General features: G+C 75.1%; 50 protein-coding genes and 2 rRNA genes (1 of these 52 running past the window's edge). 16 read left to right on the top strand and 36 right to left on the bottom strand.

Annotated features, from left to right (window positions below; genetic code table 11):
- The 4 genes from ACZ3J7_RS34290 to ACZ3J7_RS34275 all read right to left on the bottom strand — a co-directional run.
- A protein-coding gene (locus ACZ3J7_RS34290) for a GH1 family beta-glucosidase (protein ID WP_465627301.1) crosses the window boundary here: on the bottom strand, positions 1 to 392 show its start. It extends 1078 nt beyond the left edge of the window; 392 of the gene's 1470 nt are visible here — the first part of the coding sequence; it begins with the start codon at positions 390 to 392; its stop codon lies off the left edge, out of view.
- A gap of 100 nt (positions 393 to 492) precedes the next feature.
- Entirely contained in the window at positions 493 to 1410 is a 918-nt protein-coding gene (locus tag ACZ3J7_RS34285) for a carbohydrate ABC transporter permease (protein WP_465627300.1), read from the bottom strand.
- A gap of 4 nt (positions 1411 to 1414) precedes the next feature.
- Complete coding sequence (locus tag ACZ3J7_RS34280; RefSeq protein ID WP_465627299.1) at positions 1415 to 2359, bottom strand: carbohydrate ABC transporter permease; 945 nt, start codon at positions 2357 to 2359, stop codon at positions 1415 to 1417.
- Between the two features lie 102 nt (positions 2360 to 2461).
- Positions 2462 to 3766 carry an ABC transporter substrate-binding protein gene (locus ACZ3J7_RS34275; RefSeq protein ID WP_465627298.1) on the bottom strand — a complete coding sequence of 435 codons (1305 nt, stop codon included), beginning with the start codon at positions 3764 to 3766 and terminating at the stop codon, positions 2462 to 2464.
- A gap of 308 nt (positions 3767 to 4074) precedes the next feature.
- Here ACZ3J7_RS34275 and ACZ3J7_RS34270 point away from each other — a divergent pair, with 308 nt between their 5' ends.
- From ACZ3J7_RS34270 to ACZ3J7_RS34255, 4 genes are all read left to right on the top strand, one after another.
- The gene (locus tag ACZ3J7_RS34270; protein ID WP_465627297.1) at positions 4075 to 6999 is read left to right on the top strand and encodes a glycosyl hydrolase; all 2925 of its coding nucleotides are present in this window, start codon (positions 4075 to 4077) and stop codon (positions 6997 to 6999) included.
- Positions 7000 to 7231: 232 nt separating this feature from the next.
- On the top strand, positions 7232 to 7603 hold the full coding sequence (locus ACZ3J7_RS34265) for a hypothetical protein (RefSeq protein ID WP_465627296.1): 372 nt from the start codon (positions 7232 to 7234) through the stop codon (positions 7601 to 7603).
- A gap of 83 nt (positions 7604 to 7686) precedes the next feature.
- On the top strand, positions 7687 to 8715 hold the full coding sequence (locus tag ACZ3J7_RS34260) for an aminoglycoside phosphotransferase family protein (protein ID WP_465627295.1): 1029 nt from the start codon (positions 7687 to 7689) through the stop codon (positions 8713 to 8715).
- A gap of 42 nt (positions 8716 to 8757) precedes the next feature.
- Positions 8758 to 8952, top strand: a complete 195-nt coding sequence (locus tag ACZ3J7_RS34255; protein WP_465627294.1) for a hypothetical protein — start codon at positions 8758 to 8760, stop codon at positions 8950 to 8952.
- Positions 8953 to 8997: 45 nt separating this feature from the next.
- Here the strand turns inward: ACZ3J7_RS34255 and ACZ3J7_RS34250 are convergent, their stop codons facing one another.
- From ACZ3J7_RS34250 to ACZ3J7_RS34235, 4 genes are all read right to left on the bottom strand, one after another.
- Positions 8998 to 10038 (bottom strand): LacI family DNA-binding transcriptional regulator, encoded by a 1041-nt coding sequence (locus ACZ3J7_RS34250; protein WP_465627293.1) that lies wholly within the window; start codon positions 10036 to 10038, stop codon positions 8998 to 9000.
- A gap of 125 nt (positions 10039 to 10163) precedes the next feature.
- The gene (locus ACZ3J7_RS34245; RefSeq protein ID WP_465627292.1) at positions 10164 to 10961 is read right to left on the bottom strand and encodes a DUF1684 domain-containing protein; all 798 of its coding nucleotides are present in this window, start codon (positions 10959 to 10961) and stop codon (positions 10164 to 10166) included.
- Positions 10962 to 11054: 93 nt separating this feature from the next.
- Positions 11055 to 11915: an acyl-CoA thioesterase gene (locus ACZ3J7_RS34240; protein ID WP_465627291.1), complete on the bottom strand. Its 861-nt coding sequence runs from the start codon at positions 11913 to 11915 to the stop codon at positions 11055 to 11057.
- Positions 11916 to 12046: 131 nt separating this feature from the next.
- Positions 12047 to 12745, bottom strand: coding sequence for an alpha-ketoglutarate-dependent dioxygenase AlkB family protein (locus tag ACZ3J7_RS34235; RefSeq protein ID WP_465627290.1), 699 nt, complete (start codon positions 12743 to 12745; stop codon positions 12047 to 12049).
- 284 nt (positions 12746 to 13029) lie between these two features.
- On the opposite strand from ACZ3J7_RS34235, the gene ACZ3J7_RS34230 reads away from it, so the two are divergent.
- The 3 genes from ACZ3J7_RS34230 (at position 13030) to ACZ3J7_RS34220 (ending at position 15137) form a co-directional block, all read left to right on the top strand.
- Entirely contained in the window at positions 13030 to 13836 is an 807-nt protein-coding gene (locus tag ACZ3J7_RS34230; RefSeq protein ID WP_465627319.1) for an MBL fold metallo-hydrolase, read from the top strand.
- A gap of 63 nt (positions 13837 to 13899) precedes the next feature.
- Positions 13900 to 14481, top strand: coding sequence for a TetR/AcrR family transcriptional regulator (locus tag ACZ3J7_RS34225; protein WP_465627289.1), 582 nt, complete (start codon positions 13900 to 13902; stop codon positions 14479 to 14481).
- 20 nt (positions 14482 to 14501) lie between these two features.
- On the top strand, positions 14502 to 15137 hold the full coding sequence (locus tag ACZ3J7_RS34220) for a DUF4865 family protein (protein ID WP_465627288.1): 636 nt from the start codon (positions 14502 to 14504) through the stop codon (positions 15135 to 15137).
- Positions 15138 to 15158: 21 nt separating this feature from the next.
- On the opposite strand, the gene ACZ3J7_RS34215 is transcribed toward ACZ3J7_RS34220, so the two are convergent.
- Positions 15159 to 15479: a transglycosylase family protein gene (locus ACZ3J7_RS34215; protein WP_465627287.1), complete on the bottom strand. Its 321-nt coding sequence runs from the start codon at positions 15477 to 15479 to the stop codon at positions 15159 to 15161.
- A 294-nt stretch (positions 15480 to 15773) separates the two neighbouring features.
- On the bottom strand, positions 15774 to 16574 hold the full coding sequence (locus ACZ3J7_RS34210) for a LysM peptidoglycan-binding domain-containing protein (protein WP_465627286.1): 801 nt from the start codon (positions 16572 to 16574) through the stop codon (positions 15774 to 15776).
- Between the two features lie 664 nt (positions 16575 to 17238).
- On the opposite strand from ACZ3J7_RS34210, the gene ACZ3J7_RS34205 reads away from it, so the two are divergent.
- On the top strand, positions 17239 to 18081 hold the full coding sequence (locus tag ACZ3J7_RS34205) for a hypothetical protein (protein WP_465627285.1): 843 nt from the start codon (positions 17239 to 17241) through the stop codon (positions 18079 to 18081).
- Positions 18082 to 18094: 13 nt separating this feature from the next.
- On the top strand, positions 18095 to 18757 hold the full coding sequence (locus tag ACZ3J7_RS34200) for a hypothetical protein (protein ID WP_465627284.1): 663 nt from the start codon (positions 18095 to 18097) through the stop codon (positions 18755 to 18757).
- Positions 18758 to 18823: 66 nt separating this feature from the next.
- Here ACZ3J7_RS34200 and der read toward each other — a convergent pair whose 3' ends face one another.
- From der to ACZ3J7_RS34185, 3 genes are all read right to left on the bottom strand, one after another.
- A complete protein-coding gene (gene der / locus ACZ3J7_RS34195; protein WP_465627283.1) occupies positions 18824 to 20278 on the bottom strand; it encodes a ribosome biogenesis GTPase Der in 1455 nt (484 codons plus the stop codon).
- Between the two features lie 145 nt (positions 20279 to 20423).
- Positions 20424 to 21140, bottom strand: a complete 717-nt coding sequence (cmk, locus tag ACZ3J7_RS34190; protein ID WP_465627282.1) for a (d)CMP kinase — start codon at positions 21138 to 21140, stop codon at positions 20424 to 20426.
- 355 nt (positions 21141 to 21495) lie between these two features.
- Positions 21496 to 22581, bottom strand: coding sequence for a prephenate dehydrogenase (locus ACZ3J7_RS34185; protein ID WP_465627281.1), 1086 nt, complete (start codon positions 22579 to 22581; stop codon positions 21496 to 21498).
- Between the two features lie 180 nt (positions 22582 to 22761).
- On the opposite strand from ACZ3J7_RS34185, the gene ACZ3J7_RS34180 reads away from it, so the two are divergent.
- The 3 genes from ACZ3J7_RS34180 to ACZ3J7_RS34170 are packed head-to-tail and all read left to right on the top strand — an operon-like array spanning position 22762 to position 26814.
- Positions 22762 to 24822: a DUF4139 domain-containing protein gene (locus ACZ3J7_RS34180; protein WP_465627280.1), complete on the top strand. Its 2061-nt coding sequence runs from the start codon at positions 22762 to 22764 to the stop codon at positions 24820 to 24822.
- A 5-nt stretch (positions 24823 to 24827) separates the two neighbouring features.
- Positions 24828 to 26402, top strand: coding sequence for a DUF4139 domain-containing protein (locus ACZ3J7_RS34175; RefSeq protein WP_465627318.1), 1575 nt, complete (start codon positions 24828 to 24830; stop codon positions 26400 to 26402).
- A 49-nt stretch (positions 26403 to 26451) separates the two neighbouring features.
- Positions 26452 to 26814: a DUF952 domain-containing protein gene (locus ACZ3J7_RS34170; protein WP_465627279.1), complete on the top strand. Its 363-nt coding sequence runs from the start codon at positions 26452 to 26454 to the stop codon at positions 26812 to 26814.
- Between the two features lie 31 nt (positions 26815 to 26845).
- On the opposite strand, the gene ACZ3J7_RS34165 is transcribed toward ACZ3J7_RS34170, so the two are convergent.
- The 10 genes from ACZ3J7_RS34165 to ACZ3J7_RS34120 all read right to left on the bottom strand — a co-directional run bounded on the left by ACZ3J7_RS34165 (position 26846) and on the right by ACZ3J7_RS34120 (position 38897).
- A complete protein-coding gene (locus ACZ3J7_RS34165; RefSeq protein ID WP_465627278.1) occupies positions 26846 to 27823 on the bottom strand; it encodes a helix-turn-helix domain-containing protein in 978 nt (325 codons plus the stop codon).
- A 220-nt stretch (positions 27824 to 28043) separates the two neighbouring features.
- The gene (locus ACZ3J7_RS34160; protein ID WP_465627277.1) at positions 28044 to 29312 is read right to left on the bottom strand and encodes a pseudouridine synthase; all 1269 of its coding nucleotides are present in this window, start codon (positions 29310 to 29312) and stop codon (positions 28044 to 28046) included.
- Positions 29312 to 29908, bottom strand: a complete 597-nt coding sequence (gene scpB, locus ACZ3J7_RS34155; protein WP_465627317.1) for an SMC-Scp complex subunit ScpB — start codon at positions 29906 to 29908, stop codon at positions 29312 to 29314. The genes ACZ3J7_RS34160 and scpB overlap by 1 nt, the downstream gene beginning before the upstream one ends.
- Before the next feature lie 173 nt (positions 29909 to 30081).
- Complete coding sequence (locus ACZ3J7_RS34150; RefSeq protein WP_465627276.1) at positions 30082 to 30882, bottom strand: segregation and condensation protein A; 801 nt, start codon at positions 30880 to 30882, stop codon at positions 30082 to 30084.
- Between the two features lie 123 nt (positions 30883 to 31005).
- On the bottom strand, positions 31006 to 31488 hold the full coding sequence (locus tag ACZ3J7_RS34145; RefSeq protein ID WP_465627316.1) for a hypothetical protein: 483 nt from the start codon (positions 31486 to 31488) through the stop codon (positions 31006 to 31008).
- A gap of 41 nt (positions 31489 to 31529) precedes the next feature.
- The gene (locus tag ACZ3J7_RS34140; protein ID WP_465627315.1) at positions 31530 to 32591 is read right to left on the bottom strand and encodes a ParA family protein; all 1062 of its coding nucleotides are present in this window, start codon (positions 32589 to 32591) and stop codon (positions 31530 to 31532) included.
- A gap of 482 nt (positions 32592 to 33073) precedes the next feature.
- Positions 33074 to 34189 carry an alanine dehydrogenase gene (ald, locus tag ACZ3J7_RS34135; protein ID WP_465627275.1) on the bottom strand — a complete coding sequence of 372 codons (1116 nt, stop codon included), beginning with the start codon at positions 34187 to 34189 and terminating at the stop codon, positions 33074 to 33076.
- 240 nt (positions 34190 to 34429) lie between these two features.
- Positions 34430 to 36325 carry a hypothetical protein gene (locus ACZ3J7_RS34130; protein WP_465627274.1) on the bottom strand — a complete coding sequence of 632 codons (1896 nt, stop codon included), beginning with the start codon at positions 36323 to 36325 and terminating at the stop codon, positions 34430 to 34432.
- A gap of 202 nt (positions 36326 to 36527) precedes the next feature.
- A complete protein-coding gene (locus ACZ3J7_RS34125; RefSeq protein WP_465627273.1) occupies positions 36528 to 37151 on the bottom strand; it encodes an NUDIX domain-containing protein in 624 nt (207 codons plus the stop codon).
- Between the two features lie 117 nt (positions 37152 to 37268).
- A complete protein-coding gene (locus tag ACZ3J7_RS34120) occupies positions 37269 to 38897 on the bottom strand; it encodes a CTP synthase (RefSeq protein ID WP_465627272.1) in 1629 nt (542 codons plus the stop codon).
- 378 nt (positions 38898 to 39275) lie between these two features.
- On the opposite strand from ACZ3J7_RS34120, the gene ACZ3J7_RS34115 reads away from it, so the two are divergent.
- Positions 39276 to 41207, top strand: coding sequence for a glycoside hydrolase family 15 protein (locus tag ACZ3J7_RS34115; protein WP_465627271.1), 1932 nt, complete (start codon positions 39276 to 39278; stop codon positions 41205 to 41207).
- Here ACZ3J7_RS34115 and ACZ3J7_RS34110 read toward each other — a convergent pair.
- The 3 genes from ACZ3J7_RS34110 to yczE form a co-directional block, all read right to left on the bottom strand.
- On the bottom strand, positions 41188 to 42375 hold the full coding sequence (locus tag ACZ3J7_RS34110) for a glycosyltransferase family 4 protein (protein WP_465627270.1): 1188 nt from the start codon (positions 42373 to 42375) through the stop codon (positions 41188 to 41190). The genes ACZ3J7_RS34115 and ACZ3J7_RS34110 overlap by 20 nt on opposite strands.
- Before the next feature lie 137 nt (positions 42376 to 42512).
- Positions 42513 to 44246: a DNA repair protein RecN gene (gene recN / locus ACZ3J7_RS34105; RefSeq protein WP_465627314.1), complete on the bottom strand. Its 1734-nt coding sequence runs from the start codon at positions 44244 to 44246 to the stop codon at positions 42513 to 42515.
- Between the two features lie 101 nt (positions 44247 to 44347).
- Complete coding sequence (gene yczE, locus ACZ3J7_RS34100) at positions 44348 to 44995, bottom strand: membrane protein YczE (protein ID WP_465627269.1); 648 nt, start codon at positions 44993 to 44995, stop codon at positions 44348 to 44350.
- 114 nt (positions 44996 to 45109) lie between these two features.
- Between yczE and yczR the strand changes: the two genes are divergently transcribed.
- On the top strand, positions 45110 to 46582 hold the full coding sequence (gene yczR / locus ACZ3J7_RS34095; RefSeq protein ID WP_465627268.1) for a MocR-like transcription factor YczR: 1473 nt from the start codon (positions 45110 to 45112) through the stop codon (positions 46580 to 46582).
- Between the two features lie 56 nt (positions 46583 to 46638).
- On the opposite strand, the gene ACZ3J7_RS34090 is transcribed toward yczR, so the two are convergent.
- From ACZ3J7_RS34090 to ACZ3J7_RS34075, 4 genes are all read right to left on the bottom strand, one after another.
- Positions 46639 to 47541, bottom strand: a complete 903-nt coding sequence (locus tag ACZ3J7_RS34090; protein ID WP_465627267.1) for an NAD kinase — start codon at positions 47539 to 47541, stop codon at positions 46639 to 46641.
- Between the two features lie 92 nt (positions 47542 to 47633).
- Entirely contained in the window at positions 47634 to 48440 is an 807-nt protein-coding gene (locus ACZ3J7_RS34085) for a TlyA family RNA methyltransferase (protein ID WP_465627266.1), read from the bottom strand.
- A 36-nt stretch (positions 48441 to 48476) separates the two neighbouring features.
- On the bottom strand, positions 48477 to 48734 hold the full coding sequence (locus tag ACZ3J7_RS34080) for a hypothetical protein (RefSeq protein ID WP_465627265.1): 258 nt from the start codon (positions 48732 to 48734) through the stop codon (positions 48477 to 48479).
- Complete coding sequence (locus tag ACZ3J7_RS34075; RefSeq protein WP_465627264.1) at positions 48727 to 49848, bottom strand: hypothetical protein; 1122 nt, start codon at positions 49846 to 49848, stop codon at positions 48727 to 48729. The genes ACZ3J7_RS34080 and ACZ3J7_RS34075 overlap by 8 nt, the downstream gene beginning before the upstream one ends.
- A 127-nt stretch (positions 49849 to 49975) precedes the next feature.
- Between ACZ3J7_RS34075 and ACZ3J7_RS34070 the strand changes: the two genes are divergently transcribed.
- Positions 49976 to 50323, top strand: a complete 348-nt coding sequence (locus ACZ3J7_RS34070) for an SCP2 sterol-binding domain-containing protein (RefSeq protein ID WP_465627263.1) — start codon at positions 49976 to 49978, stop codon at positions 50321 to 50323.
- A gap of 39 nt (positions 50324 to 50362) precedes the next feature.
- Here ACZ3J7_RS34070 and ACZ3J7_RS34065 read toward each other — a convergent pair whose 3' ends face one another.
- Positions 50363 to 51421 carry an HAD-IIA family hydrolase gene (locus ACZ3J7_RS34065; protein WP_465627262.1) on the bottom strand — a complete coding sequence of 353 codons (1059 nt, stop codon included), beginning with the start codon at positions 51419 to 51421 and terminating at the stop codon, positions 50363 to 50365.
- Positions 51422 to 51478: 57 nt separating this feature from the next.
- Positions 51479 to 52003 (bottom strand): tetratricopeptide repeat protein, encoded by a 525-nt coding sequence (locus ACZ3J7_RS34060; protein WP_465627261.1) that lies wholly within the window; start codon positions 52001 to 52003, stop codon positions 51479 to 51481.
- Between the two features lie 109 nt (positions 52004 to 52112).
- Here ACZ3J7_RS34060 and ACZ3J7_RS34055 point away from each other — a divergent pair, with 109 nt between their 5' ends.
- Positions 52113 to 53486, top strand: a complete 1374-nt coding sequence (locus tag ACZ3J7_RS34055; protein WP_465627260.1) for a DUF1015 family protein — start codon at positions 52113 to 52115, stop codon at positions 53484 to 53486.
- Positions 53487 to 53593: 107 nt separating this feature from the next.
- Here the strand turns inward: ACZ3J7_RS34055 and ACZ3J7_RS34050 are convergent, their stop codons facing one another.
- The 4 genes from ACZ3J7_RS34050 to ACZ3J7_RS34035 all read right to left on the bottom strand — a co-directional run.
- Positions 53594 to 54478, bottom strand: a complete 885-nt coding sequence (locus ACZ3J7_RS34050) for a tetratricopeptide repeat protein (protein WP_465627259.1) — start codon at positions 54476 to 54478, stop codon at positions 53594 to 53596.
- Positions 54475 to 55683: a hypothetical protein gene (locus tag ACZ3J7_RS34045; RefSeq protein WP_465627258.1), complete on the bottom strand. Its 1209-nt coding sequence runs from the start codon at positions 55681 to 55683 to the stop codon at positions 54475 to 54477. Before ACZ3J7_RS34045 ends, ACZ3J7_RS34050 begins: the two co-directional genes overlap by 4 nt.
- A 365-nt stretch (positions 55684 to 56048) precedes the next feature.
- A 5S ribosomal RNA gene (gene rrf, locus ACZ3J7_RS34040) occupies positions 56049 to 56165 on the bottom strand.
- Between the two features lie 108 nt (positions 56166 to 56273).
- Positions 56274 to 56366 (bottom strand): 23S ribosomal RNA (locus ACZ3J7_RS34035); the annotation flags it as partial.

Raw genomic sequence — 56366 nt, 5'->3', positions numbered from 1 at the left:
CCGAGGAGTTCGTCGACCAACCGGTCGTAGAAGTCGAGTCCGGCTTCGTTGGCGGGGCCCCGGCCGCCGGGCCGCACCCGGGGCCAGGCGAGCGAGAACCGGTAGGCGCGCAGGCCGAGTTCGGACATCAGGGCGACGTCGTCGCGGTAGCGGTGGTAGTGGTCGGCGGCGATGTCGCCGGTGTCGCCGTTGCGGACGGCGCCGGGGCGGCGGGCGAAGGTGTCCCAGATCGACGGGGTGCGGCCGTCCTGGTCGGCGGCACCCTCGATCTGGTAGGCGGCGGTGGCGGCGCCCCAGACGAACCCGGCCGGGAAGCGGGCGGCTTCGGCGGCGGGCTCGGCGGCGGGCTCGGCGGATCCGGCGGACTCGGCGGCGTTGGAGGCAGTGGTCATGGGGAGAGTGTCGACGGTCATGTCACGTTCCATTCGGACGAGTTGGGGGTGTGTCGGCGCGGCGGGCCGGCAGCGGGCAGCAGCGGGGCGGTGGCGGGCGTCAGCCCTTGACCGCGCCCTGCATGATGCCGCCGACGATCTGCCGGCCGAGCAGCCCGAACACCACCAGGACGGGCAGGGTGCCGATCAGGGTGCCGGCCATCACCACCGACTGGTCGGGGACGTAGCCCTGGCCCAGCGACTTCAACGCGACCTGCACGGTGGGGTTCTGCGAGCTGAGCGCGACGATCGGCCAGAAGAAGTCGTTCCAGGTGGCCATGAAGGTGAGCATGCCGAGCACGGCCATGCCGGGGCGGGCCACGGGCAGCACGATGGAGCGGAAGATCCGCAGCAGCGAGGCGCCGTCCATCCGGCCGGCCTCGACGAGTTCGTCCGGCAGCGCCTGCACCAGGTACTGCCGCATGAAGAACACGCCGAACGCGGAGACCAGCGAGGGCAGGATCACCGAGGGCAGCTTGTTCTGCAGGTCGAGCTTGACGATGACCATGAACAGCGGGATCACGCCGAGCTGCGGCGGGATCATCATGGTGCCGACGGTGAGCGCGAGCAGCGCGCCGCGACCGCGGAAGCGCAGTTTGGCGAAGGCGAACCCGGCGAGCGTGGAGGAGAGCACCACGCCGGCGGTGACCACGCCGGAGACGATCAGCGAGTTGAGCAGCGCCTTGCCGATCTCGGCCTGCTGGAGCGCCTCGCCGATGTTGTGGAACAGGTTCGGGCCGGGCGTCAACGCGGGTGTGGCTCCGCTGAGTTCGGAGTTGGAGCGGCTGGCGGCGACCAGCGTCCAGTAGAACGGGAAGACCGCGAGCAGGGTGGCGCCGATCAGCACGGCGTAGGCGAGCGGCCCGCCGTGCAGCGGCGAGCGCGCCCTGCGCGCCTTGGCGGGGGTCCGGTCGCCGTCCGCGGCGGCGGGCTTGTCGATCACCTGGGTCGCCTGGGTCGCCTGGGTCACGTGGGTCATCGGGTCACCGGTCCGTACGGTTGCGGCGGGCGGCGATCGCCGCGTTGAGCAGGGCGAGCAGCACGATCAGCAGGAACATCACCCAGGCGACGGCGGCGGCCCGGCCGAGGTGGAAGAACGTCCAGCCCTGCTCGTACAGGTAGAGGCCGAGGGTCTGGTACTGGTGCGAGATGCCGCCGCCGGAGTTGCCCTCGTAGAGCAGGGGTTCGCCGAACAGCTGGGTGGCGCCGATGGTGGAGACGACCACGGTGAACACGATGGTGGGGCGCAGGCCGGGGACGGTGACGTGCCGGAACTGCTGCCAGCGCGAGGCGCCGTCGACGGCCGCGGACTCGTACAGCTCGCCGGGGATGGACTGCATGCCGGCCAGGTAGATCAGCGCGTTGTAGCCGGTCCAGCGCCAGGTGACGATCGCGGAGACGCCGAACTGCGAGGCCCAGGTGTCCGCCTGCCAGTCGACCGGGTGGAGGCCGATGCTGTCGAGCACCCAGTTGATCAACCCGTAGTCACGGCCGAAGAGTTGGGCGAACACCAGGGTGGCGGCGGCGACCGAGGTGGCGTACGGCATCAGCATCGCGACCCGGAAGAAGGTGCGGCCGCGGAGCCGGTAGTTGAGCAGGTGGGCCAGGCCCAGGGCCATCAGCAGCTGTGGGACGGTGGAGAGCACGCCGATGGTGAAGGTGTTGCGCAGCGCGTTCCAGAAGAACGGGTCCGCCAGCAGCCGGGTGTAGTTCTGGAAGCCGAGCCAGTCCATCCGGTCGGAGGTCTGGAGTTCGACCCGGTGCAGCGACACCCAGGCGGTGTACAGCAGCGGGAACAGCCCGAACGCGGCGAACAGCGCGAAGAACGGGGCGAGGAAGCCGTACGGGGCGAGTCGGCGGCGCAACCGGCCGGGCCGCTTGGCGGCGGGTCGGCCGACGGGCAGCCGGGCGGTGGAGCTGAGGGCCATGGGCGGGGTCCTTCGAGGGTCCTTCGACGGGGGCCGCCCGCCCCGGCGTCACGGGAACGACGGGGCGGGCCGACCGGGTTGACTGCCTGGTCCGACGGAGCGTCAGTTGCCGTTGGCCTTCTTGACGTTGTCCAGCGCGTGCTTCCAGGCGGTGTCCGGGGCGGTGCCGGTGCGCTCGACCTCGCCGAGGGCGTCGGTGAACGCCTTGCCGATCACGCCGTCGTCGGTGCCGAGCACCTGGGCGGGCATCGCCTTGGCCGACTCGCTGAAGATCTGGCCGATCGGCGCGTTGTTGAAGTACGCGTCGGTGACGTCCTTGATGGCGTCCTGGGCGCCGGTGGAGGACGGGAAGGAGCCCTGCTTGGTGAACAGGGTGGCCTGCTGCTCCTTGGCGGTCAGCCACTTGATCAGCTCGGCGGCCTCCTTGGGGTGCTTGGCGGTGCGCGGGACGGTCAGGTACGAGCCGCCCCAGTTACCGGTCTTGCCGGGGCCGGGGGCGATGTCCCACTTGCCCGCGCCGGCCTCGCCGGCCTGGCCCTTGATGTAGCCGATCATCCAGGCGGGGCAGGAGAGGGTGGCGAACTTGCCGGTGGTGAAGGCCTTGTTCCACTCGGGCGTCCACTGGGCGAGCTTGGCGGAGAGGCCGTCGGCGACCAGTGCGGTGGCGTCGGTCCAGGCGGTCTTCACGGCCGGGCTGCTGTCGTACACGGCCTTGCCGGACTCGTCGGCGTAGCGGACCTTCTGCTGGCCGACCTCGGCGGTGAACATGCCGGCGGCGCTGTCGGTCCAGGCGTTGCCGGCCTCGGCCTTGGCGGCGTACTGCTTGCCGAGGTCGAGGTAGCCCTGCCAGCTGGACCACTTGGCGGCGAGCTCGGCGCGGTCGGTGGGCAGGCCGGCGGCCTTGAACAGGTCGGTGCGGTAGCAGATCGCCTCGGGGCCGATGTCGGTGCCCGCGCCGAGCACCTTGCCGTCCGCGGTCTTGATCGCCGCGCCCTTCCACGGGACCAGGCCGTCGTTGACGTCGCCGAGGCCGAGGGTCTTGAGGTCGGTGAACTTGTCGGCCTGCTTCTGCACCACGCTGGCCACCCGGCCGACCTCCAGGCCCTGGACGTCGGCGAGGCCGCCGCCGCCCGCGAGCTTGGTCTGCAGCGCCTGCCAGTACTGGCCCTCGTCCTGGGTGTCGGTCTGCTTGATGGTGACGTTCGGGTGGAGCTTCGTGTACTCGTCGTACAGGCCGGCTTCCTTGAACCCGAAGGTGCCGAACAGGTCCACCGTGATGGTCACCTTGCCGTCGGCGGAGTCCTTGGACCCGGTGCCGCCGGAGCTGCAGGCGGTGAGCAGGAGCGCGGTGGCGAGGACGGTGCTGCCCAGGGCAGCGGTGGAGCGGCGGACTCTCGGGGTAGCCATGCGAAGGCCTCCAGGGCGGGGCGGGAGCGTGGGTGGAGTGCGGAGCGGGAAAGCCGGGCGGTCGGTGGACGCCCAATTTTCTGAGAGCGCTCTCAACCGATGCCGAGAGAGTGCCGGGGCGGAACTTCCCTCGTCAAGACCCCGAAACCTGAACGTAATCTCCGGAAGAGCACGACCTGGGCTTTCGACTCCTGAACGCAACAGTCTGCGTCACGGTGGTTGACACCCTTTCAGGCCCGCCCGTACGGTCCACCCGCTGAGAGCGCTCTCATACTTCCCGCCCGCCCCCACACAAGGTGGACACGCCCATGAAGCTCCGCTCCCTGCGCGGCCCCACGGCCGCCCTGACCACGCTGGCACTGGCCGCCGCCGCCACCCTCACCGCCGCCCTCGGCGCCGGCAGCGCCTCCGCCGCCACCACCGTCCGGGTCGGCCTCGGCGGCTACGGCGACGCCCGCCCGGCCGGCACCGTCGGCCCGAGCAACTCCGACGGCGCGCCCGTCACCCCCAAGGTCACCGCGCGGATGGCCGGGCAGGCCGCCCCCACCAACGACTGGTGGTCCTCGCTGATCTACCAGCGCTACGCGGGCAACCCGTACTCGGAGAACCTGTACGCCCACCCGATGACCTTCAAGGCGCAGGCCGCCGGCCTGGAGGTCGGCTACCCGACCGCGCCGACCATCACCTCCGACGGCCGCCAGTACGACTACACCCACGCCCGGGACCTCACCCTGGGCGTGGCCGGCCTGAACTCCCCCGACACCAAGGTCGACGGCTGGTCGGACTGGACGGTCACCCCGTACTGGGCGGACGGCGCGCACACCTTCAGCGCGACGGTCGGCCACGGCCTGCCGTACGTGTTCGCGCACGCCACCGGCGGCGCCGCGCAGGTCACCACCGCCTCGGCGCCCACCGTCTTCAGCAACCAGGGCAGCGTGCTCGGCATCACCGTGGGCGGGCACGCCTACGGCCTGTTCGCGCCCAGCGGCAGCAGCTGGAGCGTCAACGGCAGCACCCTGACGGCGAACCTCGGCGGCAAGGACTACTACTCGGTCGCGCTGCTGCCCTCCACCGCCGACCTGGCCCTGTTCCGGACGTACGCCTACAACTTCGTCACCGACACCAGGGTCGGCTGGGCCTACGACCAGGCCGCGGGCAGGCTCACCACCACCTTCACCGCCACCACCGCCGCCCAGGAGGGCTCCGGCGGCGGCACCCTGCTCGCGCTCTACCCGCAGCAGTGGCAGGCCACTCCGGACGCCCTCACCGCGCTGACGTACACCTCCCCGCGCGGCACCATGAAGGTCCGCCAGGGCACGTCCTTCTCCACCGTGCAGACCGTCACCGGCGTGCTGCCCTCGCTGCCCGACGCGGGCGCGTACGACCGCGCCGCGCTCGGCGCCTACCTGCACCAGGTCGCCGACGCGAGCGACCCGTTCAACGGGGCCACCGACACCTACTGGGTCGGCAAGGCGCTCGGGCAGCTCGCCCAACTGGTGCCGATCGCCGACCAGTTGGGTGACACGGCGGCCCGCGACAAGCTGCTCGGGCTGATCAAGGGCAGACTGCAGACCTGGTTCGCGGGCACCGGCTCGCCCGGTTTCGCGTACGACTCCACCTGGAAGACCCTGATCGGCTACCCGGCCTCCTACGGCACCGACGCCGAACTCAACGACCACCACTTCCACTACGGCTACTTCGTGCAGGCCGCCGCCACCGTCGCCCGCTACGACACCGCCTGGGCGGCGGACGCGCAGTGGGGCGGCATGGTCAAGCTGCTGGCCAAGGACGCCGCCAACACCGACCGCGCCGACGCCCGGTTCCCCTGGCTGCGCAACTTCGACCCGTACGCGGGCCACGGCTGGGCCTCCGGCCACGCCGGGTTCGCGGCCGGCAACAACGAGGAGTCCTCCTCCGAGTCGCTGAACTTCAGCGCCGGCCTGCTGCTGTTCGGCGCCGCCACCGGCGACACCGCGCTGCGCGACCTCGGCGTCTACCTGTACACCACCGAGGCCAACGCCGTTCAGCAGTACTGGTTCGACGCCGACCACCGGGTCTTCCCGGCCGGTTTCCAGCACTCCACCGTCGGCATGGTCTGGGGCTCCGGCGCCGCCTACTCCACCTGGTGGACGGCCGCGCCCGGCATGATCCACGGCATCAACTTCCTCCCGGTCACCTCGGGTTCGCTCTACCTGGCCCGCCGCAAGGACGACCTCGCCGCCAACCTCGCCGAGCTGAAGGCCGGCAACGGCGGCGCGTTCACCGACTGGCGCGACCTGCTCTGGGAGGCCGAGGCGCTGACCGACCCGGCCGCCGCGAAGGCCGACTGGGACGCCGGCAGGGCCGGATACACCCCGGAGGAGGGCGAGTCCAGGGCCCACACCTACCACTGGATCTACAACCTGGCGACCCTCGGCACCCTCGACCCGGCCACCACCGCCGACACCCCCACCGCCGCGGTCTTCGCCAACGGCGCCACCCGCACCCACGTGGCGCACAACTACACCACCACCGCCCGCACCGTCCGCTTCTCCGACGGCTACACCCTCACCGTCCCGGCCCGCTCCACCGCCTCCGAACGCGGCACCAAGCCGGACGGCGGCACCGGCGGCACCACCACCTCCCCGTCGCCGTCCGCCTCCGCCTCCGGCTCGCCGTCCACCTCCCCCTCGCCGTCCACCTCCCCCTCGGCGTCGGCCTCCCCCTCGCCGTCCGCGACCGTCCCGCAGACCCGGGCCGGCACCCTGTACCTGCAGCCCGACGGCACCCTCACCCCCGCCTACGGCACCGGCGCGACCGGCAGCACCATCCCGTCCGGCGGCGGCGCCAACCACGACGGCACCCCCTACCAGCCGCTGACCTACACCCTCAGCCACCTCACCGGCACCGCCCGGGCCGGCGGCAGCACCGACTTCGACCTGTACGTCGACGCCGGCTCCACCGTCGCCCTCGCCCAACAGGCCCGCGTCTCCTACGACTTCGACGGCAACGGCACCGTCGACCGGACCGAGACCTACCGCTACTTCGCCACCGACCCCGTCCCCGGCTGGGAGCGCTACGGCGCCACCGCCGCCGGCCTCAGTTCCACCACCGGCGCCCCGCTCGCCAACCTGAGCAACGGCACCGTCAGGATCGAGGTCTGGCCCGCCCTCGGCGCCGCCCCGGCCCAACTCCGCACCGGCGCCACCCAGTCCCAGGGCAGCGCCTCCGTCCTGCGGATCCCCTTCGACTGACCCGACCCACCCCGGACGGGGCCCCCGGGGCCGGCGCGGATTCCGACAGGTCCGCCCGGCCCCGGGGGCCCTTCGCGTCCGCACCACCCGGGGCCGGGGTCTTGCGTAGATCGCCACGGGTTGTTGAAGATGTAACTGACATGGCCGCACGCACCCCCGCCTGCCGGCCCGTCACGCCTGCCCCCGCGCACGCGGAGAACCCGCGACGAACCCCGCGACGAAGGAGTCCCCCATGACCGCCCTCCTCCGCACCAGGACCCTCACCGCGACCGCCGCCACCGGAGCGGCCCTGCTGCTCGGCGCGGCCCTCGCCCAGCCCGCGGCCGCCGTCGAACTCCCGCACTCCGCCGTCGCCTACTTCGCCACCGGCGGCAACCTGACCGGCACCCACTACGCCGTCGACACCGCCGACACCGGCTGCCACGACCTCCCGACGGCCGCACTCTCCGCCGTCGACTTCACCGCCGCGAACATCCAGGTCTTCTTCAACGCCGACTGCGCCACCGGCCTGCCCGGCAAGACCGGCAGCACCTCCTACGCCCTCGGCAGCCTGCACTGGGCCAACTTCCCGTACCCGGCGGTCAGTTACCGCGTCGTCGGCTGAGCCCGTCCCCACCGCCGCCGCCACCGCCGTCACCCGGCTGCGCCCCGACGTCCTCGCGCGGCCGGGTAGTAGGGTCGGGCCCGATGGACGCCTCACCACCCGCCCGCACCGCGGACCCCGACGGCCGACTCGACCCCGACGGCCGACTCGACGTCGACGCCGACACCGTGCGCGCGCTGCTCCGCGCGCAGCACCCGGACCTCGCGGAACTCGCGCTGCGCCGGGTCGAGGGCGGCTGGGGCAACCGGATGTGGCGGCTCGGCGAGGAGCACGCCGTCCGCCTTCCCCGAGACCGGCACACGCCCGCCTGCCTGGCCAACGAGACCCGCTGGCTGCCGGAGCTCGCGCCGGGGCTGCCGCTGCCCGTGCCGGTGCCGCACCGCGACGGCGTGCCGGGCGCGGGCTACCCGTACCCGTGGGCGGTGTTCTCCTGGGTGCCCGGCGAGCCCGCCGACCTCACCCCGGTCGCCGCCGCCCACGGCCGGCGCTCGGCCGAACTCCTCGCCGACTTCCTGCTCGCGCTGCACCGCCCGGCCCCGGCCGACGCCCCCGCGACCACCCCCCGCTGCGGCCCGCTCGCCCCGCTCGCCGCCGACGTCGAGCGCCGGATCGCCGAGTTCGAGCGGACCCTGCACACCCTCGCACCCGGCGTCCGCGCCGACGACCTGCGCGCGGTCTGGGCGGACGCGCTGGCCGCCCCCGCCTGGTCGGGCCCGCCGGTCTGGCTGCACTCCGACCTGCACCCGGCGAACGTCGTGGTGGTCGACGGCGCGCTCGGCGGCGTCGTCGACTTCGACTCCCTCGGCACCGGCGACCCGGCCTGCGACCTCTCCGCCGCCTGGCTGCTCCTCCCGGACGGCGCCGACCGCCCCTGCCTCGCCCGCTGGCGCACCGCCCAGCCCGCCGACCGGCAGGACGCCGCCACCGCCACCGTCCGCCGCGCCCGCGGCTGGGCGGTGCTGCGCGGCCTCGTACTGCTGGGCATCGGCCGGGCCGGCCTGCACGGCCTCCCCGGCGGCAAGCCCTCCTGGGGTCCGGCCGGGCGCGCCGCGCTGGAACGCGTCCTGGCCCACCACCGGCACCCGGACGGCCCGTCCCCCCGGCAGCGGTAAGGCCCCCTCGTGGTGAGCCCAGCCCCACCCCGAGAAACCCGGATGCCCCCGCACCCCACCCGCCGCCACCCGCTCGCCGCCACAACCGCCCTCCACGGCGCGAGGCTGGGCGTGTTCGCCCACGACACCGGCAGCGGCACGACGGTCCACCACCGCGCGGACGAGCCGTTCCCGCTCTATTTCCCCTTCAAGCCGCTCGCCGTCGCCGCCCGCCTCCTGGCCGCCACCTTCCCCTGAAGCAGCCCCCTGCGCCCAGCCACACCCCAGGCCCCCACCCGCCCGCTACGCCGTCTCCCGCACCACCAGCCCGGTCGGAATGATCACCGACGACGGGGCCGAGGCCGTCGGGTCGTTGAGCCGCCGCAGCAGCAGGCGGGTCATCAGCCGCCCCATCTCCTCGATCTCCTGCCGGACGGTGGTGAGCGTGGGCTCGGTCCAGGCCGCGATGGACTCGACGTCGTCGAAGCCGACCACCGCGACATCCTCGGGCACCCGGCGCCCGGCCGCCCGCAGGACCCGGAGCGCGCCGGAGGCCATCGCGTCGGAGGCGGCGAAGACCGCGTCCAGGTCCGGTCTGCGGTCGAGGAGTTCGGTCATCGCACGGATGCCGCCGTCGGCGGTGAAGTCGCCGACGGCGATCAGGTCGGCGTCGCCGTCGGGGAGCAGGTCGCGGTAGCCGTCGAGGCGGTCGACGGAGGAGGTCTGGTCGAGCGGGCCGGTGATGGTGGCGATCCGGGTGCGGCCGAGGGAGCGCAGGTGCTGGACGGCGAGCCGGGCGCCGCCCCGGTTGTCGTTGTCGACGTAGACCAGGTCGCGGTCGGACTCGGCGCCGGGCCAGCCGGGGCGGCCGCCGATGACGAAGGGCAGGCCGAGGCGCTGGGCGGTCTCGGGGGTGGGGTCGGAGCGGTGCAGCGAGAACAGCAGGACGCCGTCGACGTGGCCGCCGGCCAGGTAGCGGCCGATCCGTTCGTGGTCGCGCTCGTCCTCGGCCAGCAGCAGCACCATCTGGTTGTCGGCGGCGGCGAGTTCGCGGCTGATGCCGCGCAGGTGCTGGGCGAAGAACGGGTCGGAGAAGAACCGGGCCTCGGGTTCGGCGACGACCACGCCGATCGCCCGGTTGCGCCGGGTGACCAGGGTCCGGGCGGCCAGGTTGGGGACGTAGCCGAGTTCGGCGACCGCCCGTTCGACCTTCTCGCGCAGCGCGGTGCGCACGCCCGCGCCGCCGTTGACCACCCGGGAGGCGGTGGCCCGGGACACGCCGGCCAGTTCGGCCACCGACTCCAGGGTGGGGCGCCCGCCCGTTCCCGCTTCGGCCTCGGTCACCGTGGGCTCCTCTCCGCCGCCCGTGCGCGGTGCGCGCGGGCGGGTGATCGCGTTCCTGCTGCGAGCAGCCTAGCGCCCGCCACCCCGGCCCGAGAGCGCTCTCAGAAACCCGCTCCCCGGCGTCCTCAGACCGTGACCACCTGCCGCTCGCCCGCCTCGACGGCGACGGTCAGCCGGTTGCCGGGCGGCGGGAACGGGCAGATGAAGTGGTCGGCGAACGCGCACGGCGGCAGGAACGCCCGGTTGAAGTCGACCACGGTGCGGCCGTCCGCGTCGGGCGCGGGCAGCGTGAGGAACCGGAACCGGTAGGTCTCCCGCCCGCTGGTGCGGTCCGCGATGACGGCGCTGAGCGGCCCGCCGGAGCCCTCGGCGCCGCTGACGGTCAGCGTGTGCGGCTGCCCGGCCAGCGTGAACGCGACCTGGCCGGTGACGGCGAGCGGCCGGGCCCGGCCGTCCGCGTTCTCGACCAGCACGGCCCGCGCGCCGGTCTCGAACGGGGTGAACACGGCGGGCACCGCCCAGTCGGGGGCGTACGGGTAGACCGAGATGCCGGCGAACGCAGCCCGGGCGGGGGCGTCGGGGTCGAAGACCCGCAGCGCGAGTTCGGCCTCCCGCTCGATCGGGACCAGCCGCAGCCGGTCGCGGACGGCGATCTGCGGGTGCCGGTCGGTGTCGGGCCGGAGCGCGACCCGGCCGGTCGACTCCCGCTCCTCGCCCTCGATCCGGACGCCGTCCCCGGCGCGCAGTTCGGCGCAGACCGCGCCGCCCTCGGCCCACCAGGTGCCGGGCAGGCCGGGGACCGGCGCGGGCCCGGGCTCCAACCAGTGGGTGCCGGTCAGCGCCAGCGGCCCGTGCGGCGCGCCCGCCGCGGCGCTCCGGGCCTCCGTCCAGCGCTGCCAGTCCTCGGCTGCGGTGTCGGTCATCGGTCTGCCTCCCAAGTCGCTCCGCGGCGCGGCGCTCCGAGCCGCTCCGCCCTCACGTCACTTCTCACGTCACTTCGGGGGAGTCCCCGTCCGTCAGCGCTTCAGCGGACGGAACAGCCCCTCCTGCATCACCGAGACCACCAGCCGCCCCTCCCGGTCGTAGATCTCGCCCCGGGCCAGGCCGCGCGCGCCGTGCGCGATCGGCGACTCCTGCCGGTACAGCAGCCACTCGTCGGCCCGGAACGGGCGGTGGAACCACATCGCGTGGTCGAGCGAGGCCATGTCGAAGTTCCGTTCGCCCCACAGCGGTTCGACGGGGGCGCGGACGGCGTCCAGCAGCGTCATGTCGCTGGCGTAGGTCAGCGCGCAGACGTGGATCAGCGGGTCGTCGGGCAGGGCGCCGTTGGTCCGCAGCCACACGCCGCTGCGGGCCTCGACGCCGTCGAGTTCCTCGCGCGTCCACTTCAGCCGGTCGACGTACCGGATGTCGAAGGGCTGGCGGCGGCTGATGAACGGGGGGAGTTCGCCGAGCCGGGCGCCGACCTCGTCCAGGGCGCTGGGCAGCGTCTCGGGGGCGGGCACCTCGGGGACCGGGAACTGGTGCTCGATGCCGCCGGGCTCGGGCCTGTGGAAGTCGGCGGTCAGCGCGAAGATCGACCGCCCGTCCTGGATGCCGAGCACCCGCCGGGTGGTGAACGAGCGCCCGTCCCGGATCCGGTCCACCTGGTAGACGATCGGCACGCCGGGCACGCCGGGACGCAGGAAGTACGCGTGCAGCGAGTGCACCGGCCGGTCCTCGTCGACGGTCCGGCCCGCCGCGACCAGCGCCTGCCCGGCCACCTGCCCGCCGAAGGTGCGTTGCAGCGACTCCTCGGGGCTGCGGCCCCGGAAGATGTTCAGCTCGATCCGCTCCAGGTCGAGCAGGTCGACGAGCTGGTCGACGGGGGTTCCCATGTATCGCTCCCTCTCCGAACGTCCGGGCGGACGGCCGACGGGCAGGGGTGTGCCGCCGAACGCCTCGTCCGTCCAGCACAAGTCTCCGCGCCCGCCGGACATTCCCGCCCTCCGGCACGCGGGCCTCCCGCCTACCGGCCCGCCGCCCCCAGCCCCGACTGCCGGACGGTGACGTTCAGCCGCCCGGTCAGCCCCAGCTCCGGGTCGGCCGTGCCGGGCAGCGTCCGCACCACCCCGTGGTACGCGAAACGGCTCTCCCCGCCGAACACCAGCAGGTCGCCGCTGCACAGCCGCAGGTCCGTCCACGGCCGGCCCCGCCCCTCCGCGTTCCCCAGCCGGAACACGCACTCGTCCCCCAGCGACAGCGACACCACCGGCGCGTCCACCCGCTCCTCCCGGTCCTGGTGCAGCCCCATCCGCGCCCCGTGCGGGTAGTGGTTCACCAGCGCGACGTCCGGCGCGAACCCCGCCGCGCCCGCCACCTCCCCGACCCGCTCCCCGTACGCCTCCGCCACTGCGCGCCGCGCCAGCTCCCCCAGCCACCCCGGGAACGGCTTCACCGGCGCCCCATCCCCGTCCACCACCGTCCGCGCGTAGCCGTACGGGTACCAGTGCCACCCCAGGCACACCGTCCGCACCGACATCACGCCGCCCCCGGGCAGCACCACCCCGCGCATCCCCGCCGGCGGCCGCGCCCACTCCCGGCACGCCCCCACCAGCTCCCGCTGCTCCGCCGCCCCCAACCACCCCGGCAGCACCACCGCCCCACCCGCCGGCTCCTCCCGCCCCCGCCCGAACAGCTCCCCCACGAACACCCCGCCACCACGCATCCCCCCATCCTCCCACCACCCCGCCCCCAGAGCCCCGGAGAACGCCGGTCCTGCCCTGCTCCCGGCCGCCCCCTCCCCTCCACAAGCCCGCCGCAGGCCCCCCGGCCCCCTACCTCCCCGCCCCTCCCCACATGCGCCCTCCCCTTTCCCGGCCTCCCTCCTCCCCCTCTCCTCCGCCCCGTACCCACCCCGGCCCGCCGCAGGCGCCCCTCCCCGCATGGCGCCCTCCCCCCTCCCGGCGGACCCTGGTGGAAGGGCGTTCCCCAGCCGGAGGAGGTCGCGTGATGCACCCGCTGGAGTTCCGCGCACTGGACCTTCCCGAGGCCTCCCTGCACGCCACCGCGACGCTGGTGCTCGGGCAGCACCGGGCGGTGCTCCTCGGTGCGGGGCTGCGCCTCTCGGACGGGCGGCGGCTGGTCCGTGAGGTCTCGCGCTCGGGGCGGCGGCTGAGCGCCGTCCTGGTGCCGCACCACGCTCCGGAGTACTGGCTCGCCGCGGAGGTGCTGCGCGAGGCGTTCCCCGAGGCGGGCGTCCTGGCCCCGGCCCCGGTGCGGGAGAGGATCGAGCGCGACTACCCGGCCGTCCACGCCGCGTGGGCCCCTCTCGGGGAGGAACTCCCGTCCCGCCTGGTCGCGTTGGAGCCGCTGCCGGGCGACACCGTCGAGCTGGAGGACCACCGCCTGGAGCTGCGCGGCGCCTCCCTCGTCCTGCCGGACCTGCACTACCTCTGGGAGCACCGCAGCCGGACCCTGCTCGGCGGTCAGCTGCTCTGGCAGGACGTGCACCCGTGGCTCGCCGACGTGCCCCGGGCCGCCCAGCGCGAGGCGTGGATCGACCTGCTGGACGAGATGGCCGCCCTGGAGCCGTCCCGCGCCGTCGCGGGCCACCGCCGACTCTCCCCGGCCGGCCCCGCGCCGGACCCGCTCCGCTGGACCGCCGACTACCTGCGCGCGTTCGCCACCGAGCTGGGCAAGCCCGCCGGCCCGGAGGCCGTCACGGCGGCCCTGCTGCACCGCCACCCGTCCGCCGCGCTGCCGTCCGCCGTGGGCCCGGCCGTCCGGGCCGCCCGCGCCGCACCGGCCGCCGCCTGACCGGAGCACCGCCCACCCGCCTTCCACTTACCTGCTGTACCTACTGGTATGTACAGTGCTCCCATGCGCACCGATCCCCCGTCCTCGCCCACCGCCGACCGCCTCGTCGAGGCCACCCGCGACCTGCTCTGGGAGCGCGGCTACACCGGCACCAGCCCCAAGGCCATCCAGCAGCGCGCGGGCGCGGGGCAGGGCAGCATGTACCACCACTTCGCGGGCAAGCCGGACCTCGCGCTCGCCGCGATCACCCGCACCGCCGAGGAGCTGCGCGCCCGCGCGGACGAGCTGCTGTCCGGCCCGGGCACGGCGGTCGAGCGGGTCACCGCCTACCTGCGCCGGGAGCGCGACGTGCTGCGCGGCTGTCCGATCGGGCGACTGACCCAGGATCCGGAGGTGATGGCCGACCCGGTGCTGCGCGCCCCGGTCGAGCAGACCCTCGGCTGGCTGCGCGGCCGCCTCGCGGAGGTCCTGGCGGAGGGCGGGGCGCGCGGTGAGCTCCCGCCGTCCGTCGACCCGTCCGGCACGGCCGCGACCGTGGTCGCCGTCCTCCAGGGCGGCTACGTGCTGGCCCGCGCGGCGGGCGACCCCGCCCCGTTCGACCAGGCCGTCACCGGCCTGCTCGCCCTCCTCTCCCCGGCCCGCTGACACCTCCCGAAGGACGGCCCGTGCTCGCCAAGCAGTACGAGATCACCCTGCCCGCCGACTACGACCTCGACGTGATCCGCCGCCGGATCCGGGCGGGCGCCCCGCTGCTGGACGACCGGCCGGGGCTGGGCTTCAAGGCCTGGCTGCTGCGCGAGCGCGGCGCGGACGGCTCGCCGGTCAACCAGTACGCGCCGTTCTACGTGTGGCGCTCGGACGGCGCGGCGGCCCGCTTCCTGGTCGGCGGCGGCGGCTTCGAGAACATCGTCCGGGACTTCGGCCGGCCCACCGTCCACCACTGGACGGTGCTGGCCCACTTCGCCGGCCCGGCCCGCACCGCCGTCGCCGTCCCGCCCGTCGCGACCCGCCGCCTGACCGCCGTTCCGACCGACCCGGACCCGCTGGCCCTCGCCGCGCACGTGGAGCGCGCCACCGGGGAGCTGCGCGAACTGGCCCGCCGCCCGGAGGTGCACACCGCCGTCCTCGCCCTCGACCCGGCCCGCTGGGAGCTGCTGCGCTTCGTCCTCCGGACCACCGCGCCCGCCACCCCGGCCGACCCGGCCGACCCGGCCGACCCGGCCGGCTCGACGGCGGTCTTCCGCGTCCCGCACCTCTCCGCCCCGGAGCTGTCCGCCCTCCCCGAGGGCCGCGCCTGGTAGCGGACGGGCCGGGACGGCCGGCTACAGCATCCCGATCTCCCGCGCGCAGCCGCCCCACGCCTGCCAGCCCTGGCGGCGCAGGATCTCCTCGCCGACGGTGATCTGCTGCCGCCGGCTCGCGTGGTCGGGCCGGTCGGCGTGGCGCAGGCCGCCCGCCTCCCGCCAGGTGGGCGGCCAGATCTGGATCCCGCCGTAGTAGCCGTTGCCGGTGTCGGCCGCCCAGTCCCCGTCGCTCTCGCAGTCGGCGAGCCGGTCCCACACCAGGTCGAACGCGGCCTGCCGGGCGGCGGCGGGCGTGCCGGCCGTCGCGGTGACGGCGGCGGGGAGCAGCAGCCCGAGCACGACCAGCGCCCGCCCGCAGCCCCCGAGCCCCCGGAACCCCCCGCCCCCGCGCGCCCCGGATCCGCGCGCCCTGCCCCCGTGCGCTCCGAACCCCCGCAGTGCCGTCCGCGATATCCGCATGCCCTGACGCTACGCACGGCGCCCGCCGCCGCACCCTCCGGGCGCCGCCGAGCGGGTGGTCCCGGAAACGGCGGAAGCCGCCACTCCCGCGGGTGCGGGGTGGCGGCTTCACGCCGACAGGGTGGGACCGTCCGGCGGTCCCGGTGGAAGCGCTGCTTCCGGGGGGGGGGTGGGTCAGACCGACAGGACCTGGCCGGGGTAGATCAGGTCCGGGTTGCCACCGATGACACCGGAGTTGCTGGTGTACAGGGTGTGCCAGTCGACGCCCAGGCTGTCCGCGATCTTGGACAGGGTGTCGCCCGCCTTCACGGTGTAGTCGCCACCGGTCTTGGCGGTGTTGGTGGTGGTCGCCGAGGTCGACTTGTTCTTCCAGGTCTGCTTCGGGGTCTCCTGCGCGGCGGCCTTCGGGGCCTGGGCGCGGGACTCGGAGCGGGAGGCCTTGGCGGAGTCGTCCGAGGCGGTGCTGTTCGACTTCGCGGAGGTCGACTTCGAGGAGGTCGACTTCGAGGTCGAGGTGTTCGACGAGGTCGACTTCGAGGACGAGGCCGAGCCGTTCGACGAGGAGGTGTCGACCTGGGCCGGCGCGCCGCCCTTGGTCAGACCGGCCTTGACGGAGCAGACGGGCCAGGCGCCGGGGCCCTGGGAGGCCAGCACCTTCTCGGCGACGGCGATCTGCTGCGCCTTGGTGGCCAGGTTGGCCTGCGGGGCGTAGGCGGTGCCGCCGAAGGCGGCCCAGGTGGAGGAGGTGAACTGCAGGCCGCCGTAGAAGCCGTTGCCCGTGTTGATCGACCAGTTGCCGGTCGACTCGCACATCGCGACCTTGTCCCACGTGGAGACGTCCGCGGCGGAGGCCGTGTTGGCCGTGACGAGGCCGGCCACCGGGGCGGCGAGCAGGGCGCCACCCACGACAGCCGCGCGGACGCGGTTGCGCTTGGGGGTGGTGGTGGCAGCGGCGGTCTCGTTACGGAAGGTCATGAGATTCCTCTCGACATTCCCGGGATGGGCAGGCGGAACCAGGCCCCAGCCGGGCCGTGTTCGCTCGCCAAGTCCGGTGGGCGGGCCGTGCACGTGTCGGACGTGCCGCTTGCCGCCCCGGCCACCTGTCCGCATCCCCGGCGGCGGCTGGCTGCCGTCGCGCCGGTGGGCGCCCGGTCCGCGTTCCGGGGTGAGCCGGTCTCCGGGGTGAGCCGGAGGGCGGGCCGTGCGTCGGGGGTGAACCCGGGAGGTGCTCGATGCACCGGGCAAAAACCTACGATTCGGGCGGCCGAGCGCCAAACACTTTCGGGACACCCCAGGTCAAAGCGGCGTTACCGGCGGTATCGATCATGCCAATCGAAACCAAATGTCCCTTTCATCCGCTTTTACCAAGATCAAGCCGTCCGGAAATATGGCTCCGGTCACAGTTTGTCCCGTGTGAGGTCGGGCACAGCGTCGACAGTTTGCGACCATCCGTACACCCAGAGCTATCAGAAGCCGTGCAAATCCCGTCTCCCGGAGCCGCACCCGTGACTCCAGCCACAACCTCCCGTTGGTAATGGCGGTCGGCGCTCCCCGCGCCGCGCGCCCGGGACGTCCCGCCCGGGGGCACCCGAACGAGCACCTGGAACGTCAGGGCGAACGAGGAGTCTTTGTGCCGCGCATGCTTGAGGTGAGCGAGGACGTACGCGCCGAGATCGGCGACGACGAGGCCGAGAGCCTGTTGGCGGGGGCCCACGCCCCGGACGCGTACGACTGCACCTCCTGCCGACAACCGGGTGACTCGCTGCGCGAGCCGACCAGCACGGTCCTGTTCGTCGGCGACGAGACCGCGGTGCTGGCGTTCGCGCACGCCCGCTGCGTGCCGTCCCAGGTGGTGCCGGTCGACGAGCAGCAGCTGCGCGGCGCCGTCGAGTCGATCAGCCAGGGCGGGGCGGCGGTGCCGGCCCAGCCGGTCGCGCCGGAGCCGGTGGTCGAGGTGGCGATCCCGGAGCCGATCACCGCCCCGCCGGTCGCGCCGCCCGGCCAGCCGCAGCCCGCGGTGCTCGGCGTGACCTGCGGGATCGTGCTGTGCGGCGACACCCAGCACGCCGCGCTGGTGGTCGAGCCGACCGGGCCGGTCGGCCGGCCGGGCAGCGCGCAGGGCGAGGACGAGTTCCTGTCGCTGCTGACCGAGCACGGCTTCCAGCTGGTCCAGGACGTCAACCAGGCGCCGACCCGGCCGCGCGCGGGCTGGTCGGTGCTGATGGCGATGGGCCAGCTGCACGCGATCCTGCAGCCCTCGGCGACCGGCGGTTCGGCCGCCTGGTGGCAGGCGCACCAGCCGCTCCAGGTCACCCCGGGGTGGCGGGCGGCGGCGGCCCGCAAGTCCGAGGTGATCATGTACGCGGTGCCGGCCGGCACCATCGGCCGCCAGCCCCGCGAGGACCTGCTGCGGATCGCGATGGACCGGGCCGCCGCCGGCGGCCTGCTCGCCGCCGGCATGCTCCCGCTGGCCGGCACCTGAGCGGGGCGGGCCGATGACCGACCCCGTGAACGACCCGGCCGCCACCGAACCGACCGCCGACGCACCGCCAACCCCGCCCGCCCGCACCACCGTTGACCAGGGCACCGGCACCACGACCGGGATAGGACTGGGGGCCGCGCCCCCGCATCCCAAGCCGGTCTCGCTCGTTGGCTCCTACGTGTACAGCTACGACCTCGCGTCCTCCGGCCGTCCCTCCGCCCAGCCCGGCCCCGGCGGCGCCGGCCGGGCGATCCCGAACATGCGCCCGTCGTACGACGCCGAGCACCCGGTGTCGACCACGCCGATCTACGACACGCTGTACTCCGAGTACCGGCGGATGTTCCGCGCGCTGCCCGGCGACCGCTCCGGCGAGGAGGGGATGAAGTTCACCGGCTTCGCGGTCCGCGAACCGCAGCCGTCCACGTCCCCCCAGCCGTCCGCGCCCGCCCGCGAGCCGGGCCCGCTCGGCTACCCGCACCCGCACCCGCAGCAGCACCAGTCCTTCGACACGTACACCGGGCAGCTCCCGGGCGCCCCGCAGTTCATGCCCGCCCAGGCCAACGGCCAGGGCTGGGTCGCCTCCGGCTACCTCGGTCCGCAGCCCGCCACCACGGGCGGCACCACGGGCGGGCGGCACCGCTCGGTGCTCTCGCTGCCCCCGGGCCGGGAGGGCTAGCCACCACGACGCAGAGGGCCGCGGACACCGGTCCGCGGCCCTCTGCGCTTCTTCCTGCTTCTCTTCCTACTTCTTCTTGGTCCGCTTCTCGCGGACCCGGACCGAGATCGAGATCGGGGTGCCCACGAAGCCGAACTCCTCGCGCAGCCGGCGCTCGACGAAGCGGCGGTAGCCCGCCTCCAGGAAGCCGGACGCGAACAGCACGAACCGCGGCGGACGGGTGCCCGCCTGGGTGCCGAACAGGATGCGCGGCTGCTTGCCGCCGCGGATCGGGTGCGGGTGCGCCGCGACCAGCTCGCCGAGGAAGGCGTTCAGCCGGGCGGTCGGGATCCGGGTCTCCCAGCCCGCCAGCGCGGTCTCGATCGCCGGGACGAGCTTCTCCATGTGGCGGCCGGTCTTCGCCGAGACGTTCACCCGGGGCGCCCACTGCACCTGCACGAGGTCGCGCTCGATCTCGCGCTCCAGGTAGAAGCGGCGCTCCTCGTCCAGCTGGTCCCACTTGTTGTAGGCGATGACCACGGCGCGCCCGGCCTCGACGGCCATCGAGATGATCCGGGTGTCCTGCTCGGCCAGGGTCTCGCTGGCGTCGACCAGGACGACCGCGACCTCGGCCTTGTCCAGCGCGGCGGAAGTGCGCAGCGAGGCGTAGAAGTCGGCGCCCGCGGTCTGGTGGACGCGGCGGCGGATGCCGGCGGTGTCGATGAACTTCCAGGTCTTGCCGCCGAGTTCGATCAGCTCGTCGACCGGGTCGCGGGTGGTGCCGGCCAGCTCGTTGACGACCACCCGGTCCTCGCCGGCGACCTTGTTCAGCAGGCTGGACTTGCCGACGTTCGGCCGGCCGATCAGCGCGACGCGGCGCGGACCGCCGGGCGCCAGCCCGTCGCCGAACAGCTGCGGCGGGGCCTCCGGCAGCACCTTCAGCACGGCGTCCAGCAGGTCGCCGGAGCCGCGGCCGTGCAGCGCGGAGACGGGGTACGGCTCGCCCAGGCCGAGCGACCACAGGTACGCGGCCTCGGCCTCGGTGGACGGGCCGTCGACCTTGTTGGCGCACAGCACCACGGGCTTGCCGGAGCGGCGGATCAGCCGGACCAGGGCGTCGTCGGTGTCGGTGGCGCCGACCTTGGCGTCCACCACGAACAGCACCGCGTCGGCCTGCTCGATGCCCAGCTCGGCCTGCCCGGCGACCATCGCGTCCAGGCCGAGGACGTCGATCTCCCAGCCGCCGGTGTCGAGGACCTTGAACCGGCGGCCGGCCCACATCGCCTCGTAGCTGACCCGGTCCCGGGTGACGCCGGGGCGGTCCTCGACGACCGCCTCGCGGCGGCCGATGATGCGGTTGACCAGGGTCGACTTGCCGACGTTCGGGCGGCCGACGATGGCCAGCACCGGCAGCGGGCCTTGGCCCGCCAGGTCGGCGTCGACCTCGTCGCCCTCGAAGCCCTCCTCGGCGGCCAGCGCCATGAACTCGGCGTACTCGGCGTCGCCCAGCTCGCCGTGGTGGGCGGTGGTGTCGTTGCTCATGTTCCGTTTTCCGTTTCCCGGCCCGGCCCTTCCCAGGGGCGTGCCGTGCGTACCTGCCCGTCGGGCAGCGCGAACCGCGCGGATCTCGCGCGGTCGGAGCGTCGTCTGTCTGTGGTCTGTGATCTGCGGTCTGCGCCCTGATCGGTCAGGCGGCGGTCAGGCCGGCCCGCTCCTCGACCAGCGCGGTGATCGTGTCGATCACCTGGTCCAGGGTGAGTTCGCTGGTGTCCACCAGGACCGCGTCGGCGGCCTGGGTCAGCGGGGCGGTCTCCCGCGAGGAGTCCGCGGCGTCCCGGCGGGCCAGGTCGGCGGCCATCGCGGTGATGATCGCCTCGTCCACGCCCTTCGCCCGCAGCTCGGCGGCCCGGCGCTCGGAGCGGGCCCGCTCGGAAGCGGTCAGGAACACCTTCACGGTGGCGTCCGGGAACACCACCGAGCCCATGTCCCGGCCCTCGGCGACGATCCCGCGCTCGGCGTGCGAGGCGCAGCCGCGCTGCAGCTCCACCAGCCGCGCCCGGACGGCCGGGACGGCCGCGACGGCGCTCACCTTCGCGGTCACCTCCGGCCCGCGGATCGGCCCGGACACGTCCTGCCCGTCCACCGTTATGGTCGGCCCGGCGGCGTCCGTCCCGGAGACGATCACCGGCTTCCCGCAGGCGATCGCCACCGCCTCCGCGTCGTCGACGTCCACCTCGTTGGCGAGCATCCACCAGGTCATCGCCCGGTACATCGCGCCGGTGTCCAGGAAGCTCAGCCCCAGCCGCGCGGCCACCGCCCGCGACACGGTCGACTTCCCGGACCCCGAAGGCCCGTCGATGGCGACGACGACCGGGCCGCTCGACGCTCGGTCGACACTGTCCACGGGACGAACCTCTCTCTCACGACACACGTACTCACCCTCAAGGTTAATGGACGCCCACCCACCCCCGACCCGACCACCCGTCCCCCCACCGGAGACCCCCCTCACACCCCCGCCGCCAACCCCCGCGCCGCCACCGGCGCCACCCCCAACCGCACGTGGCCGACCTACTGCCCCCTCCCCCACCCCACCGGCCCCGCGCAGCGGCAAACCCCCTCCTACTCCCGAACCCCCCACCCACGCTCCCGCAACCCCGCCGCCAACCCCCGCGCCGCCACCGGCGCCACCGCCAACCGCACATGGCCGACCTACTGCCCCCTCCCCCACCCCACCGGCCCCGCGCAGCGGAGAACCCCTCCTACTCCCGAACCCCCCACCCACGCTCCCGCAACCCTGCCGCCAACCCCCGCGCCGCCACCGGCGCCACCGCCAACTGCACGTGGCCGACCTGCTGCCCGGTCGAGTGCTCGATGGTGACGTCCTCGATGTTCACGCCGAGCGCGCCGACCTCGCCGAAGAGGCGGCCGAGCTCGCCGGGCTGGTCGCCGAGGACGACGGTGACGGTCTCGTAGTGGGTGGGCGGCGCGCCGTGCTTGCCGGGGATGCGGGCCTGCCCGGTGTTGCCCCGGCGCATGACGGCCTCGATCCCGGCGGCGCCCTCCCGGCGGGTGTCCTCGTCGGCGGCCTGCAGGGCGCGCAGCGCGCTGACGGTCTGGGCGAGGTCGGCGGCGAGGTCGTCGAGGACGTCCGCGACGACGCCCGCGTTGGCGGAGAGGATGTCGATCCACATCGCGGGGTTGGAGGCGGCGATCCGGGTGACGTCGCGCACGCCCTGCCCGGAGAGCCGGACGGCGGTCTCCTCGGCGTGTTCCAGTCGGGCCGCGACGAGCGAGGAGAGCAGTTGCGGGGCGTGCGAGACGAGGGCGACGGCCCGGTCGTGGTCGGCGGCGTCCATGACGATCGGCATGGCTCCGCAGAGGGCGACGAGTTCGAGCGCGGCGTTGAGCGTCTCGGTGTCGGTGTCGGCGGTGGGGGTGAGCACCCAGGGCCGGCCTTCGAACAGGTCGGCGGTGGCGGCGAGCGGGCCGGAGCGTTCGCGGCCGGCCATCGGGTGCGAGCCGATGTAGTGGACGGTGTCGAGGCCGAGCGCGGCGATCTCGCCGCGCGGTCCGGCCTTGACGCTGGCGACGTCGGTGTAGCAGCGGGCGAGGCCGCGCCGCTGGCAGTCCGCGAGGACCTTGCCGACCAGGGCGGGCGGGACGGCGATGACGGCGAGGTCGACGGGGCCTTCGGCGGGTTCGATGGTGCCGGCGCCGAGCGAGGCGGCCGTGCGGGCGGCGTCCTGGTCGGCGTCCTCCAGGTGGACGCTTATCCCCCGGCGGGTGAGGGCGAGCGCGGCGGAGGTGCCGATCAGTCCGGTGCCGATGACGGCGGCTGTGCGCATGGCGGCTTCTCGTCTCCAGGTCTCGACGGCTGTCGGCCCCCATCCTCTCGTACGCCGGCCGGCCCCCCGTACCGCGCCCCGTCCCGACGCGCAGCGGAAATCCGGGTGTGGTGACGGGGATTGGGTGCAGACTGGGCGCCCGGGTCCGGGGTGCGGGCCGGTACGGGCGAAGGGGGCCAGGTGGCGGGGCAACGGGCGGTGTGGGACTCCGGGCTGGATGCGGTGGTGGTGCACGCGGAGGGCGCGGTGTGCCGGCGCCGGGCGTCGGGCGTGCTGCCGCCGGACGGGCGGGTGCGGGTGGCGGGGCTGCCCCGGCTCGCGGCGGAGGGGTCGTTGCGGGTGCGGGTGCTGTCGGGTGACGGGAAGGTCACCGAGGCCCGCCTCGAATATCCGGCCCGGGTCCGCCGGCCGGACGAACGGCCCTCCTGGGAACAGGAGTTGACCGATCTGCAGAACGAGGTCGATCGGCTGGCCGAGCGCCGGAACCGGTTGGACGCGCGGATCGCCGAGGTCGCGGGGCTGCGCGCGGTGCCGCCGCAGCGCCGCCGGGAGGACGGGCACCGGCGGGCGCCGGCGGACGCGGTGCTGGCGCTGGCCGACTTCGTGGACGCCCGGCTGGAGGTGCTGCAGGAGCGGGCGGTGGAGCTGGCGCAGGAGCTGCGGCTGGCCGAGCACGCCCACCAGGTGGCGCTGGCCCGGGTCCGGTCCGGGTCGGACGGCGACCTGCCGGGCGGCGTGGAGGTGGGGGCCTGCGCGGACGTGACGGTGCGCGGCGCGGGCCCGGTGGAGCTGGAGGTGGAGTACGCGGTGCCGGGCGCGGTGTGGGTGCCGACGTACCGGTTGGCGCACCGCCGGGGCGAGCGTTCGGCGCGCCTGGTGCTGCGGGCGTCGGTGGCGCAGCGGACGGGTGAGGACTGGTCGGGGGTGCGGCTGGCGCTGTCGACGGCGCGGCTGACCGGTCCCGGCGGGCTGCCGGAGCTGGCGTCGTTGCGGATCGGCCGCCGCCAGGCGGCGCCCGCGCCGTCGGGGTGGCGCGCGCAGCCGGAGGGCCTGGCGGGGCTGTTCGAGGGCTGGCAGGACGCGCAGGCGTCGAAGCCGGAGCCGGCGGAGTCGGCGCTGCCGGTGGCGGTGGGTGCCGCCGGGGGCGCGGCCGGGGCTCCCCGCGGGCCGCAGCCGGTGGCGCGGCGGGCCCGGTCGGCGGCCGCGCCGGGCGCCCCGGCCGCGCCGGGCTTCGTGCCGCAGGGCCCGGCGGGACCGGCGGGCCCGGCGGGACCGCCGCCACCGATGCCGATGCCGATGATGCCGGTCGCCGCGGCCGTCCCGCCGCCGCCGACGGGTGGCGCGCCGATGGCGTACGGCGCGCCCGCCCCGCGGGCCGCCTTCGCCCCGCCGCCGCCCGAGCCCGCGCTCCCCGCCGACCCGCGCCCGTCCACCGACCAGTTGGACTACGCGGCGATGGTGCTGGCGGGCCCGGAGGAGGAGTCGTACCGCCGGGGCCGGCTGTTCCCGCGGCCGGCGCCGTCCCGGTCGGGCGCGCTGCGCGGGGCGGAGGCGGTGGGCCGGTTGCCGCTGCCGAGGTTCGGGGCGTCGCCGCGCGAGTCGGCGGGGTCGTTCGACCACCGTTTCGACGCGCAGGCCCCGGCGGACGTCCCGTCGGACGGGGTGTGGCACACGGTGGCGGTGGCGGAGCTGCCGGTGGGGGTGCGCACCGGCTACGTGTGCGTGCCGTCGGTGGAGGAGGCGGTGTACGGGGTGCTGGAGCTGTCGAACGCGACGGCGCACGCGCTGCTGGCCGGCCCGGTGGAGGTGACGGTGGACGGTGACTTCCTGCTGACGGCGGGCCTGCCGACGCTGGCGCCGGGCGGGGTGCGGGAGCTGGGCCTGGGCCGGGCGGAGGAGCTGCGGGTGGCCCGGCACAGCGAGGTGCGGGAGTCGACGTCGGGGGTGCTGAACTCGACGACGGTGCTGGACCACGCGGTCCGGATCGAGCTGGTGAACCGGCTGCCGCACGAGGCGTCGGTGGAGGTCCGCGAGCGGGTCCCGGTGTCGGCCGACGGGGAGGTCCGGATCGAGGAGCGGCCGGGCTGGTCGCCGCCGGACGAGCCGTCCGCCGAGGTGCCCGCCTCGGCCCGGCTGCGCCGGGTGGTGGTGCCGGCGGGTGGTTCGGTGGAGCTGACGGGCGGTTACGTGATCCGCATCCCGGCCGGCAAGGCCGTGGTGGGCGGGAACCGGAGGAGTTGAGCGACGTGTACGACGAGGAGACCTTCCCCCTTCCGGTGACCTCGGTGACGTGCCTGGAGGACCGGGCGCAGCTGGAGCGGACGGCGGAGCTGGAGCTGGCGCCGGGCGTCCACCGGCTGCGGCTGGGCCCGGTGACGGCCCTGGCGGTGGACCGTTCGCTGCACGCCGCGCTGGTCGGCCCGGACGGCGCGCCGACCGACGCGGCGAAGGTGCTGGACGTCCGCCTGGTGCGGTCCTGGGAGCCGCCGGCGCCGCTGGAGCCGGGCCCCGACGACTCGGAGCTGCGCCGCCGGGTGCACGGGCTGGAGCGGGACGAGCTGGCGGAGTCGCGCCGCCAGGAGCGGCTGCGGGCCCGGCTGGCGCTGCTCGGCCAGTTGGCGGCGGACCTGCTGCGGGAGATCGGCGAGGGCGCGGGCTGCGGCGAGCTGGAGCAGGCCCGCTGGTCGCGCGAGCTGGACCGGGTGGACGCGGAGCGCGAGTCGTGCGGCGAGCGGTTGCGCGCCTCGCTGCTGCGCTCGGAGGAGCTGGCGCGGGAGCTGAACCGGGCCGAGGCGGCGCTGGCGCTGGCCGAGCGGGAGCCGGCCGAGCTGCTGGCGTTCGTGGAGCTGTCGGTGGAGTGCGCGGCGCCGGGCCGTTTCCTGGCCCGGGTGGGGCACCTGACGGCGTGCGCGCTGTGGCGTCCGGCGTACCGGGCCGAGCTGGCCGGCGGCACGCTGCGGCTGGAGAGCGACGCGGTGGTGTGGCAGCGCACCGGCGAGGACTGGTCGGGGGTGCGGTTGACGCTGTCGACGGCGCGTTCGGCGTCGGCGGGCGAGCCGCCGGCGCTGGCCGAGGACCGGCTGGTGCTGCGGGAGCGGACGGCGCAGGAGAAGAGGACCGTCGAGGTGGAGCTGCGCGAGCAGGTGATCGCCGACGCGGGTCCGCTGGAGCCGGGCCTGCCGGGCGTGGACGACGGCGGCGAGGTGCGGGTGCTGCGGGCGCACGGGCCGGTGTCGGTGCCCTCGGACGGGCGGGCGCACCGGGTGCCGGTGAGCGCGTTCGAGACGGCGGCGCGCAGCGAGTTCGCGGCGGCGCCGGAGCTCTCGGACGCGGTGACGGAGGTGGTGTCGTTCCGCAACGCCTCGGGGCACGCGCTGCTGGCGGGCCCGGTGGACCTGGTCCGCGGTTCGGGCCACACCGGCCGGGGCGCGCTGGAGTTCGCCGCGCCGGGCGCCCCGGTGCGGCTGGCGTTCGGCGCCTCGGACGGCCTGCGGGTGGTCCGGGAGGCGGACGAGCGCCGCGAGGGCACCGGCCTGGGCGGCCAGCGCACCCTGGTGACCCGGACGGTCCGGCTGCACCTGTCGCGCTTCTCCGCCCCGGGCGAGGACGCCGACCGGGTGGTGACCGTGCGCGAGCGGATCCCGGTCTCCGAGGTGTCCGCCGTCCAGGTGCGGCTGCGCGAGGAGCGCTGCTCCCCGCCGCCGGACGAGCTGGACGCGGAGGGCATCGCCCGCTGGGAGGTCCCGCTGGCCCCGGGCGGGCGGCGCACGGTCACCCTGGTGTACGAGATCGCGGCGACGGCGAAGGTCGCGGGCCTGTGAGCCGTGCCGGACGCCCCGCCGCCCGACCCCGGAAGGGTAGAAAAGAGGCATGATCTACCACCTCGCCCCGCTGGACGACTGGCTGCGCGACCCGGGCCGGCCGTACACCGCCGCGTCCCTGCTGACCGAGGGCTTCCTGCACTGTTCGCCGGACGAGCCGACGGCGCTGGCGGTGGCCAACCTGTTCTTCCGGGACGCCCGGGACCCGCTGATGGCGCTGCTGATCGAGGAGCGGCTGGTCGAGCCGATGGTGAAGTGGGAGGCGGCGACCGGCGGTCCGCCGCCGGGCGCCACCGAGGGGGCGCTGTTCCCGCACATCTACGGGCGGCTGAACCGGACGGCGGTGCTGGGCCTGGAGAAGCTGGAGCGGGGCGCGGACGGCCGCTGGGCGGCCCTGCGCCCCTGGAGCTGACCGGGGGGCCGGGCGGCCGGGTGGCGGCCCGTCAGAGCCAGCCGCGCTCGCGGGCCGCCATCCCGGCCTGGAACCGGGTGGTGGCGCCGAGTTCGCGCATCAGGCCCTGGAGCCGGCGCTGGGTGGTGCGGGCGCTCCAGCCGAGCGAGCGGGCGATCGACTCGTCGGTGAGGCCGGCCGCCAGCAGGCCGAGCAGCTTGAGGTGGTCGGCCTCCGGGCCGGGGCCCTCGCCGTCGCCGATCACGGTCTGCAGCGGCACGGCCCGCTCCCACTCGGCCTCGAACAGCGCGTCCAGGGCCTGCAGCAGCGCGGAGGGGTGGATCACGTAGGCGGCGTCCAGGACGCTGTCGCCGACGCTGATCGGGATGATCGCCATCTTGTCGTCGGCCATCATCATCTTCATCGGCAGCACCGGCCGGACCCGGGCCTCCTCGCCGTCCTCGACGCCGGTGAGGATCTCCTGCTCCAGCCGGCCGGGCCAGGCGATGGCCTCCTTGTCGAAGACGGTGCGGATCCGCACCCCGGCCTTGAGCTTGGCCCGCTGCCGGGGCTGCTCGACGGTGGGGTCCTGCACGTACGGGGGGCAGTCGAAGCCGCGTATCTGGTACTGGCTGGACTCGATCAGGTGCTCCAGCCGCTGGGCGATGGCCTCGCCGCCGGTGAGCACCTCGACCGAGTGCGCCGGGTCGGTGTACCGGGAGGCCTCCCGGAAGGCGTCCATCAGCCGGTGCATCTCGGCGCGGGCGGAGCGCAGCTCGGCCTCGCGGTGGCCGATCAGGGTGCCGATGGCGACGTCGGGGGCGACCGCCAGGTAGCGCTCCCGGTCGACGGGGGCGCGGGTGGCCATGCCCTGCTCGGCGAGCCGGTCCAGGGCCGCCCGGCACTGTTCCAGGGTCAGCCCGCAGTGCTCCGCGAGCTCCTGCGCGGTGGACTGGGGTGCGACGACCAGCGCCGCGTACACCTGGCCGTCGGGGAGGCCTAGGCCGAGCACGGTGAATGCGTCCAGCATGGTGGTGGTTCCTTCCCCCGCCGCCCTGGTGGCCTGACGCGGTGGCGCATTTCCGCCACGCGCCGGGGCGAACTTCGGTGGCAATCTTCTGCCACCGGGCGGAACGATAGCAAGGCCGTGCGGTGCGCCTCACATGTCAAGACCCGGCAAAGTCCGTCCGCGCACGCGACGGAGCCCGTCCGCCGTGGCACGGCGGACGGGCTCCGGACGGGTCGGCCGCCTACAGGCCGACCTCGCGCATCAGGGTGCCGACCTCGGGGTTGGTCAGGCGGCGCAGCCAGCCGGACTTCTGGTCGCCCAGCGTGATCGGGCCGAACGCGGTGCGCACCAGCTTGTCGACCGGGAACCCGACCTCGGCCAGCAGGCGGCGCACGATGTGCTTGCGGCCCTCGTGCAGGGTCACCTCGACCAGGTAGTTCTTGCCGAGGTTGGAGATCACCTTGAAGCTGTCGGCGCGGGCCCAGCCGTCCTCCAGCTCGACGCCCTTGGCGAGGGTCCGGCCCAGGTCGCGCGGCAGCGGGCCCTGGATCGCGGCCAGGTAGGTCTTGGTGACGCCGTACTTGGGGTGGGTGAGGCGGTGGGCCAGCTCGCCGTGGTTGGTGAGCAGGATGATGCCCTCGGTCTCGGTGTCCAGCCGGCCGACGTGGAACAGCCGGGTCTCCCGGTTGGTCACGTAGTCGCCCAGGCACTGCCGGCCCTCGGGGTCCTCCATGGTGGAGACCACGCCGGCCGGCTTGTTGAGCGCGAAGAACAGGTACGACTGGGTGGCGACGGTCAGGCCGTCCACCTTGATCTCGTCCTTCACCGGGTCGACCCGGCGGCCCTGCTCCAGCACGGTCTCGCCGTTGACGTCGACCCGGCCCTGCGCGATCAGCTCCTCGCAGGCCCGGCGGCTGCCCATGCCGGCCCGGGCGAGGACCTTCTGCAGGCGCTCGCCGTCCTCGCCGACCTCCTTGCCGGGGCCCTCGTGCCGGGCCAGTACCCGGTCCTCGATCCGGCCCTGCAGCTCGCGCGAGCGCTGCGGCTGGCGCCGCGGGTCGCCGGGCGCGCCCTGCCCCTCCCGGCGCGGCCGGGGGGCCGCCCCGGGCTTGCGGGAGTCGTACGCGCCGCGTCCGGGCGTCGCGTTCGGCCCGCCGCCGTACTCGGGCCGGTCGTACCTGCGCTCCTCCGGCCGCAGCGGCCGGTCCGGGTAGCGGCGCTCCTCGCCGCGCCCGCCACCGCCGCCGTTGCCGCCGCGCGGACCCGAGCCGTACGAACCGGAGCCGGAACCGCCGCCGTACGAGCCCGAGCCGCCCCGGCTCCCGCCCTGCCCGCCGCCGTACGAGCCCGAGCCGCCGCGCGGGCCCGAGCCGCCGCGGCCGCCCTGGCCGCCGCCGTACGAGCCCGAGCCGCCCCGGCCCCCGCCCTGCTGGCCGCCTCGGCCGCCCTGCCCGCCCCGGCCCTGTCCGCCGCTGTTCCTGCCGTTGCCACCGTTGCCACTGCTACGCATCAAAATGTCCGTACGTCGATATCCGTCTGGTCGGCCTGGTTCGGCCTCGGCCCTTCCTGTGCGGCGGCGACCGCCTGCGCGATCATCGTGCCCTCCAGGGACTCCGCTTCCACGTCGTCGACCTCGGGCAGGAAGGGCGCGAGCTCCGGCAGCTCGTCCAGGCCGCGCAGCCCCATCCGTTCCAGGAAGTAGTTCGTCGTCCGATACAGGATCGCTCCGGTCTCGGGCTCGGTGCCGGCTTCTTCGACCAGTCCTCGCTGTACCAGGGTACGCATCACGCCGTCGCAGTTCACACCACGGACGGCCGAAACCCTCCCGCGCGACACCGGCTGCCGGTACGCGACCACCGCCAGCGTCTCCAGCGCGGCCTGCGTCAGCCGGGCCTGCTGCCCGTCCAGGACGAACCGCTCGACCGCCGCCGAGCACTCCGCGCGGCTGTAGAACCGCCACCCGCCGGCCACCTGGCGGAGCTCGAAACCGCGCCCCTGCGCAGTGTACTCGCCCGCCAACTCCCGCAGCACCGAGGCGACTTCGTCCCTGGGTGCGTCCAGCACGGCGGCCAGCCTGGGCTCCGCGACCGGCTCGTCGGCGACCATCAGCACCGCCTCCAGCGCCGCCCGCAGCGGCAGCCCGCCCCCCGCTGCCGCCGCCGGCCCGAGCACGCGCCCGACCGGCTCGATCCGCTCCCCGTCCGGGTACGCGGACTGCTGCCACTCGCCGGGCCGGGGCGCGCCCGGCAGCCCGAGGGAACGCCGCGCGGGCCGCTCCGTCACGTCCTACCGCCTTCCTCGCCGCCCGCGGGGCGGTCGAACTCGTCGGTCACCTCGACCTCGCACCCGGCCCCCGCCACCCAGCGCACCACCAGCTCCTCCAGGGGCTGCGGCTGCTCGAAGGCCAGCGCCCGCTCCCGGTACAGCTCCAGCAGCGCCAGGAACCTGGCCACCACCACCAGCGTGCTCCCCGCGTCCGCGACCAGCTGCCCGAACGTCGCCTCGCCGAGCGCGCCCAGCCGTTCCACCACCAGCGCGGCCTGCTCGCGCACGCTCACCGGCGGCGCGTGGATGTGGTCCACGTACACCGCCGGCCGCGGCCTGGGCGCGAACGCCCGCGCCGCCAGCTCCGCGAACCGCTCGGGGCCGACCGCCAGCACCACCTCGGGCAGCAGCCGCGCGTGCTGCGGCTCCAGCGCGACCGTCCGCGGCCGGCGCAGCGCCTCGCCGTCCCAGCGCTCGGCGAACAGCGCGGCGACCCTCTTGTACGCCCGGTACTGCAGCAGCCGCGCGAACAGCAGGTCGCGCGCCTCCAGCAGGGCCAGGTCCTCCTCGTCCTCGACCTCGGCGACGGGCAGCAGCCGGGCCGCCTTGAGGTCCAGCAGGGTCGCGGCGACCACCAGGAACTCGGTCGCCGCGTCCAGGTCCCACTCCGGCCCCATCGCCCGGATGTGCGCGACGAACTCGTCGGTGACCTTCGACAGCGCCACCTCGGTGACGTCCAGCTTGTGCTTGGCGATCAGCCCGAGGAGCAGGTCGAACGGCCCCTCGAAGTTCTCCAACCGGACCTGGAACGCCATGACGCACCATTCTGGCAGAAGCGGACCCCGCCCCGAGGGCACGGGGAACCGCGCGCCCGGCCGGGCGCGTCCGGGTCGCGCCGTCGACCCCGCCCCCGCCCGCGGCGCGCCCCGCGGCGGCCCTCAGCGGCCGCGCAGCCTCCGCACGAGGATCGACGCCTCGCCGCGCTGGTCCATGTCGGCCAGGACCACCGCGATGGCCTCGCGGACGATCCGGCCGCGGTCGACGGCCAGGCCGTGCTCGCCGCGCAGCACCAGCCGCGCGTGCTCCAGGTCCATCAGTTCCTCGGCGGACACGTACACGGTGATCTTCTCGTCGTGCCGCTCCCGCCCGGAGGGCCGCCGGGCCCGTCCGCGCCCCCGGGCGGGGCCGGGGGCGGGCTGGGCCTGGGCCGGCGCCGGCTGGGCCTGGGCCGCCCGTCGGACGGCCTCCGCGGGGTCCTCCGCGCGCCCCGCGGGGGCCGCCGGGGCGGCTTCCGGCCTGGCGGCCGGGACGTCGGCGGTCCGGCCGCCGGCGGGGGGGTCCTGCCCCGCGGGGGCCGGGGTGTTCGCGGGGCCGGTTCCGTTGCCGTTTCCGTTGCGGGCGAGCGAGGGCGACAGGGCCATTCCGCCGGTTGCCCGGAACAGCTCGTCGGCCCCGGGGAGGCTCACTCGACGGGGCGGCACCGGTCGAGCACCTCCCTAGCCAGCTGGCGGTAGGCGGCGGCGCCGACCGAGTTGGTGGCGTAGGTGGTGATCGGCTCGCCGGCCACCGTGGTCTCCGGGAACCGGACGGTCCGGCCGATGACGGTGTGGAAGACGTGCTCGCCGAACGCCTCGACGACCCGGGCCAGCACCTCGCGCGAGTGCACGGTGCGCGAGTCGTACATGGTCGCCAGGATGCCGTCCAGGCGCAGGTCGGGGTTGAGCCGCTCGCAGACCTTCTCGATGGTCTCGGTGAGCAGCGCGACGCCGCGCAGCGCGAAGAACTCGCACTCGAGCGGGACGATGACGCTGTGCGCGGCGGTGAGCGCGTTGACCGTCAGCAGGCCCAGCGAGGGCTGGCAGTCGATGATGACGTAGTCGTAGTCGGGCAGCAGCGGCTTGAGCGCGCGGGCCAGCGCCGACTCGCGGGCGACCTCGCTGACCAGCTGCACCTCGGCGGCCGACAGGTCGATGTTGGACGGCAGCAGGTCCATGCCGGGGATGGCGGTCTTCAGCAGCACCTCGTCGGCCGTCAGGCCCCGCTCCATGAGCAGGTTGTAGACGGTGACGTCGAGTTCCATCGGGTTGACGCCGAGGCCGACCGAGAGCGCGCCCTGCGGGTCGAAGTCCACCAGCAGCACCCGGCGGCCGTACTCGGCAAGCGCCGCGCCCAGGTTGATGGTGGAGGTGGTCTTGCCGACGCCGCCCTTCTGGTTGCACATCGCGATGATCTGCGCGGGGCCGTGCTCGGCGAGCGGCGCGGGGATCGGGAAGTACGGCAGCGGGCGGCCGGTCGGGCCGACCCGCTCGCGGCGCTGGCGGGCCGCGTCGGGGGCCAGGGTGGCGGCGTACTCGGGGTCGGGCTCGTACTCGGCGTCCGGGTCGTCGTAGGGCCCGTAGCCGAGCTCGCTGTAGGCCAGGCCGTACGCCGCGAAGTCGGCGTCGTAGTCGGTGGCGGCTGCCGCCGCGCTCTGGCGGGCCTCGAAGGTGCGGACCGCGACCGAGCCGACCTCCTGCGCGCCCACCGTGGCCTGCCGGGCTTCCTCGTTCGGCTGCCCGGCGGAGAGCTCCGCCAGTCCTGGCTGACCACCCCCGGGAGCAAATGTCGACTCATTCACAAGTCGTCTTACCTCCTTGGACATCCAGGACTCTATGTCGATTCGTCAGCGTGGCAGCATGCCAACGTTTTGCGACTCTAGGCCGTTTCGGGCATTCGCAGCAACACAATCCACGGTAGTGGGCCGCTTGTGTCGGCCGTTCACCCACCCCGTGTCAAGAGACGACCCTAACGTTTCCGCGCGGTCGCCGGGCCGTGAGGACCCGTCAGGTGTCCTTGTCGACAGAGCGGGTGACAAACCGCACCGGAATTGACCACCGGAGGTCACCCGCCCGACGTCCGCCCGTCCTCCCGACCGCCGGCGGCCGTCCCCCGGCCGCCCCGCGGGCATGCCGAAGCCCCCGGCGCGAAGGGGAAGGACGGCCGGGGGCGACAGCGGGTGAGGCGGCGTCAGGCGAGGACGCTCTCCAGGGAGACCGACTCCAGGCCGAAGGCCTCGGCGACGGCCGGGAAGGTGATCTGGCCCTCGTGCACGTTCAGGCCCTTGGCGAGCGCGGCGTCCCGGCGCAGCGCCTCCTTCCAGCCGCGGTTGGCCAGCTCGACCACGTACGGCAGGGTCGCGTTGGTGAGCGCGTAGGTGGAGGTGTTCGGGACGGCGCCCGGCATGTTGGCCACGCAGTAGAAGACCGAGTTGTGGACCTGGAAGGTCGGCTCGGCGTGGGTGGTCGGGTGCGAGTCCTCGAAGCAGCCGCCCTGGTCGATGGCGATGTCGACGAGCACGGAGCCCGGCTTCATCCGGGAGACCAGCTCGTTGGTGACCAGCTTGGGGGCCTTGGCGCCCGGGATCAGCACGGCGCCGATCACCAGGTCGGCCTCGACGACGGCCTTGTCCAGCTCGAAGGAGTTGGAGACGATCGCCTTGATCTTGTTGCCGAAGATCTTGTCGGCCTCGCGCAGCTTGTTGATGTCGCGGTCGAGCAGGGTCACGTCGTAGCCCATGCCGATGGCGATGGTGGCCGCGTGCCAGCCGGAGACGCCGCCGCCGATGACGACCGCCTTCGCCGGGTGGGTGCCGGGCACGCCGCCGGGCAGCACGCCGCGGCCGCCGGTCGGGCGCATCAGGTGGTAGGAGCCGACCTGCGGGGCCAGCCGGCCCGCGACCTCGGACATCGGGGCGAGCAGCGGCAGCGCGCCGTTGGGCAGCTGCACCGTCTCGTAGGCGATCGCGGTGGTGCCGGAGGCGACCAGCGCGTCGGTGCCGGCCCGGTCGGCGGCCAGGTGCAGGTAGGTGAAGAGGGTCTGGCCCTTGCGCAGCCGGTGGTACTCGGAGGCGATGGGCTCCTTCACCTTGAGGATCATGTCGGCCGCGGCCCACACCTCGTCGGCGGTGGGGAGGATGGTCGCCCCGGCGGCCACGTACTCCTCGTTGGGGATCGAGGAGCCGACGCCGGCGTTGTCCTCGATGACGACCTCGTGCCCGTTGCGGACCAGCTCGTGCACGCCGGCCGGCGTGATGGCCACGCGGTACTCGTGGTTCTTGACCTCGCGGGGGATGCCGACCTTCACGGATAAACACGTCCTCTTGCCATCGGGATGCCCACCGGGAGAGACCCGGCGGCGACGCACATGAAGGGCACAACGGACAGGCCGGTGCATAGATCTATGCGCGACTGAGTTCGAGTGTAATGAAGCCGAGTCGGCGTGTCAGCCTTCCAAAGTGACCAAATAGGCCGGACCCATTGGCAGGTTCGTAGGCTTGTACGCTCCTACAGGCCTCATTACGGGGCGAACTCCGCACTTAAGACACTACTCCGAAAGCGGACGAAAGCCCTCCCGGCCCAGGTGCCGCCGCAGCCGGTCCGCCAGCGCCTCGACCTCCCGCTCGCCCCGCGCGTCCCCGGCCCGGCGCAGCACCGCGGCCGCCGACCGGTACTCGCGCAGCGCCTCCTCGAAGCGCCGCAGCCCGGCGTGCGCCTCGGCCAGCCGCACCAGCAGCCGGGCCTCGGCCGGCCGGTCGCCCAGCGCCTGCCGCAGCACCAGCGCCCGCCCGTACGCGTCGGCGGCGCGCAGCGGGTCGCCGAGCGCGCGGTGGCCGTGGCCCACGCCCTCCAGCGCGCGGGCGCAGCCCGCCTCGTCGCCCGCCCCGCGGGCCAGCTCGACGGCCGCCCGGTAGCGCTCGCCCGCCTGCTCCCAGCGCCCGGCGGCGGCCTGGAGGTCGCCGAGGTTCAGCAGCGCGGCGGCGGCCCGGCGCGGGTTGCCCTGCCGCTCGGCGACCTTCAGCACCGACTCGTGCAGGGCGTGCAGGTCGGCGGGCGCGGCCTCGCCGGTCAGCGGCAGGGCGCGCAGCAGGGCGGCCACCAGGCGGCCCGCGGAGCCGTCCAGGTCGCCCTGGCCGACCGCGTCGGCGACGGCGGCCAGCAGCTGCTCGCGCTCCCCCAGCAGCCAGCCCTCGGCGTGCGCGGCGGTGCGCAGCCGCAGCGGCCCGGGCAGCGGGTCCGGGCGGGGGCCGGCCGCCGGGTCGAGCAGCAGCCGCGCCGAGTCGACCAGCCGCACCAGCCGCTCCAGCAGCCGGGCCCGGGCCAGCTCCACCTCGGACGGGCGGTCCAGCTCCGCCCGCAGCTCCACCAGCCGTCCGTACAGCCGGCCGGGGACGCGGTAGCGCTCGGTGCCGTCCGCGGCGTCCGGCTCGCGTTCCAGCAGCTCCAGCTCGGCCAGCGCCGCCAGCGAGGCGCCCGCCTCCGGGGCCGGGCAGCCCACCAGCGCGGACGCGGTGCGCAGGTCGACCTGCTGGCCCGGCGCCAGCGTGCACAGCCGCAGCAGCCGGGCCCGCGCCGCGGGCAGCCGCCGGTAGGCCAGCTCGAACGCCCCGCGCAGCGGGTCGCCCTCCACCACCGGCACGGTCTCCCGCTCCGGGTCGACCGGCTTCACCGGCCCCTCCACCGCCGCCGGCGCGGGCGGCGGGACCTCGCGCAGCCGGACGGCGGCGTCCGTCACGGCCAGCCGGGCCTCGCCCCGCAGCCAGCCCGCGACCAGCCGCAGCGCGGCCGGGCGGTTGGCGCACGCCTCGGCCAGGTCGGCGGCGCCGACCGGGTCGCAGGAGACCCGCGTCCCGCCGACCAGCTCGCCCAGCAGCTCGACGGCCGCCCGGTGGTCCATCCCGCCGAGGATGACCGGGTCGATCCCCTCGATGCCCGTCAGCGGGCCCGAGGTGGTGGCCAGCAGCAGCGAGGAGGTCTTCTCCGCCAGCAGCGGCCACACCTGCCCGGCGTCCTTCACGTCGTCCAGCAGCACCAGCGCCCGGCGCTGCCCCAGCGCCTCGCGCAGCGCCTCGCAGGCCGGGTCCTCCTCGGCGGCGCCGGGCAGCAGCGCCGCGCCGGGCCGCTCACCCAGCTGGTCCAGCAGCACCCGGGCGGCCCGGCCGGCCCCGACCCGCCCGCCGTCCGGCGCGGACAGCCGCGCGTACAGCAGCCCGTCCGGGTAGTCGCCCGCCACCGACCTGGCCCACCGCACCGCGAGTGCGGTCCGCCCCGAGCCGGGCCGCCCCGCCAGCACCAGCAGCCGGCCGCGTCCCTGCGCGGGCCGTCCCGCGGCCACCCCCAGCGCCGCCAGCTCGCCGCCCCGTCCCGCGAACGGACGGGCGCCCGCGGGCAGCGCGTCGAAGATCCCGGCCGCCTCGACCACCACCGCCGTCTGCCTCGCCACCGCGCCACTCCCGACCCGTCGCCCAGCGCCCCGGGCCCGCCCACCGCGGGCCCTGTCCGCGAAGCGTAGTTCGCCCACCCCGCCCCGTCCGGACGCCCTGGTATGACCAACCGCCGAATCACCCCGGCGGCCCAAGGACCGCGCCCGCCGGGGGCGCGGGGAACCGCGCGGCCGGGCGCGCCCCCGTGCCGCGGGGCGGGTCTCAGAACGGCCGGGCCGGCCACTCTGCGTCCGCCGGCCGCAGCGCGTCGACCGCGTCCCGGGCCCGCGCGGCGCTGAGCGCCAGCACTCCCGTCACCAGGGTCGGGTTGTGCAGTTCGCCGGCCAGCACCAGGTCCACCAGTTCGTCGAGCGGCACCCAGGCGGTCTCCAGGTCGAGCTCCTCGCCGTGCGCCGCGTAGCGCTCCTCCTCGGCCTCGGAGAGCCCGGTCGCCAGGAACAGCCGCACCGCTTCGTCGCTGCCGCCGGGCGAGGTGTAGAAGTCGACCAGGACCCGCCAGCGGGCGGCCTTGCAGTGGGCCTCCTCGTAGAGTTCCCGCTGCGCGGCATGCAGCGGGTTCTCGCCGGGCACGTCGAGCAGTCCGGCCGGCAGCTCCCAGAGCCGGTGCCGGACGGGGTGCCGGTACTGGCGCTGGGTGAGGACGCGCCCGTGCTCGTCCAGGGCGAGCACGGCGACCGACCCGGGGTGCAGCTGGTAGTCGCGCTGGGCCCAGCTGCCGTCGGGCATCCTGACCTGCTCGCTGCGCACGCCGGTCACCTTGCCCGTGAAGGGCGTGACCCCGTCCCGGACGTCCCACTCCTCGGCCTTGTCCCGAATGACGGCCACCGGACACCACCCCTTCTCGTCAGATAGACACAATCTAGCGGACGCGGCCCCCGCGACACGCCGAAGCGCCCGCCGGGAGGGATCCCGGCGGGCGCTTCGGTCGCTGCGGACGGCCGCTCAGCCGACCTTGCGGTCGATCGCCGCCGCGACCAGGCCCGCGAACAGCGGGTGCGGGCGGGTCGGGCGGGACTTCAGCTCGGGGTGGGCCTGGGTGGCGACCAGGTAGGGGTGGACCTCGCGCGGGTACTCGACGTACTCGACCAGGTCGCCCTTCGGGGAGAGGCCGGAGAACTGCAGGCCGGTCTTCTCCAGGTCGGCGCGGTAGGCGTTGTTGACCTCGTAGCGGTGGCGGTGGCGCTCCTCGACGTACTGCTCGCCGCCGTACACCTCGCGCACGATCGAGCCCTCGGCGAGCTTCGCCGGGTACAGGCCCAGCCGCATGGTGCCGCCCAGGTCGCCCTTGCCGTCGACGATGGCCAGCTGCTCGGCCATGGTCGAGACCACCGGGTACTTCGCGGCCGCGTCGAACTCGGTGGAGTTGGCCTCGGGCAGGCCGGCCAGGTTGCGGGCGGCCTCGATGACCACGCACTGCAGGCCCAGGCACAGGCCGAGCAGCGGCACCTTGTTCTCGCGGGCGTAGGTGATCGCGGCGACCTTGCCGTCCACGCCGCGGTCGCCGAAGCCGCCGGGGATGCAGACCGCGTCCACGTCGCCGAGCTGCTCCTGCGCGCCCTCGGGGGTGACGCAGTCGTCCGAGGCGACCCACTTGATCTGGACCCGGGCGTTGTTGGCGAAACCGCCGGCCCGCAGCGCCTCGGTGACCGAGAGGTAGGCGTCCGGCAGGTCGATGTACTTGCCGACCAGCGCGACCTTCACCTCGTGCTGCGGCTCGTGGACGCGGCGCAGCAGGTCGTCCCAGACCGTCCAGTCCACGTCGCGGAACGCCAGGTCGAGGCGGCGCACCACGTACGCGTCCAGGCCCTCGCCGTGCAGCACCTTGGGGATGTCGTAGATCGACTTGGCGTCGATCGCGGCGACCACGGCCTCCTCGTCGACGTCGCACATCAGCGAGATCTTGCGCTTGATGGCCTGCGGCACCTCGCGGTCGGCGCGCAGCACGATCGCGTCGGGCTGGATGCCGATGTTGCGCAGCGCGGCCACCGAGTGCTGGGTGGGCTTGGTCTTCAGCTCGCCGGAGGGGCCGATGTACGGCAGCAGCGAGACGTGCACGAAGAAGACGTTGTCCCGGCCGACCTCGTGGCGGACCTGGCGGACGGCCTCCAGGAACGGCAGCGACTCGATGTCGCCGACGGTGCCGCCGACCTCGGTGATGACCACGTCGACGTCCTCGGTCGCCATCCGGCGGATCCGGGACTTGATCTCGTTGGTGATGTGCGGGATGACCTGGACGGTGTCGCCGAGGTACTCGCCGCGCCGCTCCTTGGCGATCACGGTGGAGTAGACCTGGCCGGTGGTGACGTTCGCCGAACCGTGCAGGTTGGTGTCGAGGAAGCGCTCGTAGTGGCCGATGTCGAGGTCGGTCTCGGCGCCGTCGTCGGTGACGAAGACCTCACCGTGCTGGAACGGGTTCATGGTGCCCGGGTCCACGTTGAGGTACGGGTCGAGCTTCTGCATCGTCACTCGCAGGCCGCGGGCCTTGAGCAGGGCGCCGAGGCTGGAGGCGGTGAGGCCCTTGCCGAGCGAAGAGGCGACACCCCCGGTGACGAAGAGGTGCTTGGTCGTCACGGCACGGCCGTTGGCCGACTTGCCGGAATGGGGCTGTGCCAAGAGGGGGCTCCCGTGGGTCGCGTGTCGGAGGGTGACGCCGGTGGAGGGGCTCCCGGCCCTCGTTCCCACCAGTTCCACGGGATACCAGCGTATCAGTGCCCCGGCGAGTGCTCGCCCGCGTCCGGGTACCCCGGCCCCCGGCGGATCGGCCGGACGGCGCATCCGGGCTGCTCGGACCGGGCCCGCCCGGCATGGGGTGCGGCGCGCGCGGGCACGCGCCGGGGGCGCGTGCGGGCGACCGAACCACCCGAACCCACGTATTCTGCTCAAACGTCGACATCCTCGCCCGACCCTGTGCGCACCGTCCGCCGCGGGGCCCGCACGGAACGGAGAACCATGGCCGGTCGCATCGAGGACTACGCGCTGATCGGGGACATGCAGACCGCCGCGTTGGTCAGCCGGGACGGCGCGGTCGACTGGCTGTGCCTGCCCCGGTTCGACTCGCCCGCGGTCTTCGCCGGGCTGCTCGGCACCGACGAGCACGGCTTCTGGCGGATCGGCCCGGCGCTGCCGGTCGACCCGCAGGGGCCCGGGCCCGAGCGGCCCCGCCCCGGCCCGCTCGACGCCGGGGAGCCGCCGCTCCCGCCGGTCACCGCCGCCGCGCCCGCGGTGCCCTGCGACCGGCGCCGCTACCGGGGCGACTCGCTGGTCCTGGAGCAGGAGTGGGACACCCAGGGCGGCACCGTCCGGGTGATCGACTTCATGCCGCCGCGCCACCTGCTCGGCACGCCCGACGTGCCGCAGATGGTCCGGATCGTCGAGGGCCTGGCCGGCACCGTCCGGATGCGCTCGGCGGTGCGGATGCGCTTCAGCTACGGCCGGATCGTCCCCTGGGTGCACCGGGTCGAGCACCCGGAGGTCGGGCACCGCACCGTCGCCGTGGCCGGGCCCGACTCGGTCTGGCTGGACGGCCGGGCCGAGACCTACGGGCGCGACCTGACCACGTACGCCGACTTCACCGTCTCGGCGGGCGAGCGGATCGCCTTCGGCCTGACCTGGAAGGCCTCGCACGAGCCCGCCCCGGCCCCGCCGGACGCCGAGGGCGCGCTCGCCTCCACCGAGCGGTTCTGGCGCGAGTGGGTCGACCAGTGCACCTACCAGGGCCCCTACCGGGAGGCCGTGGTCCGCTCGCTGATCACCCTCAAGGCGCTCACCTACGCCCCCACCGGCGGCATCGTCGCCGCCCCCACCACCTCGCTGCCCGAGGACCTCGGCGGCGAGCGCAACTGGGACTACCGCTACACCTGGCTGCGCGACGCCGCGATCACCCTCTCCTCGCTGCTGCGCACCGGCTACCGCGAGGAGGCCCGGGCCTGGCGCGAGTGGCTGCTGCGCGCGGTGGCCGGCGACCCGGAGAACCTGCAGATCATGTACGGCATCGCCGGGGAGCGCGAACTCACCGAGTCCGAGCTCGACTGGCTGCCCGGCTACGAGGGCTCCCGCCCGGTCCGGACCGGCAACGGCGCCGCCGGGCAGCTCCAGCTCGACGTGTACGGCGAGGTCGTCGAGGCCCTGCACCTGGCCACCATGTCCGGCCTGTCCCGGCACGACCACGCCCACCAGCTGCAGCTGCGCCTGATCGAGTACCTGGAGGACCACTGGCGCAACCCGGACGAGGGCATCTGGGAGGTCCGCGGCCCGCGCCGGCACTTCGTCCACTCCAAGGTGATGGCCTGGGTCGCCGTCGACCGCACCCTGAAGCTGCTCGCCCAGACCGAGGACCCGCCGGCCGACCTGATCGAGCGCTGGACGGCGCTGCGCGCCGAGATCCACGCCGACGTGTGCGCCCGCGGCTACGACCCGGAGCGCAACACCTTCACCCAGTACTACGGCGGCAAGGAGCTGGACGCCTCGCTGCTGCTGATCCCGCAGGTCGGCTTCCTGCCGCCGGACGACAAGCGGGTGATCGGCACCATCGAGGCGATCCAGCGCGAACTGTCCACCGAGGACGGCTTCGTGCTGCGCTACCCCACGCACGACGACGAGGGCAACAACGTCGACGGGCTGTCCGGGCACGAGGGCGCGTTCCTGGCCTGCTCGTTCTGGCTGGCCGACGACCTGGCGATGATCGGCCGGGTCGGCGAGGCCCGCGAGCTGTTCGAACGGCTGCTGGCGCTGCGCAACGACGTCGGGCTGCTGGCCGAGGAGTGGGACCCGCGGGCCCGCCGTCAGGTCGGCAACTTCCCGCAGGCGTTCAGCCACGTCCCGCTGATCGACACCGCGCTGCGGCTGACCGCGGCGGGCGGCCTCAACCTGTCCTCGGGCTGAGGCGGGCCCGGTTCGCCCGCTGCGCCAGCTCGTCGTAGATGGACAGCACCTGGGCGACGGTCGCCGCCTCGTCCGGCCAGGTCGCGGCCTGGGCCCGGCCGGCGGCGGCCAGCCCGGCCCGGCGCCCCGGGTCGGCGAGCAGCTCGCGGACGGCCCGGCCCAGCGCCCGCGGGTCGGCGAAGGGGACCAGCACGGCGGCGTCGCCGACCAGCTCGGGCACGCCGCCGACGGCGGTGGCCACCACCGGGACGCCGGCCCGCATCGCCTCCTGGGCGACCAGCGAGCGGGCCTCCCAGCGCGAGGAGAGCACCACCAGGTCGGCGGCGGCCAGCAGGTCCGGGATGTCGGCGCGGTAGCCGAGCGGTTCGACCGGCAGCCGCTCGGCGGCGATCCGCTCGCGCAGCGCCTGCCGCTCGGGGCCGTCCCCGGCCAGCAGGACGCGCGGCGCCGGGCCGCCGGGCGCGGCGAAGTGCGGGACGGCGTCGAGCAGCAGCCCGAAGCACTTCTGCGGGACGAGCCGGCCGATCGCCAGCACCACCGGCCGGCCGTCGTCGCCGCCGGGCAGCGCCTTGCGGGCGGCGTCCCGGTCGAGGGTGCCGGGCGGCATCGGCGGGGCCGCGACCGGGCCGAGGCGGGCGTCGGTGGCGCCGAGCTCGCGGGCCCGGGCGACCAGGTCGGAGGAGGCGCCCAGGACCAGGTCGGCGGCCCGCACCACCCGGCGCTCCATCAGGCGTTGCAGGCGGCGGTCGAGGCCGGTGGTGAGCAGCGCGTGGTGCGAGGTGACCACCAGCGGGGTCTCCGGGCGGATGCCGGGGAAGCGCCCTGCGGTACGCAGCGCCAGGTCGGACAGCAGGCCGGCCCGCAGGCCGTGGGCGTGCACGATGTCGGCGCCGGTGAAGGCGCGGCGCAGCTCGCCGATCGCGGTGGCGTCGCTGCGGGCGCCGGAGGTCGGGGTGATGTCGACGGTGTGCGGCCGGGCGCCGGCCGCGGAGAAGCCGAACAGCCGGTCGGTGCCCTCGGGCGCGCAGACCGTGACCGTGACGCCGTGCGCGACCAGCCCCCGGGTCAGCGAGCGCACGTGGGCGCCGATGCCGCCGGTCGCGGCGGCGAGGACGAGCACCACGTGCAGCTGGGGGGCGGCGGCGGCCCGGGCGGCGGAATGGTCCACGTCTGTCTCGCTCCGACTCGTTGTCAGCTGGTGTCCGCTCGCCACGATGCCAGGTCCGTCCACCTCTTGGACAGTCGGCACCGCCGCTGGCGCGTCGCCCGCGGCGGTGCCGGCCCCTCCGGGTCCGCCCGCGCCGGTCAGCGCGCCCGGGAGCTGCGGGCGGCCTCCAGCAGTTCCTCCGCGTGCGCCCGGCCCAGCTCGGAGTCCTCCAACCCGGCGAGCATCCGGGACAGTTCGCGTACCCGCTCCTCGTCGTTGAGGGTCTTCACGCCGCTGCGGGTGACGGTGCCGTCGTGGGTCTTCTCCACCACCAGGTGCCGGTCCGCGAACGCGGCGACCTGCGGGAGGTGGGTGACCACCACGACCTGGGCGCTGCGGGCGAGTTTGGCCAGCCGGCGGCCGATCTCGACGGCGGCCTTGCCGCCGACGCCCGCGTCGACCTCGTCGAACAGGTAGGTGGGGACGGGGTCGGCGCCCGCGAAGACCACCTCGACGGCCAGCATCACCCGGGACAGCTCGCCGCCGGAGGCGCCCTTGGCGATCGGGCGGGGCTGCGCGCCCGGGTGCGGGGCCAGCAGCACCTCGACCTCGTCGACGCCGTGCGGGCCGTAGGCGACGCTGCGGCCCTCCAGCTCGATGCCGGCCAGGTCGTCGACCTGGCCGATCGCGAAGGTCACCCGGGCGTGCGGCATGGCGAGTTCGGCGAGCTCGTCGGAGACCGCGGCGGCGAACTTGTCGGCGGCGGCGTGCCTGGCCCGCGACACCTCGGCCGCCAGGTCGGCCAGCCGGGCGCGCAACTCGGTCTCCCGGGCCCCGAGTTCGTCGATCCGCTCGTCGTCGCCGTCCAGTTCCAGCAGCCGCACCGAGCCGGCCTCGGCCCAGGCGACCACCTCGGCGAGGGTGCCCTCGGCGCCCCCGTACTTGCGCACCAGGTGCGCGAGGACGCTGCGGCGCTCCTCGACGGCGGCGAGCCGGACCGGGTCGGCGTCCAGGTCGTCGGCGTACCCGGCGAGGTCGCCGGCCACGTCGGCCAGCAGGTAGCCGCACTCGCCGAGCCGGTCGGCGAGGGCCGCCAGGCGCTCGTCGTGGTGGCGCACCGCGTCGACGGCCCGGCGGGCCTGGGCGAGCAGGGTGCCCGCGTCGACGGCCTCCGGGTCGGCCGGGTCGCCGGCCAGCGCGGCGTGCGCGAGCGTCGCGGCGGAGGACAGCGCGTCGGCGTGGCCCAGGCGCTCGGCCTCGACGGAGAGCTCGGCGTCCTCCCCGGCCACGGGCTCGGCGGCGGCCACCTCCTCCAGGCCGAAGCGCAGCAGGTCGGCCTCCTGGGCGCGCTCGCGGGCCCGGGTGGTCAGCTCCTCCAGCGTCGCGGAGACCTCCCGCAGCTCCCGGTACACCTCCCGGTAGCGGGCCAGCGGCTCGGCGACGGCCTCGCCCGCGTAGCGGTCCAGCGCGCCGCGCTGCCGGGACGGGCGCAGCAGACGCTGCTGGTCGGTCTGGCCGTGCACCGCGATCAGGTCCTCGCCGAGCTCGGCCAGCAGCCCCACCGGCACCGACCGGCCGCCGACGTGCGCGCGCGAGCGCCCCTCGGCGGAGACCGTCCGGCTGACCAGCAGCTCGCCGTCGTCCAGCTCGGCCCCCGCCTCCAGCGCCCGCGCGACCACCGGCGAACCCGGGTCGAGCGTCAACCGCCCCTCCACCACGGCCCGTTCCGACCCGTTGCGTACCAGCGCCGGATCGGCCCGCCCGCCGAGCAGCAGGCCCAGGCTGGTCACCACCATGGTCTTGCCCGCGCCGGTCTCGCCGGTGACGGCGGTGAACCCGGGGGCGAGTTCGACCACCGCATCGTCGATGACGCCCAGATCCCGTATCCGCATCTCGTCCAACACGGAGACGACCTTACGAGGTTCCACCGTCGCTTTGCGACGACCGCCCCCGGTTTCCCACCGGAGTGGCGGCGCCGCCGGACACCTCCACCCTAGTGCCGGGCCGTTCCTCCGGGCACGGTCAGCCGGGGCAGCAGGAACTGGACCAGCGGCCCGATCGCCAGCGCGTACGCGACCGTCCCGGCGCCGAAGGTGCCGCCGAGGACGATGCCGGCGGCCAGGACGGTCAACTCGATGCAGGTGCGGATCAGCCGGACGGAGCGGCCGGTGCGCCGGTGCAGGCCGGTCATCAGGCCGTCGCGGGGGCCAGGGCCGAGCCGGGCGCCGATGTAGAGGCCGGTGGCGAGGGCGTTGAGCAGGATGCCGGCGGCCAGCAGCGGGATCCGGACGGCGAGGGCGTGCAGGTGCGGGACCAGCGCGAGGGTGGCGTCCATCGCGGCGCCGAGGACGAGCACGTTGCCGACCGTGCCGACGCCCGGCTTCTGGCGCAGCGGTATCCACAGCAGCAGCACCAGCGCGCCGACCAGGGTCACCCAGGTGCCGACGCTGAGGTGGACGTGCCGGGCCAGGCCCTGGTGGAGGACGTCCCACGGGTTGCCGCCGAGCGAGGAGCGCAGCACCAGGCCCATCGAGGCGCCGTACAGCACCAGGCCGACGGCCAGCTGGGAGAGGCGGCGGGGCAGCCGGCGGGAGGCGTCGAGGCGGGTCGGGAGCAGGGACGGGGTCAGGGTGGCCGCCATCGGGTGGACCTCTTCTCGGTGCGGTACTTGCCGTTCTCCGGCACTGCGCGCCACTATGGGCAGTCCAATGGGAGGGCCGACAGGGCCAATCCGAACCGAGTGGACTGGTCGACGATGTCCGAGTGGCACAGCACGCTGACCCCGCACGCGCTGGCCCGCCAGCTCCCCGCCGCGGACGGCCGCCGCCCCGCCTACCGGGCCCTGGCCGCCCAGGTCTCCCGGCTGGTCGCCGACGGCCGCCTCCCGGTCGGCACCCGGCTGCCCGCCGAACGCGAACTCGCCGCCGAACTGCGCCTCTCCCGCACCACCGTCGCCGCCGCCTACGAGGCGCTGCGCACCGACGGCTACCTGCGCTCGCGGCGCGGCGCCGGCTCCTGGACGGCCCTGCCGGCCGGCACCGCGCCGCCCGCCGACGCGCTGCACCCCGTCCCGCCGGACCAGGACGCCGTCCTCGACCTGGGCCTGGCCGCGCCCACCGCGCCCGGGCAGCTCGCCGAGGCCGCCGCGCACGCCCTGGACCGGCTGCCCGCGTACACCGGCGGGCACGGCAACTACCCGACCGGGCTGCCGGTGCTGCGGGAGGCCGTCGCCCGCCGCTACACCGAGCGCGGCCTGCCCACCGGGCCGGAGCAGGTGCTGGTCACCACCGGGGCGATGAGCGCCCTGCACCTGGCCCACCAGGCGCTGCTGGCCCGCGGCGACCGGGTCGCCGTCGAGGCGCCCAGCTACGCCAACACGCTGCGCGCCCTGGACCGGGCCGGCGCCCGCCTGGTGCCCGTCCCGTTCGCCCGGGACGCGGCCGGGCGCACCGGCTGGGACCTCGCCCAGTGGCAGCGGGTGCTGCGCGGCGCCGCGCCCCGGCTGGCCTCGGTCATCCCCGACTTCCAGAACCCCACCGGCGCGCTCGTCGACGAGGAGCAGCGCCGCGCCCTGCTCGCCCACGCCCGGGCCGCCGGCACCACCGTGATCGCCGACGAGACCTGCGCCGAACTCGGCTGGGACGTCGCCGAGGCCGACCTGCCGAGGCCGCTGGCCGCGCTCGACCGGGACGCCCAGGTGATCACCGTCGGCTCGGCCGGGAAGATCCTCTGGCCCGGCCTGCGGATCGGCTGGCTGCGCGCCCAGCCGTCCCTGGTGCGGAAGTTGGCCGAGGACCGGGCACTGTACGACCTCGGCACGCCCGTCCTGGAGCAGCTGATCGCGGCCCGGCTGCTGACCGACCACCTGCCCGCGATCCGGGCCGAACGGCACGAGCGGCTGCGGGCCACCGCCGAGGCGTTCGCCCGCGAGCTGCCCCGGCACTTCCCCGCCTGGCGCTGCGCCCCGCCGCCCGGCGGCCTCGCCCTGTGGGTCGCCACCCCCGGCCTGCCCGCCAGCGCCCTGGCCCGGGCCGGCGAACGGACCGGCGTCCGGATCGCCTCCGGCGCCCGCTTCGGCACCGACGGCGCCTTCGAGGAGCACCTGCGGCTCCCGCTCACCCTCCCCGCCGCCCGCGTCCCCGAAGCGCTCCGGCGGATCGCCGCCGCCGCCGACCTCGCCCGCACCGAACGCCTCTCCGGCGAGGACCCGGCCCCGGCCGCACTCTGAACCCCCCGCCGGGACCGGGGAGTCGGCGGGCCCGGCCCGCCGACTCCCCTACCGGGTCAGCAGTTCTCCGAACGGCCGCGCCAACCCGTCACCGGGAGCGCGAACTTGGCGACCAGCCGGTCCGTGAACGGCGCCCGGTGCAACCGGGCCAACCGGACCGGGGTCTTGCCCCGGCGGACCTCCACCCGGGCCCCGGCCGGGAGTTCGGCCGAGCGGCGGCCGTCGCACCACAGCACCCCGTGCTGGGTCTTCGGCTGCACCTCCACCGCCAGCACCGAGTCCGGCGAGGTCACCAGCGGACGGGCGAACAGCGCGTGCGCGCTGATCGGCACCATCAGCAGCGCCTCCACCTCCGGCCACACCACCGGGCCGCCGCCGGAGAACGCGTACGCCGTGGAACCCGTCGGCGTGGACAGCACCACGCCGTCGCAGCCGAAGTTCGACACCGGGCGGCCGTCCACCTCGGTGACCACCTCCAGCAGCCGCTCCCGGGACGCCTTCTCCACCGAGGCCTCGTTCAGCGCCCAGTCCTCGTGCAGCACGTCACCGTTGGTGCGCACCAGCACGTCGATGGTCATCCGCTCCTCGACCTCGTAGTCCGCGGCGACCACCCGCTCGACCACGGTCGCCAGGTCGTCGCGCTCCGCCTCGGCGAGGAACCCGACCCGGCCCAGGTTGATCCCGAGCATCGGCAGCCCCGACTCCCGGGCCAGCTCGGCCCCGCGCAGCAGCGTGCCGTCCCCGCCCGCGACCAGGATCAGCTCGCAGCCGTCCGCCGCGCCGTGCCCGCCGGACACCAGCTCCACCCCGTCCGGCAGGTCCAGGCCCACCGCCTCGGTCTCCAGCAGTCTGATCCGGATCCCCGCCCGCAGCAGGCCGTCCACCAGCCCCTCGACGCTGCGCAGCGCCGCCTCCCGGCCGGTGTGCGCGATCAGGAAGACCGTACGACGATCGCTCATTCCCCGCTGCCCTCTCCCTACGCCCGCCGGGCCATTGCGGCACCGGCCACGACCAGCCAGTCTGCGCAACGCCCGGACGCCTGCCAAGTACCCTACTGGGGCCCTTCCGCCACGGCCCGGTCCGCCGCCGCCGGATCCAGCGGTTCCGCATCGCGGCGCAGCCACAGGAAGTACTCCACGTTCCCCGACGGCCCCGGCAGCGGCGACGCCGCCACCGCCCGCACGCCGAGCCCCGCCTGCCAGGCCTGCCCGGCCACCTGGCGAATCGTCTCGGCCCGCAGCTCCGGCGAACGCACCACCCCGCCCGAACCGAGCCGCTCCTTGCCGATCTCGAACTGCGGCTTCACCATCAGCACCAGGTCCGCGTCCGGCGCCGCGCAACCCGCCAGCGCGGGCAGCACCAAGCCCAGCGAGATGAACGACAGGTCGCCCACCACCAGGTCGACGGGCTCGCCGCCGATCAGCTCCGGCGTCAACTCCCGCACGTTGGTGCGGTCCATCACCGTCACCCGCTCGTCGCTCTGCAACGACCAGGCCAACTGCCCGTAGCCGACGTCCACCGCCAGCACGTGCGCCGCGCCCGCGCGCAGCAGCACGTCGGTGAACCCGCCGGTGGACGCGCCCGCGTCCAGCGCCCGCCGACCCGCCACCACCAGGCCCTGCGGCACGAACGCCGCGAACGCGCCCGCCAGCTTGTGCCCGCCGCGCGACACGTAGTCCGGGTCCGCGTCGTCCTTCGCGACCACCACCGCCGCCGAGGTCTCCACCTGCGTCGCCGGCTTCGTCGCCACCGTCCCGCCCACCGTCACCCGGCCCGCCGCGATCAACTCGCTCGCGTGCTCCCGCGAACGGGCCAGCTTGCGGCGCACCAGCTCCGCGTCCAGACGGCGTCGTGCCACTGCCACTGCTACGTCAGCTCCCACATCGGACGGTCCCTACCCGCGGTCCAGCGCCGCGAGGGTCGCGGCGAGCCGCGCATGGACATCTTCGTACACCTCGGCCCGCTGCTCCGACCCTGCCCCGTCCAGCTCCCCCAGCCGGGCCAGCGCGGCGTCCACCCCGGCCTCGCCCGTCCGCACCGCCCCCGCCCGCTCCACCGGGACCCCACCCGCCTCCGCCCCGGACGCGGGCAGCCGACCCGCCGCCCCGCCGGACACCCCGACCGCCCCGGGCGACCCGGACGGCTCACTCACCGCCGCCGCCCGCCTCCGGCCCGGAACCGGGCGCCGGGGCGGGCTTCGCCCCGGCAGCCCGCTTCGCCGGGGCCTTCTTCGCGGGGGCCTTCTTCGCCGGAGTCTTGCGCGCACCCGCGCCGGCCGACCCGCCACCCGCCGCCCCGCCCGGCGCCGGACGCTTCGCCGGGGCCTTCTTCACCGGCAGCGGCGCACTCGGGGACTCCGCCGCCGACACCGCGCCGGCGTCCGCCGCCCCCTCGGCCTTCACCGCCTTCACCGCCTTCACCGCGGGCTTCCGACCGGCCGGACCGGCCGCCACCTCCCGTGGCGTGGGCACACCGCCGTCGGCCGCCGCGCCCGCACCGGCCGCCCTGCGCGGCACCGAGCGCTTCGCCGAGGCCTGCTTCGCGGCCGCGCCCTTGCGCGCGGCGGCCTTCCGCGCCGGAGCCCGGCGCTGGCCCGCCGGTGCGCCGTCCGCCGCGTCCGGGCCCTCCGCCGCCGGGGTCCGGCGCGCGGCCGCCTTCTGCACGTCCGCCGCCGAACCGGCCGCCTGCTTGCGCGCCGCGGTCTTCCGGACCGTCGCCTTGCGGCCCTTGGCCTCCGGCGCCACCGGGGCCGCCGGTGCGACCGGGAGGTCCGGTTCCTCGTCCCAGCCCGCGTCGAACAGGCCCTGCGCCCGCGCCGCCGGACGAACCACCGCCGGCGCCTCGAACCCGTCCCCGGGCCCGTCCGCGAGGTCGTCCGCGAGGTCGTCCCCGAACCAGTCCTCGTCCGGGCCCGGCTTCGCGTCCCCGTCCGCGGGGGCTCCCGCCGCCGCGGGCTCGTCGACCTCGCGCAGCTTCGACTCCAGGAAGCTCAGCACCACGCCGACCTTCACCACCTGGTCGCCGACCTTCTCGAACATCCGTTCGGCCTCGCCCCGGGCGACCCCGGCGACCAGGTCGATCCCGGCCCGGCCGGCCGTCACCGCCTCGTTCGCCAGCACCCGCAACTGCTCGACGCCGGGCGGCAGTTCACCGCCCTTCCTGAGCAGCTCCTCGGCCGTGCCCAGCACCCGGCGGCCCGCCTCCTCGGCCAGCCCGCCCGCCACCACCAGCACGCCCCGCACGCCCCGTACCGCGTCCTGCAGCATCCGTACCCGCCTCCTCGTCGTCGCGACCGAACGCCGTCACCGACGCTACCCTCTCCCGGCCGCCGCCGTACGGCGCTGCGCTAGCGTGGAACGCGGAACCACCACCGACGGGAGCAAGGCAGCGCACATGGCCACCACCGAGGAGTGCCGCACCGCACTGGAGCAGCTGAGCCGCAACCTGGCCGCGGCCGGCGGCGACATCCGCAAGGCCGCCGCCCTCGACCGCTCGCTCAGCTGCCACCTCACCGACCTCGACCTGACCTTCACCGGCCGCCTCGCCGACGGCCGCCTCACCGGCATCACCGACGCCCCCGGCCCGCCCGCCACCAAGGCCGACATCCGGCTCACCACCACCGGCGACGACCTGGTGGCCCTGGTCGACGGCAGGCTGTCCTTCCCCACCGCCTGGGCCACCGGCCGCCTCAAACTGGACGCGGGCTTCCGCGACCTGCTGCGCCTGCGCTCCCTGCTCTGACGCCGGCGCCGCCGGACGCACCCCCTACCCGCCCGCCCGTCACTCCGCCGCCGGCAGCCCCGCCAACGCCTTCGCCACCTCCGGCGCCGCGCCGCCGTGCGCGTCCGCCCACGTCCAGGCGGCCGCGCACAGCGCCCGCAGCGCGTCGATCCGGGTGCCCGCGCCGTCCAGCACCAGCACCCCGCCGTCCGCGCCCGCCTCCGCGCCCGCCGTCCAGCCGCCGCAGGCGAACCGGCCGCCGCCCGGCGCCGCCACCTCCGGCTGCGCCTCCAGCAGGCCCCGCAGGTCCTCGGCCAGGTACGTCGGGCGGTGCTCCGGCGGCGCGGCCAGCACCTGCTCGGGGGTGGCGATGCCGGTGAACACCAGCAGCGAGTCCACCCCGCCGTTGAACGCGCCCTCGATGTCGGTGTCCAGCCGGTCACCGACCACCAGCGGACGCTTCGCGCCCGTCCGCAGCACCGTCTCCCGGTGCATCGGCGGCAGCGGCTTGCCCGCGACCTCCGGCTCCACCCCGGTCGCCGCCCGCACCGCCGCCACCAACGTCCCGTTGCCCGGCGCGACGCCGCGCGCCGTCGGGATCGACAGGTCCGTGTTCGAGGCGACCCACGGCAGCCCCCGGCCCACCGCGTACGAGGCCTCCGCCAGGTCCGTCCACCCCACCGACGGGTCGTAGCCCTGCACCACCGCCGCCGGGTCGTCCTCCAGCGAGCGCACCGGCACCAGCCCGCGCTCCTCCAGCGCCTCCACCAGGCCCGCCCCGCCGACCACCAGCACCCGCGACCCGGCCGGCACCTTCTCCGCGACCAGCCGCGCCGCCGCCTGCGCGGAGTTGATCACGTCCCCGGGCTCGGCCGGCACGCCCAGCTCCGTCAGGTGCCCGGCGACCACCCGCGGCGGCCGCGACGCGTTGTTGGTGACGTACGCCAACCGCATCCCGGCCGCCCGCGCCCGCTCCAGCGACTCCACCGCGTGCACGATCGCGTGCGGCCCGGCGTACACCACCCCGTCCAGGTCCAGCAGCGCCGTGTCGTACGCCTCCGTCAGCGCCACCGCACTGGCCCCCGGCACGCTCCGCACCGCCGCGGCGTTCTCCGTCATCGCTGCTCCACCCTCGTCACCTCGAAGCCGCCCCGAACCGGACGGACACCCGCCAGCCTAGGACGCCGCCGGATCCTCCGGCCCGGCCAGGTACCCGGGCGCGCCCGGCAGCAGCGGCCCGTACGCCCCCGCGCGGGCCGCCAGCGTCGCCCGGGTCTGCCGCAGCGCCGCCTGGTAGTGCCGGTTGCCCGGCTGCATCGCCACCGCCAGCGCCAGGTGCTCCGCCGAGGCCTCGAAGTCGCCCAGCCGGGCCGCCGACACCCCCCAGCCGAACTGCGCGTAGTCGTCCGACGGGTCGGCCTCCGCCACCGCCCGGAAACTCTCCAGCGCCGCCCCGTACTGCCCCGCGTCGAACTGGGCCCGCGCCAGCGCCTCCCGGATCGACCCCGACCCGGGCTCCGCCTCCGCCGCCCGCGCCAGCAGCTGCACCGCCGCCGCCGGGTGCCGCTCCTCCAACAGCCGCACCCCGCGCCGGAACCAGTCGTACACCCCGCCGCCCGGCGCCCCCGCGCCGTTCCCGTTCCCGCTGGGAACAGCCGCCGCACCGTCCGCGCTGTCGCCCTCGTACTCCCGGTGATCCATCCGTGCTGCCCCGCCTTCCCGTCCGCCCCGCTCACCATCCCGCCCATGACCTGGACGGCCACGCTCATCGCGATCTCCCAACAAGGACTACCCGACTAACATGCCCAGAATGAGCGCTCCTCGTGCCGAAAGCGGCAACGAGCCCTCGGGCGGCCCCGGAGACCCCGGGCACGTCGCCACCGCAGGGCTTTCCCTCTCCCCGTTCCGCGGCCTGCGCTACGACCCGCACCGGGTCGGCGACCTGGCCGCAGTCACCTCCCCGCCGTACGACGTGGTCGACCCCGGCCGCCGGCTCGACCTGGAGACCGCCGACCCGCACAACATCGTCCGGCTGATCCTCCCCCGCCCCGAGCCCGAGGACGCCGGCGACCGCCCCGACCGCGACACCCGCTACCGGCACGCCGCCCGCCTGCTCCGCGACTGGCGCCAACAGGGCGTCCTGGCCGCCGACCCGGACCCCGCCCTGTACGTCTACGAGCAGCGCACCCCGTCCGGCACCCTGCAGCGCGGCCTGATCGGCGCCCTCGCCGTCAGCGGCCCCGAGGCCGGCGTGGTCCTCCCGCACGAGGACGTCATGCCCAAGCCCGTCGCCGACCGGGTCGGCCTGATGCGCACCACCCGCGCCAACCTCGAACCGCTGCTGCTCACCTACCGCGGCCACGGCCGCGCCGCCGACGTCGTCGAACGCACCGCCGCCGCCGAACCCCTCCTCGCCACCACCACCAGCGACGGCACCCACCACCGCCTGTGGGCCGTCACCGACCCCGCCGACCTGGCCGCCGTCAGCCGCGACCTGGCCGGCTGCCGCGCCCTGATCGCCGACGGCCACCACCGCTGGGAGATGTACCTGCGGCTGCAGCGCGAACACCGCCACCTGCCCCGCAGCCCCTGGGACCGCGGCCTGGTCCTGCTGGTCGACACCGACCGCTACCCGCTGCGGGTCCGCGCCATCCACCGCGTCCTGCAGCGCCTCCCGCTGGACGCCGCGCTGGACGCCCTCGACCCCGCCGCCTGGCGGGTCACCGACCTCCCGGGCCCCCTCCCTGACGCCCTGCACGCCCTCGCCGAGGCCCGGGCCCGCCACGCCCCCGGCACCGCCCCCGGCAACTCCTTCGTCCTCACCGACGGCGCCGGCCGCTTCCGCCTGCTCACCGGCCCCGACGAGGCCACCCTCGCCGCCACCGTCCGCACCGACCGCCCCGAGGAGTGGCGCCGCCTCGACGCCACCGTCCTGCACGCCGTCCTGCTCGACCACACCTGGCACGTCCCCGACAGCCCCGAGCACATCGGCTACCTGCACTCCGCCGAGGCCGCCGTCCGCGAGGCCGCCCGCACCGGCGGCACCGCCGTCCTGCTGCACCCCGTCGAGGAACGGGTCGTGCGCCGCCTCGCCGAGCAGGGCGTCACCATGCCCCGCAAGTCCACCTCCTTCGGCCCCAAGCCGGCCACCGGACTCGTCCTGCGCTCCCTCGAACTCGGCTGACCCGCTCCCCTCCCCGCCGCGCCGCACCGACGGAAAAGGCCCCCGCTCCTACCCGGAACGGGGGCCTTCCCTCACGCACTGACGCACTCGCTGCCGCTCAGGACGGATCAGCCCTGCTTCGGCTGCTCCTTGAACGAGTCCTCGTCGTAGTCCTCGTCGATCTCCAGGTCGTCCTCGTCGTAGAACTCCTCGACGTCCTCTTCGTCCTCGAAGATCATCCGGTCGTCGCCGACGTCGTCCTTGTCGATCTGACGGCGCGCCGGCTCCACGGCCTCCGCGCCCCCGTCCTCGTCCTCGGCGTCCTCGTCCAGCGCGTCGGTGAACTCGATGCCGTCGATCTCCGCGAGCCGCTCGGCCGCGTTGGTCGTCCCGTCGGTGTCGGCCTCGACGGCCTTCACGAACCACTCGCGGGCCTCGTCCGCCCGACCCGCCGCGATCAGCGCGTCCGCGTACGCGTAGCGCAGCCGCGCCGTCCACGGGTGGATCGCCGAGGACGCCAGCTCCGGGCTCTGCAGCGTCACCACGGCGGCGTCGAACTGCTCCAGGTCCGCCCGGGCACCGGCCGCGACCAGCCGCATCTCGACCTGGCCGGCCTTGTCCAGCTGCTTCACCTCGGGCTCACCGGCCATCGCCAGCGCCCGCTCCGGCCGGCCCAGACCGCGCTCGCAGTCCGCCATCACCGGCCACAGGTCGACCCGACCGGTCATCCGCTTCGCCGCCCGGAACTCGGTCAGCGCCTCCGCGTACCGCTGCGTCATGTACGAGGCGAACCCCGCCGCCTCGCGCACGCTCGCCACCCGCGACGCCAGCCGCAGCGCGACCCGCGAGTAGTTGTAGGCCTCCTCCGGCTCGCTGTCGAGCAGCCGCGCCACCATCACCAGGTTGCGCGCCACGTCGTCCGCCAGCGTCTTCGGCAGGCTCTTCAGGTCCTGCTTGACGTCCGCGTCGATCTCGAACCCGGTCACGTCGTCCGGGATCGGGAGCCGCTTCACCGGCTCCTGACGCCGCTCGTCGTACCCGCCCCGGTCCCGGTCGTACCCGCCACCGCGCTGCGGACGGTCGTCCCGCCCACGGTAGCCACCACGGTCGTCCCGACGCTCGTACCCGCCACTGCGCTGCGGACGGTCGTCACGACGCTCGTAGCCACCACTGCGCTGCGGACGGTCGTCCCGCCCACGGAAACCGCCACGGTCCCCACCCTGCGGACGGTCGTACCCGCCACTGCGCTGCGGACGGTCGTCGCGACGCTCGTACCCGCCACTGCGCTGCGGGCGGTCGTAGCCGCCGCCACCGCGCTCGTCACGGTCGCGCCCGTACGACGGCCGGTCCTCACGCGGACGGAACCCGCCACCCTGCGGACGGTCGTCCCGCCCACGGAAGCCACCACGGTCCCCGCCCTGCGGACGGTCGTACCCGCCACTGCGCTGCGGACGGTCGTCGAACGACCGCTCCTCACGCGGACGGTAGCCACCACCCTGCGGACGGTCATCGCGGCCACGGAAGCCACCACCCTGCGGACGGTCGTCCCGCCCACGGAAACCGCCGCCCTGCGGACGGTCATCGCGGCGCTCGTACCCGCCACTGCGCTGCGGACGGTCGTCGCGACGCTCGTAGCCACCACTGCGCTCGCTGCGCTGCGGACGGTCGTAGCCGCCGCCACCGCGCTCGTCACGGTCGCGCCCGTACGACGGCCGGTCCTCACGCGGACGGAACCCGCCGCCCTGCGGACGGTCATCGCGGCCACGGAAGCCGCCGCCCTGGGGACGGTCGTACCCGCCACTGCGCTGCGGACGGTCGTCGAACGACCGCTCCTCACGCGGACGGTAGCCGCCACCCTGCGGACGGTCATCGCGGCCACGGAAGCCACCACCCTGCGGACGGTCGTCCCGCCCACGGAAACCCCCGCCCTGCGGACGGTCATCGCGGCCACGGAAACCGCCGCGGTCCCCGCCCTGCGGACGGTCGTCACGCGAGCGGTAACCGCCGCCGCCACCGCCGTACGACGGCCGGTCGCCGCCCTGCGGACGGTAGCCGCCGCGGTCCCCGCCCTGCGGACGGTCGTCACGCGAGCGGTAACCGCCGCCGCCACCGCCGTACGACGGACGGTCGTCACGGGAGCGGAACCCCCCGCGGTCGCCGCCGCGGTCACCGCGGTCGTCACGACCCCGGTAGCCGCCGCCTTCGCCACGGTCGTCACGACGCGGGCCACGGTCGTTGGACCAGCCCCCGCGCGACCTGGGTTCGTGACCCCGGCCACCTTCGTTACGGCGCTCGGGCCGGTCCTGGGGCGGGTTCGACATGCTGGTGACTCCTGTCTGCACACACTGCGAGTTCGAGAGGCGCCACTGCCGTTCGACCGACACCAGCGCGCGAGATCCGGACGCCTCCGCCCCTACCGGGGTCCGGAACGTCCGCCTTGTCCATTGTCCGGCATACGGCGGGACACCGCGTCCGGGTGCTCCCGGTCACGCCGTCCGCCGGCCGTACGCGTGTCCGGCCGATGCCCAACAAAAAAGGCCGAGGCCCCAGCGAATCGCTGGGGCCTCGGCCTTTTGAAGAATTGTTCGGCGGCGTCCTACTCTCCCACAGGGTCCCCCCTGCAGTACCATCGGCGCTATGAGGCTTAGCTTCCGGGTTCGGAATGTAACCGGGCGTTTCCCTCATGCTATGACCACCGAAACCCTATCGGGTATTCAGCGAACACACTTTTCAATTAAAAGTGATTCTACTTGTTCGCCGGCGATAGCTGTTCGCTACCCGGGAACCACACAGTGAACGCGAGCGTCTGAGGACAAGCCCTCGGCCTATTAGTACCGGTCAACTCCACCCCTCACAGGGCTTCCATATCCGGCCTATCAACCCAGTCGTCTACTGGGAGCC

This window comes from Kitasatospora sp. NPDC015121 (assembly GCF_055562955.1).
Note: the sequence above shows the minus strand (reverse complement) of the source record. Positions and strands in the feature narration are given on the sequence as shown.

What these genes read in the sequence shown, in the direction of transcription:
- ACZ3J7_RS34235 (WP_465627290.1), bottom strand. Translation starts at nt 12,745, where the DNA reads ATGCGTGGTGGCGGGGTGTTCGTGGGGGAGCTGTTCGGGCGGGGGCGG.
- ACZ3J7_RS34270 (WP_465627297.1), top strand. Translation starts at nt 4,075, where the DNA reads ATGAAGCTCCGCTCCCTGCGCGGCCCCACGGCCGCCCTGACCACGCTG.
- der (WP_465627283.1), bottom strand. Translation starts at nt 20,278, where the DNA reads ATGAGCAACGACACCACCGCCCACCACGGCGAGCTGGGCGACGCCGAG.
- yczR (WP_465627268.1), top strand. Translation starts at nt 45,110, where the DNA reads ATGTCCGAGTGGCACAGCACGCTGACCCCGCACGCGCTGGCCCGCCAG.
- ACZ3J7_RS34165 (WP_465627278.1), bottom strand. Translation starts at nt 27,823, where the DNA reads ATGCTGGACGCATTCACCGTGCTCGGCCTAGGCCTCCCCGACGGCCAG.
- ACZ3J7_RS34185 (WP_465627281.1), bottom strand. Translation starts at nt 22,581, where the DNA reads ATGCGCACAGCCGCCGTCATCGGCACCGGACTGATCGGCACCTCCGCC.
- ACZ3J7_RS34210 (WP_465627286.1), bottom strand. Translation starts at nt 16,574, where the DNA reads ATGACCTTCCGTAACGAGACCGCCGCTGCCACCACCACCCCCAAGCGC.
- ACZ3J7_RS34280 (WP_465627299.1), bottom strand. Translation starts at nt 2,359, where the DNA reads ATGGCCCTCAGCTCCACCGCCCGGCTGCCCGTCGGCCGACCCGCCGCC.
- scpB (WP_465627317.1), bottom strand. Translation starts at nt 29,908, where the DNA reads ATGGTCGCCGACGAGCCGGTCGCGGAGCCCAGGCTGGCCGCCGTGCTG.
- ACZ3J7_RS34225 (WP_465627289.1), top strand. Translation starts at nt 13,900, where the DNA reads ATGCGCACCGATCCCCCGTCCTCGCCCACCGCCGACCGCCTCGTCGAG.
- ACZ3J7_RS34275 (WP_465627298.1), bottom strand. Translation starts at nt 3,766, where the DNA reads ATGGCTACCCCGAGAGTCCGCCGCTCCACCGCTGCCCTGGGCAGCACC.
- ACZ3J7_RS34160 (WP_465627277.1), bottom strand. Translation starts at nt 29,312, where the DNA reads ATGCGTAGCAGTGGCAACGGTGGCAACGGCAGGAACAGCGGCGGACAG.
- ACZ3J7_RS34260 (WP_465627295.1), top strand. Translation starts at nt 7,687, where the DNA reads ATGGACGCCTCACCACCCGCCCGCACCGCGGACCCCGACGGCCGACTC.
- ACZ3J7_RS34245 (WP_465627292.1), bottom strand. Translation starts at nt 10,961, where the DNA reads ATGACCGACACCGCAGCCGAGGACTGGCAGCGCTGGACGGAGGCCCGG.
- ACZ3J7_RS34075 (WP_465627264.1), bottom strand. Translation starts at nt 49,848, where the DNA reads ATGCTGCAGGACGCGGTACGGGGCGTGCGGGGCGTGCTGGTGGTGGCG.
- ACZ3J7_RS34265 (WP_465627296.1), top strand. Translation starts at nt 7,232, where the DNA reads ATGACCGCCCTCCTCCGCACCAGGACCCTCACCGCGACCGCCGCCACC.
- ACZ3J7_RS34255 (WP_465627294.1), top strand. Translation starts at nt 8,758, where the DNA reads ATGCCCCCGCACCCCACCCGCCGCCACCCGCTCGCCGCCACAACCGCC.
- ACZ3J7_RS34200 (WP_465627284.1), top strand. Translation starts at nt 18,095, where the DNA reads ATGACCGACCCCGTGAACGACCCGGCCGCCACCGAACCGACCGCCGAC.
- ACZ3J7_RS34090 (WP_465627267.1), bottom strand. Translation starts at nt 47,541, where the DNA reads ATGAGCGATCGTCGTACGGTCTTCCTGATCGCGCACACCGGCCGGGAG.
- ACZ3J7_RS34060 (WP_465627261.1), bottom strand. Translation starts at nt 52,003, where the DNA reads ATGGATCACCGGGAGTACGAGGGCGACAGCGCGGACGGTGCGGCGGCT.
- ACZ3J7_RS34205 (WP_465627285.1), top strand. Translation starts at nt 17,239, where the DNA reads ATGCTTGAGGTGAGCGAGGACGTACGCGCCGAGATCGGCGACGACGAG.
- ACZ3J7_RS34240 (WP_465627291.1), bottom strand. Translation starts at nt 11,915, where the DNA reads ATGGGAACCCCCGTCGACCAGCTCGTCGACCTGCTCGACCTGGAGCGG.
- ACZ3J7_RS34145 (WP_465627316.1), bottom strand. Translation starts at nt 31,488, where the DNA reads ATGGCCCTGTCGCCCTCGCTCGCCCGCAACGGAAACGGCAACGGAACC.
- ACZ3J7_RS34230 (WP_465627319.1), top strand. Translation starts at nt 13,030, where the DNA reads ATGCACCCGCTGGAGTTCCGCGCACTGGACCTTCCCGAGGCCTCCCTG.
- ACZ3J7_RS34150 (WP_465627276.1), bottom strand. Translation starts at nt 30,882, where the DNA reads ATGGCGTTCCAGGTCCGGTTGGAGAACTTCGAGGGGCCGTTCGACCTG.
- ACZ3J7_RS34065 (WP_465627262.1), bottom strand. Translation starts at nt 51,421, where the DNA reads ATGACGGAGAACGCCGCGGCGGTGCGGAGCGTGCCGGGGGCCAGTGCG.
- yczE (WP_465627269.1), bottom strand. Translation starts at nt 44,995, where the DNA reads ATGGCGGCCACCCTGACCCCGTCCCTGCTCCCGACCCGCCTCGACGCC.
- ACZ3J7_RS34170 (WP_465627279.1), top strand. Translation starts at nt 26,452, where the DNA reads ATGATCTACCACCTCGCCCCGCTGGACGACTGGCTGCGCGACCCGGGC.
- ACZ3J7_RS34070 (WP_465627263.1), top strand. Translation starts at nt 49,976, where the DNA reads ATGGCCACCACCGAGGAGTGCCGCACCGCACTGGAGCAGCTGAGCCGC.
- ACZ3J7_RS34055 (WP_465627260.1), top strand. Translation starts at nt 52,113, where the DNA reads ATGAGCGCTCCTCGTGCCGAAAGCGGCAACGAGCCCTCGGGCGGCCCC.
- ACZ3J7_RS34115 (WP_465627271.1), top strand. Translation starts at nt 39,276, where the DNA reads ATGGCCGGTCGCATCGAGGACTACGCGCTGATCGGGGACATGCAGACC.
- ACZ3J7_RS34285 (WP_465627300.1), bottom strand. Translation starts at nt 1,410, where the DNA reads ATGACCCACGTGACCCAGGCGACCCAGGCGACCCAGGTGATCGACAAG.
- recN (WP_465627314.1), bottom strand. Translation starts at nt 44,246, where the DNA reads ATGCGGATACGGGATCTGGGCGTCATCGACGATGCGGTGGTCGAACTC.